Raw genomic sequence first — 55,891 nt, forward strand, 5'->3', positions numbered from 1 at the left:
CGGGCGTCCCCGTCCCGGCCGCCGGGGCCCCGGCGGCCGGGACGGGGACGCCCGGCGGCGCAGCCGCCGCGCCGACGCGGCCGGACGTCGGGGCGTACGCCCAGGGGCCGGCGGGGCCGACGGCGAGCGCACCCGGGCTGCCCGCGCCGCGTGCCGCGGAGGCCGACCCGGCGGTGGAGCTGGAACTGGCCCGGCGCTACGCCGACGAGGCGGACCGGTACGGGCACCAGGCGGAGCTGCTGGCCCGGCGGCCGGTGCTGCTGCCGGCCTGGTCGCCGGTGGCCCGGGCGGGCGCCGTGTACCTGGCCTCGGCAGGGGTGGGCGTGCTGCTCGGATTCGTGCTGGTGGTCGCCGCGGGCGTCGGGGTGCTCGGCGCCGGCACGCTCTACGCCTGGATGTGCGCCGGGCTGCCCGCCGTGGCGTTGATCTCCGGTTGGCTGGCGCTGGGCCGATGGGGGAGGGCGCCGCTGGCCCACGGTGCGTCCGCCCGTTACCCGGCGCTGGGTGTGGGGGTCTGCTTCCTGCTGGTGCCGCTGGCCTACTGCGGCTACCTCTTGCTGCTCCGCGTCCTGCCCTGAGCGCGGGGTGAACCGCGGTGGGCGGCGCGACGCGGCGGCCGCAGGGAAGAGGTGGCCTCGCGTCGTGGCGGAGGCCACCTCTTCCCTGCGGCCGGGTCGACCTGGCGGCGGGTCAGCGACCCGCGGTCGCGAGTCCGCCGGACACCTCGGAACCGGTGGGCCGGGCGGGCCGGCGACGGCCCGTCGCGCGCCGTCCCGAGGGGACGATCAGGGCGGCCACCGCGGCGGCCAGGGCGATGGCGGTGAGCAGCAGGAAGCCGGTGGTGAAGCCGGCTTCCCGGGGCAGGCCGCTCGCCTGCGGGTGGGCGGTGATCACGCTGCTCACCACGGCCGCGCCGATCGCGCCACCGATGGTGCGGATGTTCGCGTTCATTCCGGTGGCCACGCCGGTCTGGCTCGGTGACACGTTGGCCACGATCAGGTTTGCCATGGACGCGAACGCCAGCCCGATGCCGATGCCGACGAGGCCGCCGGCCACGCCGATCTCCAGGCGGGTGTCGTGGGCGACGGCGAGCATGGCCGAGGCGGCCACGTTGAAGACCGCGCCGGTGGCCAGCTGCGCCTTCGCGCTGAACCGGGCCTCCAGCCGGCCGGCGGTGATTCCGGCGACGAACATGCCGACCAGCATCGGCAGCATGAGCAGGCCGGCCTGGGTCACGCTGGCGCCGAAGCCGTAGCCGGCGCTGGCCGGGGTCTGCACGAACTGCGGTACGAAGGCGTAGACGGCGAACATCGATCCGCCGTAGAGCAGCGCGACCAGGTTGGTCGTCCACACGCCGGGCAGGCGCATCATCCGCATGTCGATCAGCGGGTTCGCGGAGCGCGCCTCGGACACCAGCCAGCCGATCAGCAGTACGCCGGCGAGCGCCAGCAGGCCGAGTACGGGAAGGGACGTCCAGCCCCAGGTCGCGCCCTTGCTGACCGGCAGCAGCAGCGCCACCAGCCAGCCGGAGAGCAGCAGGGTGCCCGCCCAGTTGATCCGGCCGGGCGAGCGGATCGGCGACTCCGGCACGAACAGGTGCGCCGCGAGCGCGGTGAGGGCCACGACGACCATCGGGATCCAGAACAGCCAGCGGTAGCCGAGGAGGGAGACGATCGGACCGGCCAGGACGACGCCGAGGCCGCCGCCGGCGGCGATGATCGCCGAGATCGTCGCGACGGACGAGCTCACCCGTGCGGCGGGGAACTCGTCGCGGATGATGCCGAACGAGAGCGGGAAGACCGCGCCGCCGATGCCCTGCACCACGCGGGCGATGATCAGCACGCCGATGCTCGGCGCGATGGCCGCCAGGAGGCAGCCCAACGCGAGCGCGGCGAGGGCGACGACGAGCATCCGCCCCTTGCCGATCATGTCGCCGACCCGGCCGAGGATCGGTGTGAAGATCGACGCGGAGAGCAGGTAGGCGGTCAGCACCCAGGTCACGGTGTTCTGCGAGGTGTGCAGATCGTGCTGGATGGTGGGCAGCACCGGGGTGATCAGCGATTGGAGCATCGCGAAGAAGCCGGCGCCGGCCGCGAGGACTAGGAAGGTCAGCCGACGCGAGCCGCGTCGGATGGTCTGGGTCACGAGGGAAACTCCCATGTGGGTACGAAGGACAGGTGCCGCGGTCGCGCCGCCCAGCTGCTCGGCCGCTCCCGTGTCGGGTGGGCCGTCGCGACCACACGGTGGGTCGGTCGGCGGTGGGCGGGCCGATTCAGTGGTGGTGCGGGTGGGCGCAGCCGGTGTCGAACCGGATGGCGGGGATGACGCGGCTAATCGGTGCGGGTCTGGGTCGCCGGTCTTCGGCGGAGCCGGCGGGGTCGTCCGGAGTAAGCTTTCCGGAGGCGCAACTCCGGTCAGTATCGGAGGGGTGCCTCCACTAATTTAGCGGAGGGATGCCTCCGGTTGCAACCGAGGGAAGGTGACCTGCGCCATGGCCAGCACTGGCGAGCTGGGGGAATACCTCGCGCGGCGCCCCAAGCGGGCCGACGCCCAGCGCAACTACGACGCGTTGGTCGCCGCGGCCCGGGAGGCCTTCGCCGAGGCCGGCGTGAACGCGTCGCTGGAGGAGATCGCCCGGCGGGCCGGAGTCGGCATCGGCACCCTCTACCGGAACTTCCCGAGCCGCCGTGAACTGTTCGAGGCGGTCTACGTCGACGAGGTCCAGGCGCTCAGCCACTCCGCGGCGGACGTGGCGCACCTGCCCCCGTGGGACGCGCTCGTCGCCTGGCTGAACCGGTTCGTCGCGTACGCGGCCACGAAGCGGGCGCTCGCCGAGGAGCTGGCGCACGACTCCGAGGTCTTCCGCCGGTGCCGGGCCGAGATCTACGCCGCGGGGCAGCCCATGATGCGGTGCGCCCAGGAGGCCGGCGTGGTCCGCCCGGAGGCCACCTTCGACGACGTGCTGCGGCTGATCAGCGGCATCGTCGCGTTCCAGTTCCCGGAGCCGGGCCAGCGGGACCGCGTGCTGGCGATCGCCCTGGACGGGCTGCGCTACCCGCCCGCGCTCGCCTGACGCGACCCCGCCGGCCGGTCCGGGTTCTCGTGACCGCCCGGTCAGGTGGCCTTGGCCAGCGCCTCGAACTCGGCGTCGGTGAGCTTCACCTCGGCCGCCGCGACGTTCTCGTCCAGGTGCGCGACGGAGGACGTACCCGGGATCGGAAGCATCACCGGCGACCGGCGCAGCAGCCAGGCGAGCGCGAGCTGCGCGGGCGTCGCGCCGTGCTCGGTGGCGATGGCGTCCAGCGGCCCGCCGGGGCGGGCGAGGTTGCCCGTCGCGATCGGGAACCAGGGGATGAACGCGAGATCATTGCGCTCGCAGTACTCCAGCACGTCCTCGAAGTGGCGGTCGGCCAGGTTGTAGAGGTTCTGCACCGACACGATCGGGGTGATCTCGCGGGCCGCCTCGATCTGCTCGACGGTCACCTCGGACAGACCGATGTGCCGGATCTTCCCCTCCTGCTTGAGCAGCGCCAGCTCGCCGAGCTGATCGGCCAGCGGCACCGTCGGATCGATCCGGTGCAACTGGTAGAGCGGGATGCAGTCCAGGCCGAGGTGGCGCAGGCTCAGCTCGCACTGCTGGCGCAGGTACTCCGGCCGCGCCAGCGGACGCCAGTCGCCGGGCCCGGCCCGGGTGAAGCCGGCCTTGGTCGCGATGACCAGATCGTCGGCGTACGGGTGCAGCGCGTCGCGGATCAGCAACTCCGAGACGAACGGTCCGTAGGAGTCGGCGGTGTCGATGAAGGTCACGCCGAGCTCGACGGCCCGGCGCAGCACCCGGACGGCCTCGTCGGGGTCCTTCGGATCGCCCCAGACTCCCGGTCCGGTGAGCTGCATCGCCCCGTAGCCGAGGCGATCGACCTGGAGGTCCCCACCGATCCGGTAGGTGCCGGCGGCCTTCGCAGGCCGCTTATGGGCGTTGTCTGCCATGTGTTCTGTTCCCCTTGTCGCGTCACGCTTCGTACGCCAATCTAGCCGCCGCCGTGGGCGTCCTCGCGGCGAACGTCCGTCCGCGCCCCGGCGCGACGCGGCCGCACACAGGCGCGATCCCGATCGCCGGCATTCGAGACGGCTCGCGGAAACGGGGCGGCCCGGCCGGATCGGCCGAGCGTCGGCCACGCCGGCACCACCCGTGCGACGCTGAGCCCGTGCCGGTCGTGTCGACCCGGGTCGGGTCGACCGGCGACGCCACGGGGGGATGCAATGGCAGGTGTGCCGCAGGTCGACTTCGCGCTCGACACGTACGAGTGCATCGTGCTCTACCCGGGCCGGGCCGGGCGGGCGTTGTCGACCCAGACGATCCAGCGGCTGCAGGCCGAGCACGCCGAGCACATGCAGGCGCTGCAGCGGCGCGGCATCGTCCTGGTCTCCGGTTCGGTCGACGGCCGGGCAGACAACCCGGACCCGCCGATCGGGTTCGGGCTGGCCCGTACCGGCTCGGTGGAGGACGTACGCGGCGTCATGGAGGCCGACCCCGCGGTGCAGGCGGGGCTCTACCGGGTCGACGTGATGACCTTCCTCTGCCCGGCCGGCTCGCTGGAGTTCCCGCTGGCCAAGACGGAGAGCTGACACCGGCCGCGCCGGGCCCCTGCCGCCGGGGCGAACGCGGCAGGGCGCGGGAGGACCTGCTGGCCGGTCCGGACGGGGGGCGTACGATTCCGGCGCGCGGTCGCCGTTGCCCGCCAGCCATAACGTCCCTGATGCGGTTCCGCCCGCCGTCCATGCGCGCCGCGCGACGGTGGCGGATCGACCCGCAGCCCGCGAGGGGGTCGGCCACCAGCCCGACCCGGAGGAGAGACTAGCCTGATGGGCGTGACACGCCGCGCGAAGATCGTCTGCACTCTCGGCCCCGCCACCTCTTCCCCGGAGCGAATCCGGGGTCTCGTAGAGGCCGGGATGAACGTGGCGAGACTCAACTTCAGCCACGGCAGCCACGCCGATCACGAGGCGGTCTACCGGCTGGTCCGGGAGGCGGCCGATTCGGCCGGTCACCCGGTGGCCATCCTGGCCGACCTCCAGGGACCCAAGATCCGCCTGGGACGGTTCGCGGACGGCCCGTACGAGTGGCGCACCGGTGACTCCGTGGTGATCACCAGCGACGACATCCTCGGCACCAAGGACCGGGTCTCCTGCACCTACAAGAAGCTGCCGCAGGAGGTCAAGCCCGGCGACCGGATGCTGATCGACGACGGCCGCGTCGCCGTCGAGGTCACCGACGTGCAGGGCAACGACATCCGCTGCCTGGTCACCGAGGGCGGCCCGGTCTCCAACAACAAGGGCGTGTCGCTGCCCAACGTCGCGGTCAGCGTTCCGGCGCTGTCGGACAAGGACGAGGAGGACCTGCGGTTCGCTCTCGGCCTCGGGGTCGACATGATCGCCCTGTCGTTCGTCCGCTCGCCCGACGACATCAAGCGTGTGCACACCATCATGAACGAGGTCGGGGTGCGGCGGCCGGTGCTCGCCAAGGTCGAGAAGCCCGAGGCGGTGGACCACCTGGAGGCCATCGTGCTGGCCTTCGACGGGGTCATGGTCGCCCGCGGCGACCTCGGCGTCGAGATGCCGCTGGACCAGGTCCCGCTGGTGCAGAAGCGCGCGGTGCAGCTCTGCCGGGAGAACGCCAAGCCGGTCATCGTGGCGACCCAGATGCTCGACTCGATGATCGAGAATTCACGCCCGACCCGGGCCGAGGCCTCGGACGTGGCCAACGCGGTGCTCGACGGCGCGGACGCGGTGATGCTCTCCGGTGAGACCAGCGTCGGGAAGTATCCGGTGCTCACCGTCAGCACCATGGCCAAGATCGTGACGACGACGGAATGCGGCTCGTTCGCCGTGCCGCGGCTCCAGCACGACCCGCGTACCCACGGTGGCGCGCTCACCATCGCCGCCTCCTCCATCGCCCGGGCCATCGGCGCCAAGGCGCTGGTCGCCTTCTCCCAGACCGGCGACACGGTGCGGCGGCTCAGCCGGTTGCACTGCGACCTGCCGCTGCTGGCCTTCACCCCGGTGCCGGAGGTACGCAACCAACTCGCCCTCGCCTGGGGGGTCGAGACGTTCCTCATGCCGTTCGTCCAGCACACCGACGACATGTTCCGCCAGGTCGACGAGGCGCTGCTCGGCCTCAACCGGGCCAACCCCGGCGACTACGTGGTGATCGTGGCAGGTAGCCCGCCCGGCACCCCCGGCTCGACCAACACGCTGCGCGTACACCAGCTCGGTTCCCTGGTCGACGCGGCCTCGGCGCGGGCCTTGCAGTGACCGACCCGAAGGTCGTGGTCGGCCAGGCCGCGGTCGACCAACTGCTCGAGGTCCTCGACCTCGAGCAGACCGCCGCCATGACCTTCAGGGGAATGAGCCCGCCCGTCGGGCCGCAGCGGGTGTACGGCGGGCAGGTCGCCGGCCAGGCGCTGGTGGCCGCCGGCCGCACCGTGGATCCGGAGCGGCCGGTGCACTCGCTGCACGGCTACTTCGTCCGTCCCGGAGACCCGGCCGAGCCGATCGAGTACCAGGTCGAGAACGTCCGCGACGGACGCTCCTTCTCGGTCCGCCGCTCGGTGGCCGTCCAGCACGCGAAGCCGATCTTCTTCATGTCGGCCTCGTTCCAGCGGACGGAGGAGGGGTTGGACCACCAGGCGCCTGCACCGCTCGACGTGCCGGCGCCGGATGAGGTGCCGACCATGACCGACCGGCTCGCCCGCTACCCCGAGCGGCTCGGCATCTGGTCCCAGATCCCGCGCCCGATCGACGTCCGCTACGTCGGTGAGCCCGGCTGGGTACGCCCCGGCGACCGGCCGGCCAACCCGCACCAGCGGGTCTGGATGCGCATCGACGGCAAGCTGCCGGACGACCCGCTGCTGCACGCCTGCGCGCTCACGTACGCCTCCGACCTGACCCTGCTCGACTCGGTGCTCTCGGTGCACGGCGAGGTGTGGGGCCCGGGTGGTGTGGTCGGCGCCAGCCTCGATCACGCCCTCTGGTTCCATCGGCCGTTCCGGGCCGACGAATGGTTCCTCTACGACTGCTGGAGCCCGTCGGCGTCCGGTGCCCGGGGGTTGGCCACCGGGCGGATGTTCACCACGGACGGCCGCCAGATCGCCAGCGCCGTGCAGGAGGGTCTGCTGCGCCGCGTCGGCGCCTGACTGGACTGCCGCCCGGGCCGCGCGAGTGTGGCCGCTGTGACATGCCAGATCGGCCGAGGGGCGGCGGGCCGGGCGGCTGACCAGCCCGATAACCTTTGCGGCATGCGTCTCTCCGCTCGGGTCGACTACGCCCTCCGCGCGACCGCCGAGCTCGCGGCGACGGCCAACGGGCCGGGGCGGGGGCGGCCCGTCACCGCCGACCAGATCGCCCGCGCCCAGGAGATCCCGCCGAAGTTCCTGGAGAGCATCCTGCTGCAACTGCGTCGGGGCGGCGTCGTCCACGCCCAGCGCGGTCCCGAGGGCGGCTACTGGCTGGCCCGGCCGGCGGGCGAGATCTCGCTGGCCGAGGTGATCCGGGTGATCGACGGACCACTCGCGCATGTGCGCGGGCAACGCCCGGAAGAGCTCGGCTACCACGGCGCGGCCCGCGCCCTGCAGGAGGTCTGGATCGCGTTGCGGGCCAGTGAGCGGGAGATCCTGGAGTTGGTGACCGTCGCCGACGTGGCCGCCGGCACGCTGCCGTCGCGGGTCACCGACTTGGCCGCCGATCCCCGCGCCTGGACCTGATCCTGATCCCGCGCCGGACGTCGGCGCCTCCTGCTGTCACGCGTCCGTCAGCTGCCACATCCGGGTGCCGCGCTAAAGGAGTGCACTGCCGTCCCGCTGGAGGTTCACGCTGCCGGCGTCGCCGCCGGCGTCACGCTACGTGCCGGTGGCGGAGCGTGCCCGCGCGGCCCGCCCGGCCGACCTCGACCCCAGCGCCTTTGCTCTGCACCCACCGACGCACCACCCAGCTGATCTGCGGCTGAGCGGGGCGAGCGTTGAAGACGCCGACCGACGTTGGTGACGAGCAGCGAATGGCGCGTATCCGGGTGCAGAGCAAAGGCCGCGGTGGAGCCACCGATAGCCAAGCAGGAACGTCACGCCTGGTCACGTCACGGGTGGGGGTGTGTGGCTGATCCGGAGGGTGCCCCCGGGCCGGCGCGGAGCAGAGCCGCGGAAGGCACCGGGCCGCAGCCGCGGAATCCGCACAGCTACGGCCCGGTGCGCCACACCGCGGCATTCCCGACCCGTCCCGACCGGGAATGCCGTACCACCACCGGAGACAAAACTAGGCGTCGTCCGGGTCGCGGGGGTGACGCGAGCGTGAAGATCGTGTTTCAGGCATTCCTCCGCAGGCCGCCGGCGACCTGCTCGGCGACCAGCTCGAACGAGCGGACCCGGTCCTCGATGTCGTACACCATCGTGGTGAGCATCAGCTCGTCCGCGCCGGTGCGCTCCAACAGGTGGTTCAGCTGCCGGCGTACGGTCTCTGGCGAACCGACCGCCTGACCCTCCAGGCGCTGCGCCATGAACTCCTGCTCGACCTCGGTGTACGGGTACGCCGCCGCCTCCTCCGGAGTGGCCAACGGCTGCGGTCGGCCCGAGCGCAGCCGCAGGAAGGACAGCCCCGCCGGCCCCGCCAGCCAGTGCGCCCGCTCGTCGGTCTCCGCGCAGAACACGTTGACCGCCACCATGGCGTACGGCTTGTCGAGGAAACGCGACGGCCGGAAGTGCTGCCGGTACAGCGCCAGAGCGGGCAGAGTGTTCTGCGCGCTGAAGTGGTGCGCGAAGGAGAACGGCAGCCCGAGCAGACCGGCCAGCTGGGCGCTGAAACCGCTCGAACCGAGCAACCAGACCGCCGGCTGCTGCCCCAGGCCCGGCGAAGCGGTGATCGGGCCCGCCTGCTCCCCGCTGAAGTAGTTCATCAGATCGGTCAGCTCACGGGGGAACCCCTCGGCCGACAGCCCCTCCATGGTCCGGCGCAACGCCAGCGCGGTGACCTGGTCGGTGCCCGGGGCGCGGCCGATACCCAGATCGATCCGACCCGGGTGCAGCGCTTCGAGCGTGCCGAACTGCTCGGCCACCACCAACGCCGGATGGTTGGGCAGCATCACACCGCCCGAACCGACCCGGATGGACGAGGTCGAGGCGGCCAGATGGGCGATCAGCACCGCGGGAGCGGAACTCGCGATCGCCGGCATGTTGTGGTGCTCGGCCACCCAGAACCGGTGGTAACCCAGCTCCTCGGTACGCCGAGCCAGCTCGGTGGTGTGTCGCAGGGCCTCACCGGCGTTGGCGCCGGCGGCGACGGGGGCAACTTCGAGGACGGAGAGCGGTACGTCGATCACACGCCTCGGCAACCCGGAACGCGTCGGATTTGTTCCCCGAAGCGACTCAACCCACGCCCCGCGCCTGCTCGAAGATCAAGCTCGTCTGGGTGTGCTGCACCGCGGGGTCCACCGCGAGGTGGTCGAGCACGAAGTCCCGCAGCGCGTCCGCCGAGGCAGCCCGCACGTGCAGCACGTAGTCGTCCGCGCCCGCCACATGGAACACCGACACCACCCCCGGCAGCAGTACCGACCGGCCCCGGAACGCGTCCACCGCCGGCCGCTCGTGCGCCGTGAGCCGCACCGAGACCAGGGCCTGCAACGGCAGCCCCAGCGCCGCCGGGTCGATCTCGGCGTGGAACCCGCGGATCGCCCCGCTCTCCCGCAACGCCCGGGTCCGCGCGAGACACGTCGACGGCGCAACCCCGACCCGCTCGGCGAGCGCGTTGTTCGGCAGCCGGCCGTCGGCGGCCAACTCGCCGAGAATCGCGCGGTCCACGTCGTCCAGGGCCGAAAACGGCCGCACATCATTCGGAGCAGGCGTCATGCCGACATCTTTCACCGAACTTGAACCGCATCCAAGCGGCTTTCACAGAATCATGTTCGGAACTATTGCACGATGTCAGCCCGATGTTCGACGCTCTCGCCATGACGACCGTGGACACCCGAGCCGTGCACGCCGGCCGCGACGACCTGAACGCGCTCGGCGTCCACGTGCCACCCATCGATCTCTCCACCACCAACCCCCTGCCGTCCGTCTCGGCAGGCGGTGACGCCTACGAGAAGCTCGCCACCGGCGGCACCCTCGAAGCCGGCGACAGCCCCGTCTACCAGCGGCTCTGGAACCCCACCGTGGCCCGCTTCGAGACCGCGCTCGCCGACCTCGAAGGCACCGCCGCGGCCGTCGCCTTCGCCAGCGGCATGGCCGCACTCAGCGCCACCCTGCTCGCCGCCACCCGCGACGGTCACCGGCACATCGTCGCCGTCCGCCCCCTGTACGGCGGCACCGACCACGTACTCGCCACCGGGCTCCTCGGCACCACCGTCACCTGGGCAAGCCCCGACGAGGTCGCCGCCGCCGTACGCCCCGACACCGCGCTCGTCGTCGTCGAAACTCCCGCCAACCCCACCTGCGACCTCGTCGACATCGCCCGACTCGCCGACGCCGCCGGCGACGTCCCCCTCCTTGTGGACAACACCGTCGCCACCCCAGTGCTCCAGCGGCCCGCCCAGCACGGCGCCACCCTCGTCCTGCACAGCGCCACCAAGAGCATCGGTGGACACGGCGACGTCCTCGCCGGAGTCGTCGCCTGCGACGCCGACTGGGCCGCCCGGCTCCGGCAGGTCCGCGCGGTCACCGGCGCGATCCTCCACCCGCTCGGCGGGTACCTGCTGCACCGCGGCCTCCAGACCCTGCCCATCCGGGTCCGCGCCCAACAGGCGGCCGCCGAGAAACTGGCCGGCTGGCTCGCCGGCCACCCCGCCGTCGAACGGGTGCGCCACCCGTCCCTGCACGACCCGGCCGGACTCGTCGGCCGGCAGCTGAACGGCACCGGCAGCCTGCTCGCCATCGAGGTACGCGGCGGCGGGCCCGCCGCCGCCACCGTCGCCGGGGCATGCCGGCTGATCACCCACGCGGTCTCGCTCGGCGGGGTGGACACCCTCATCCAGCACCCCGCCTCACTCACCCACCGCCCGGTGACCGGCGACGCCAAGCCCGCCGACGGGCTGCTGCGGATCTCCGTCGGCCTCGAGGACCCGGAGGACCTGCGGGCCGACCTGGAGCAGGCCCTGGCCCTGATCGGCTGACCACCGGGCTCCTGACGCGCGAGGCTCGCCCCAGGCCAGGTCGCGGCCCGCCACCGCCAGCACCCGCCGCCGACGTGTCGCCGGCGACCCTACGACTTGGGGCCGACGTGCCGGTCGAGCGTGGCGACGGCGTCCCGCCGGGCCACCGAGAGTGAGTTGCGTCGGTTCATCCGCCAGGCGACGCCCAGCAGGTCCAGCGCCCACTGGCAGAGCCCCATGATGTCGGCCGACTCGTTGGTGAACAGGTAGCGCGGATAGACGTAGTGCTTGCCCCGCACCGTCACCCGGTTGCTGATCCGACAGCCGTCGGAGTGGAACAACCCCCGCGCGAACTCGCCCGGGTGCGCGATCAGGATCGGCTGCTGCCAGTCGGCGAGGACGATCGGTCGCTCGTGCTTTTTTCCCGGCCCATGCTGGGGGAGCAGGCAGGGCCAGTGCTTGCCGTAGCTCTGCACGCTGACACAGCCCTGGTGCGGGACCCGTTGGACCCGCGAGGCGAGTACGGCCCGCATGGCCACGTCACACGCCTCGATCAGACCGGGCCAATTGTTGCTGCAGCTGACCCGCAGGACCGGTACGCGTGCGGTGGTGACGAGGTGACCGTCGCCCAGGTAGAGGCCGAGCAGGTACGCGTACGCCCGTTGATCTGTCGGATTGTGGTCAGGCCGGCAGCGGAAGCAGCGACGAGCCGTTCCCTGAACCGCTCGCTCCGGCCGCGCATGGCACCAGTCCCAAACCGTGCGGTAGGAGAGGCCGACGCTGCGTGCGACGTCTGCCACGTTGGCGCCGGAGAGGTAGAGCTCCCGTGCGCGAGCGCGGATTTCAGGGGGATGCACCCGGCCATCGTCGAACGGCCGTACGACGATTTGGTGTCCCCGGTGGGATTCGAACCCACACTGTCGGAGGTTTGAGCTCCGTTTCTCTACCGGTTGGAATACGGGGACATCCGCACGGAACGCTCTGGCGGCGCCTCATAGGGTACCCACTACGCTAAGGACGGCGACACCCGGCTGGGCGGGTGTCGGGTTCTGACTGGTGGGGGTAGGGCTCGTGGCCGAGACGCAGACGGATGCCGAGCGCAGGCGTGTACTGATCGCCGAGGACGAGGCGCTCATCCGGCTGGACCTCGCCGAGATGCTGGTCGAAGAGGGCTACGAGGTGGTGGGCGAGGCGGGGGACGGCGAGACCGCCGTCCGGCTCGCCGAGGAGCTCAAGCCGGACCTGGTGATCCTCGACATCAAGATGCCGATCATGGACGGGCTGGCGGCGGCCGAACGGATCGCCGGCGCCCGGATCGCTCCGGTGATCATCCTGACCGCGTTCAGCCAGCGGGATCTGGTGGAGCGGGCGCGGGCGGCCGGTGCGATGGCGTACCTCGTGAAGCCTTTCCAGAAGAGCGACCTGGTGCCGGCGGTGGAGATCGCGCTCTCCCGCTACTCGGAGGTCGCCGCCCTGGAGGCGGAGGTGGCCGGGCTGACCGACCGCCTCGAGGTGCGCAAGGCGGTGGAGCGCGCCAAGGGCGCCCTGATGACGACCTACGGGATGACCGAGCCACAGGCGTTCAAGTGGATCCAGCGGACCGCGATGGACCACCGGATGACCATGAAAGAGGTCGCCGAGCGGATCCTCGTCGAGACCGCCGGCGGTGAGGCGCCGCGCCCGGCGTCCTGATCGAGGTACGCCGGGCCGCCGTGTCGGCCGGGCCGCGTTGACGCCCTCCGATCGATAACATCGGATCCGTGTCCGTCCGGCACGTCATCGTGGTGCTCGGTCTGCTCGCCGTGCTCCTCACCGGCTGCGAGCGGGTGGGGCGGCCCGACGACGATCGACCGCGCCCGGTCGATCCGGGTTGGCGGTCGTTGACGCTCCCGACGCCGCCGGGCACTCCGGGCCGGCCACTGCTGCGTGCCGCGACGACGTGCGCCGGCCGGTGGTACGTGGTGGGCGGGGTGGCGGACGCGGCCGGCGCCACCCGGCCGGCCGTCTGGTCGAGCGTCGACGGGGTGACCTGGTCGCTGCCGCGGCTGGTGCCGTTGAGCTTCTACGGCCGGCAGCAGGTGCTCTACACCGCCGCGTGCCGCGCCGCCCGGTTGGCGGCGCTCGGGACGGTGAGCGGTGGCGCGCACGGCAATCCGCGTATCGGCAGCTGGATCGAGGGCGCTGACGGGGTGGTCCGGGAGGTGCCTGCCCCGTTCGAGCGGTTCGGCGGGCCGCGGGCGGTGAGCGCGTCCTGGTTGGTGGCCGGACCGCACGCTTGGCTGATCGTCGGATCGCGGGTCGACGGGGCGGCGGTCTGGGCCTCCATCGACGGTGCGGAGTTCACCCTGCGTGAGGGGTTGCCCGAGCTGGCCGGTGACCGGCGTGGCCGGACGGCGGCGTACGACGGGTTGGCCGTGGGAACGGGTTGGCTGGTGGTGGGTGCGGTGCTGCCGGCCGGCGGGACGGCGTTGTCGCCGCTCGCCTGGACCTCGTCGGACGGGCTGGCGTGGCGGCGGGCGGAACTTCCGACGCCGGATGGCCGGGGGCAGGCGCAGCGAGTGGTGTCGGTGGGCGGCGCGGTGGTGGCGGTGGGTTCGGCGGGGGACGGCTTCGTGGCCTGGCGTAGGGCCGCCGATCCGGTGTCGGACGGGGCGGCGGCGCGGTGGCGGCGGGCCGGGGTGTTCGCGGCGGCCGGGCCGGGGGTGGCCGCGGTGGCCGGGTTGACCGTGGTGGGTTCGGGGCTGTTGGCGGTGACGCGGACCGGTGCGGGTCACCGGCTGTGGTACTCGGATGACCGGGGTGGCTCGTGGCGGCCGGTGAAGATGCCGGTGCCGGTGGCCGATTCCGGTGAGACGGCTGTCGCGGCGGTTGCCCAGGGGGAGCGACTGTTGTTGATGGCCGATGACGGGCGGGGGTCGCACGTCTGGTGGGCATCGGGTTCGGCGCTGCGCGTCGGCGACGGGAGTGGATCCTTTCCCAGCACGTGGAATTGAAGCTCTGGGACGTCTGATGAGGATGTTCTTACAGCGATCGTTTCCGATCCGCCACGCCGTGTAACGGTTCGGTCAACCCGGTCGCTCAAGACTTACGCCACTGCTTCACGGTGGGATAACGTCCGGCCCCAGACCGGAGACGACGGTCGGGTTCGTACGCTCCGCAAGGGCCAATGGCCAGCGGGTGGTTCGAACCATGGGACGGAGGAGGGTTCGGGCCTTGAGGCAGAAGCTCGTACGGGTGCTCGGCGGTGTCGCCGCATTGGCGCTCGCCGTGGGTGGTGCCGCGGCGTGCAAGAGCGACAGCGGCAGCGAGGCGTCCGGTGACGCGTGTGGTTTCAAGATTGTGTTCTTCGGGGCGTTGACCGGCTCCGACGCGGCGCTGGGCATCAACGAGAACAACGGCGTGAAACTCGCCCTTGACAAGTACAACAAGGAGAACAAGGACTGCGAGGTCACGCTGCTTCCGCTGGACTCGCAGGGCAGCCCGGACCAGGCGCCGCAGCTCGCCCAGCGGGCCATCGAGGACGAGAAGGTGCTCGGGGTTGTCGGGCCGGCCTTCTCCGGCGAGTCGGAGGCGGCCAACCCGCTCTTCTCGGAGGCGGGTCTGGTGCACATCAGCGCGTCCGCGACCCGGCCGAGCCTGAGCGAGCAGGGCTGGAAGACGTTCTTCCGCTCGGTCGGAAACGACAACGCACAGGGCCCGGCGGCGGCCAAGTACATCAAGGACGAGATGAAGGCCGACAAGGTCTTCGTGATCGACGACCAGTCGGCCTACGGTGCGGGTCTGGCCGACGAGGTGAAGAAGGCGCTCGGCAGCGCGGTCATCGGCACGGACAAGGTGCAGGGTGGCGGCAAGCAGACCGAGTTCTCCGGCACCGTCACCAAGGTGAAGTCCTCCGGCGCCACGGCGATCTTCTTCGGTGGCTACTACACCGAGGGTGGCCTGATCCGTAAGGCGCTGACCAACGCCGGTGTCACGGCCACCCTGATCGGGGCCGACGGCATGAAGGACCCGGCGTTCATCGACGGCGCGAGCGATGCGGCCGCCGAGGGCACCATCTTCACCTGCCCGTGCCTGCCGCCGGCCGAGGTGAAGGGCACCTTCGCCGCGGACTACAAGGCGATGTACGGCACGGACCCGGGTACCTACAGCGACAACGCCTTCGACGCGGCGAACATCCTGCTGGCCGGCATCAAGGACGGCAAGAACACCCGCGCCGACATGCTGGCGTTCGTGAAGGGCTACACCGGTGAGGGTGTCGTCGGGTCGTACAAGTTCACCGACACCGGCGAGCTGGACCCGTCGGCGGTCCAGATCTGGGCCTACAAGGTCGAGAAGGGCCAGATCGTGCCGGTCAAGCGGGTACCGCTGACGTAGTGCCAGAGCGGTTTTGACCGCCAGGTAATCGCTGCGGGTGCGGTCGGGAGCACCATCCCGGCCGCACCCCGGCTTCTCTTCAAGTTCCCTGGAGCACCCTTCTTGAACGTCGACGGTCTGATCTCCAACTTTGGAGAGCTCACGACGACCGGGCTGACCGTGGGAGCGATCTACGCCTTGGTCGCACTCGGTTACACACTGGTCTACGGTGTCTTGAGGCTCATCAACTTCGCCCACTCCGAGGTCTTCATCTCTGGCGCGTACGCCGCGCTGTTCACCTGGGCCGCGTTCGGCCTGACCGGAAACTCCCGGGTCTCCGGCGTCGGTTCGATTGTGTTCTACCTGTTGGTCGCGATGCTGGTGGCGGCGCTAGCCTCGGCGACGGTGGCTACCGTGATCGAACGGGTGGCCTACCGACCGCTCCGTAAGCGCAACGCCCCGCCCCTGGCCTTCCTGATCACGGCGATCGGCGCGTCGATCGTCATCTCGGAGGCGTTCGGTGTCTACACGCGGCGGTTGTCGCGGGGCGCGCCGGCGGTGGTGCCGTCCGAGCCCCTGTTCCGGATCGGCAAGGTGGAGATCAGCTGGGTGGAGCTGCTGATCATCGGCGCGGCGCTGGTGATGATGGTCGCGCTGGACCAGTTCATCAACCGCAGCCGGGTCGGTCGCGGGATCCGGGCGGTGTCCCAGGACCCGAACACCGCGGCGCTGATGGGTGTGAACAAGGACCGGATCATCATGATGGTCTTCATCGCCGGTGGCTTGATGGCCGGCGTGGCGGGCGTGCTGTACAACGTGCGGATCGGCGCCCTGGCCTACAGCGTCGGGTTCCTCCTGGGGCTCAAGGCGTTCACCGCCGCGGTGCTCGGCGGCATCGGCAACCTGCGCGGCGCGCTGGTCGGCGGCCTGCTGCTCGGCCTCACCGAGAACTACGCCTCGGGCCTGTTCGGTGCGCAGTGGAAGGACCTGACCGCGTTCGTGGTGCTGGTCGTGCTGCTGATGTTCCGGCCGACCGGTCTGCTGGGCGAATCGCTGGGGAGGGCACGGGCATGACGACCGTCCTGGAGAGGGTCCGCGCCGGTCGCGAGGCGGCAGGTGAGCGGTGGCGGGGCGCGCCACGCTGGGTGCGCTGGGTGGTGCTGGCCGCGGTGATCGCGTTCTTCTACGCGTTGCCGAACAAGGAGTTCTACCAGTGGCTCGGGCCGATCCCGACCACCGGGTCCAACTTCGGCCAGGTGCTGTTCATGATGTCGATCTACGTGTTGCTGGCGGTGGGCCTCAACATCGTGGTCGGCTTCGCCGGCCTGCTCGACCTGGGCTATTTCGGCTTCTTCGCCGTCGGCGCCTACACGGTGGCGGTGCTGACCTCGCCCAGCAGCGACCTCAAGACGGTGTGGCCGTGGCTGACCGTGCTGCCGATCGGGGTCGCCCTGGCGATGGCGTCGGGGGTGCTGCTGGGTCTGCCGACGCTGCGGTTGCGCGGCGACTACCTGGCGATCGTGACGCTGGGCTTCGCCGAGATGATCCGGCTGACGGCGACCAGCGCGGGGTTCCTGCGGGGCCAGCGCGGCTTCAACCAGATCCCGCACCCGCCGGGCAAGCACAGCGACGGCACGCCGATCTTCGGCGTGCTGGATGCCCGGCCGTACTACTGGCTGGTCCTCACCTTGATCATCCTGGTGGTGCTCGGCGTGCGGAACCTGACCCGCAGCCGGGTCGGCCGGGCCTGGATCTCCATCCGCGAGGATGAGGACGCGGCGCAGCTGATGGGTGTGCCGACGTTCAAGTTCAAGCTGTGGGCGTTCGCCTCCGGTGCCGCCATCGGTGGCCTGGCCGGGGTGTTGTTCGCCGGTAAGCAGAACTTCGTCAACAACCAGAGCTTCGAGCTGCTGAACTCGATCATCATCCTGGCGGCGGTGATCCTCGGCGGTTCCGGCAACATCTTCGGGGCCATCCTCGGCGGCGGCCTGGCCTACTACCTGATCGAACGGTTCCGGGGCGTGGAGCTGTTCGGCGTCGAGCTGTACGAGTACCGATTCATGTTCTTCGGCCTGTGCCTGATCGTCATGATGATCTACCGGCCGCAGGGCCTGATCGCCAACCGGCGTAGAGCGGCAGAGTTCAAGGACCGCCGCAAGGAGGTGACCGTCGGTGGCTGAGACGGTGCAGAGCGTTCCCGCGCAGCGGACCGCGTCGGTCGATGCGGACCGTGAGCCGCTGCTCGAGGTCGACCACGTCACGCTCCGCTTCGGTGGCGTCGTCGCGCTCAACGACGTGAACTTCACCCTTTACAAGGGTGAGATCTTCGGGCTGATCGGTCCCAACGGCGCCGGCAAGACGACCTGCTTCAACGCGATGACCGGCATCTACCGCCCGACCGAGGGGGAGATCCGGTTCCGCGGTGAGCGGATCAACGGCAAGAAGCGGCACCAGATTACCCGGATGGGCATGGCCCGCACCTTCCAGAACATCCGCCTGTTCCCCGAGATGAGCGCGCTGGAGAACGTGCAGGTGGGCGCGGACGCGCACCACAAGACGAGCGTGATCTCCGCGTTGTTCCGGCTGCCCCGGCACTGGCGGGAGGAGCGGGCCGGTCTGGAGAAGGCCCGCGAGCTGCTCGACTTCGTCGGGATCGCCGGGCGGATGCACGAGACGGCACGCAATCTCTCGTACGGCGAGCAGCGCCGGCTGGAGATCGCCCGGGCGCTGGCCACCGATCCGGTGCTGCTGTGCCTGGACGAGCCGGCGGCCGGCTTCAACCCGGCGGAGAAGGAGGAGCTGCTGCAGCTCATCCGGAAGATCCGCGACCGGGGCACCACCGTGCTGCTGATCGAGCACGACATGAAGCTGGTCATGGGTGTCACCGACCGGATCGCGGTCCTGGAATTCGGAAAGAAGATCGCGGAAGGGCTGCCGGCGGAGGTTCGGGAGAACCCGAAGGTGATCGCCGCCTACCTGGGGGTGCCGGACGATGCTGCTTGAGATCGATGATGTGAGCCTGTTGTACGGGCGGATCCAGGCGCTGCACGGCATCAGCCTGCAGGTGGACGAGGGCGAGATCGTCGCCCTGATCGGCGCCAACGGCGCCGGCAAGTCGACCACCATGCGCGCGATCTCCGGGATCCGGCCGGTCGCCAGTGGCCGGATCCGGTTCGACGGTGAGGACATCACCAAGCTCCGGGCGGACCTGCGGGTGCGCCGCGGGCTGTGCCAGGCCCCGGAGGGCCGGGGCATCTTCCCGGGCATGACGGTGCTGGAGAACCTGGACATGGGGGCCTACACCCGACGGGACCGGGCGGGTATCGCCCAGGACCTCGACCGGGTGTTGCACCTGTTCCCACGCCTGGCGGAACGGCGTAAGCAGCAGGGCGGTACGCTCTCCGGCGGTGAGCAGCAGATGTTGGCCGTCGGGAGGGCGCTGATGAGCCGGCCGAAGCTGCTGCTGCTCGATGAGCCATCGATGGGGCTGGCTCCGATGCTCATCCAGCAGATCTTCACCATCATTACCGAGATCAACGAGCAGGGCACCACCGTCCTGCTGGTCGAGCAGAACGCCCAGCAGGCGCTGGCCCGGGCGCACCGGGCGTATGTGCTGGAGACCGGCCGGATCGTCAAGAGCGGCACCGGCGAGGAACTGCTGCACGACCCGTCGGTCAAGGACGCCTACCTCGGCGTCGCCTGACCGGCCGCCACCCCTCATCCAAGGAGTGCACGTCATGTTCAACATCACCGGTCGGCGCCGGGCGGCCGTCGGGGTCACCGGCGCCGCGCTGTTGGCCCTGTCGATCGCCGGATGCGGCGAGAAGGAAGCTACCGAGCAGCCCGGCGGGGGCGCGTCCGTGACCGCCACGGCCGATTCGGCGCTGTCCGCGAAGGTGCCCGACGCGATCAAGGCGGACGGCAAGATCGTGGTGGGAAGTGACACGACCTACGCCCCGGCCGAGTTCCTCGACACCGACGGCAAGACGGCCATCGGCTTCGACGTCGAGCTGTTCACGGCGGTCGCTGCGAAGCTGGGGCTGAAGGCGGAGTTCGTGTCGGCGCCCTTCGGGGACATCATCACCGGCGTGAGTTCGGGCAAGTACGAGGTCGGTGTCTCGTCGTTCACGATCAACGACGAGCGGAAGACGCAGGCCAACATGGTCAGCTACTACCAGGTCGGTACCCAGTGGGTGACCAAGAAGGGCAACCCGGCCGGCGTCGCGATCGACAACGCCTGCGGCAAGAAGATCGCCGTGCAGAAGGACACCGTCCAGGTCGAGGACATCCAGAAGCGCTCGAAGGCGTGCACCGACGCCGGTAAGCCGGCCATCACCGTCGAGCAGTTCCCGGGCCAGGACGCCGCGACGGCCGCCGTGGTCTCGGGCAAGGACGACGCGATGCTCGCCGACTACCCGGTCGGGGTGTTCGCGGTGACGAAGTCCGAGGGCCAGTTGGACCTGCTCGACAAGATGTACGAGGCGGCCCCGTACGGCTACGTGGTGGCCAAGGACCAGGCTGCGTTCGCCGAGGCCGTGCGGGACGCGACCAAGGCGCTGATCGCGGACGGGTCGTACAAGGCCATCCTCGACAAGTGGAAGGTCGGGGACGGCGCGATCACGGACCCCGCGATCAACCCGTAACGCGACATGGAATCCGAGGAAGTGACAACCGTACGGGCGCGGCCGGAACCGATCAAGGCCGTGCCCGTGCGGCACCCCGGCCGCTGGGTCGCGATCGCCGTGCTGGCGGTCCTGGCGGCGATGTTCGTCCATGTACTGGTCACGAACGAACAGTTCAAGTGGTCGTTCATGGTCGACAACATGTTCCGGCCGCCGATCATCGAGGGCTTGCTGCGCGGAACGGTCCTGATGACCGTTTGCGCGATGGTGCTCGGGGTGTCCCTGGGCGTCGTGGTGGCGGTCATGCGCCTCTCGACCAATCCGATCCTGCGGGTGGTCTCCTGGCTCTACACCTGGGTCTTCCGGGCGGTGCCGCGGCTGGTGCTGCTGGCCGTCTGCGGAAACCTGGGCATCCTCTGGAGCCGGATCGAGTTCGGTGTGCCCTTCGATACGCAGATCGGTCAACTCTTCGGGGTCGACAACCTGCAACTGCGGGCCTTCGGGTTCACCTCCCGGGACGTGCTGACCGGCTTCGTGGCCGGCTTGCTCGGTCTGGCGCTGTCCGAGGCGGCCTACATGGCGGAGATCGTGCGGGCCGGTATCCAGTCGGTGGATGACGGGCAGAGCGAGGCGGCCTCGGCGCTGGGTATGAGCCGGGGGCAGATCCTGCGCCGAATCGTGCTGCCGCAGGCGATGCGGGTCATCATCCCGCCGACCGGCAACGAGACCATCGCCATGTTGAAGGACACGTCGCTGCTGCTGGCCGTGCCGTACAGCGTCGAGCTGTTCTTCCAGCTCGACGCGGTGGGCAAGCGGACGTTCCAGATCTTCCCGATGTACGTCGCAGCTGTTCTCTGGTACCTCTTCCTGACCAGCATCCTGCTCGTCGGGCAGCACTTCCTGGAGCGGCACTTCAGCAAGGGCTACGGGCGAAGCGAGCGGGCCCGGCTGCGGCTGCGCACCATCACGGCCGAGCAGGGTGGCGGCGGCCAGGGGACGGCGGGAGCCGTATGAGTGAGTTGATCGTTCCCGCCCAGGCGACCGCGCCGGCCGCCGAGTCGGGCCTGATGGTCCAGGCCGAGCAGGTGCACAAGTCGTTCGGCCACCTCGAGGTGCTCAAGGGCATCGACCTCGAGGTGCGCAGCGGCGAGGTCTGCTGCCTGCTCGGGCCCTCCGGCTCCGGCAAGTCGACCTTCCTGCGCTGCATCAACCACCTGGAGAAGATCAACGCCGGCCGGATCCGGGTGGACGGCGAGCTGATCGGTTACCGGGAGCACAGTGGCAAGCTGCACGAGCTGCGCCAGAAGGAGGTCGCCGCGCAGCGCCGCTCGATCGGCATGGTGTTCCAGCGGTTCAACCTCTTCCCGCACATGACCGCCCTGGAGAACGTGATCGAGGCGCCGGTTCGGGTCAAGCGGGAGTCGAAGGCCGCGGCCCGGGAGCGCGCCGAAGCGCTGCTGGCCCGGGTCGGTCTCGGCGACAAGATGGGCAACTACCCGGGGCAGCTCTCCGGCGGCCAGCAGCAGCGGGTGGCGATCGCCCGGGCCCTGGCGATGCAGCCGAAGTTGATGCTCTTCGACGAGCCGACCAGCGCGCTCGACCCGGAGCTGGTCGGCGAGGTGCTGGACGTCATGAAGGACCTGGCCCGCGACGGCATGACGATGATCGTGGTCACCCACGAGATCGGCTTCGCCCGCGAGGTCGGCGACTCGCTGGTCTTCATGGACGGCGGCGTCGTGGTCGAGCAGGGCAACCCGCGCGAGGTCATCGCGAACCCGCAGCACGACCGCACGAAGGCGTTCCTGGCCAAGGTGCTGTGACGGGCGGGGACGCCCGCTCGGGGCGTCCCCACCCACCGGTTAGGCGTGCCACGGCCGCGCCGGTCTCGACCCGGCCCGCGCGACACTCCTGCGGGGCTCGGGAGCCGGGAGCCGGGAGCCGGGACCACGGTGCGTCGTCGGGCCGCGACATGTCGTCGCCCGCCACGTCGCTGCCGTTTGGTCGTAGGTCCCGGCTAGAGTCGCTGCCGTGACAGCTACCGCGCCGCGCCTGCTCCTCGTCGACGGACACTCCCTGGCATACCGGGCTTTCTTCGCCTTGCCGGTGGAAAACTTCTCCACAACGACCGGGCAGCCGACCAACGCGGTCTACGGCTTCACCTCCATGCTGATCAACGTGCTGCGCGACGAGCAGCCGTCCCACATCGTCGTCGCCTTCGACGTGTCCCGCCGCTCCTTCCGCACCGAGAAGTACGCGGAGTACAAGGCCGGCCGCAGCGAGACCCCGACCGACTTCAAGGGCCAGGTGAGCCTGGTCAAGGAGGTCCTCGCGGCGCTGCGTATCCCGGTGGTGGAGATGGAGGGCTACGAGGCCGACGACGTCATCGCCACCCTCGCCTGCCAGGCCCGTGACCAGGGCATGTCCGTGCTGATCACCAGCGGTGACCGGGACGCCTTCCAGCTGGTCGGCGAGAACGTCACGGTGCTCTACCCCCGCAAGGGCGTCTCCGACCTGGCCCGGATGGACCCGGCCGCGATCGAGGCGAAGTACGGCGTCCCCCCGGAGCGCTACCGCGACCTGGCCGCCCTGGTCGGCGAGACCAGCGACAACCTGCCGGGCGTTCCCGGTGTCGGCCCGAAGACCGCCGCCAAGTGGATCACCGCCTACGGCGGGGTCGAGGGCGTCGTCGCCCGCGCCGACGAGATCAAGGGCAAGGCCGGCGACAGCCTGCGCGATCGGCTCGCCGACGTGATCCGCAACTACGAGATCAACTGCCTGGTCTCCGACCTGGAGCTGCCGCTTCGTCCCGAGGAGGCCCGCTGGCCCGGCTGGGACCGGGAGGCCGTGCACCAGGTCTTCGACACCCTGGAGTTCCGCATCCTGCGCGACCGCCTCTACCAGTACCTCGAGGCGGTGGAACCGGAGGCGGAGGCCGGCTTCGAGCTGGCCGGCGAGGTGCTCACCGAGCCCGGCGCGCTCAGCGGGTGGCTCGGCACGCACGCCACGGCGGGCACCCCGGTGGGCATGGCGGCCAAGCTCGACACCGGCCCGAACCGCCGGCACACCGCGTCCGTCTCGGGTATGGCGCTGGCCACCGCGGCCGGCGCGGGCGTCTGGTTCGACCCGGCCCGCCTCGACCCCGCGGACGAGACCGCGCTGGCCGGCTGGCTCGCCGATGCGCAACGGCCGAAGGTGCTGCACGACAGCAAGCCCGTCGTGCTCGCCCTCGCCGCGCACGGCTGGCCGCTGGAGGGCATCGCCCGCGACACCCAGATCGCCGCCTACCTGGCCCGTCCCGACCAGCGCTCGTACGACCTGACCGACCTGGCGCTGCGCTACCTGCACCGGGAACTGCGGGTCGACGCCCCGGAGACCGGCCAGCTGACCCTGGAGGGGCTGGGCAACGACGGCGAGGCCGAGCAGAACCTCATGCTCCAGGCGCGCGCCACCCTCGATCTGGCCGACGCGATCGACGCGGAGCTGTCCCGCGACGGCGAGCAGTCCGCCCGGCTGATGGCCGGCGTGGAGCTGCCGCTCATGCGGGTGCTCGCCACCATGGAACGCACCGGCATCGCCGCTGACACGGACTACCTCTCCGAGTTGGAGGCGCACTTCGCCGCCGAGGTGAAGGCCGCCGCGCAGGGCGCGTACGAGGCCGTCGGGCGGGAGTTCAACCTCGGCTCTCCCAAGCAGTTGCAGGAGATCCTCTTCGGTGAGCTGGGCCTGCCGAAGACCAAGAAGATCAAGACCGGCTACACGACCGACGCCGACGCGTTGCAGTGGCTCTACGCGCAGAACCCGCACCCGGTGCTGGCCCACCTGCTGCGCCACCGGGACGTGGCCAAGCTGAAGTCGACAGTGGACGGCCTGCTCAAGTCGGTCTCCGACGACGGCCGCATCCACACGACCTTCAACCAGACGGTGGCGGCCACCGGGCGGCTCTCCTCGACCGAGCCGAACCTGCAGAACATCCCGATCCGTACCGAGGAGGGCCGGCGGATCCGCCGGGCGTTCGTGGTCGGGGAGGGCTACGAGTGCCTGCTCACCGCCGACTACAGCCAGATCGAGATGCGGATCATGGCGCACCTGTCCTCGGACGACGCGTTGATCGACGCGTTCAACTCCGGCGCCGACTTCCACGCCGCGACGGCGTCGTCGGTCTTCGAGGTGCCGCTCGCCGAGGTCACGCCCGACCAGCGCCGCAAGATCAAGGCGATGAACTACGGCCTGGCGTACGGGCTGAGCGCCTTCGGGCTCTCCCAGCAACTCGGGATCAGCACCGAGGAGGCGCGCGGCCTCATGGAGAACTACTTCGCCGGCTTCGGCGGGGTCCGCGACTACCTCCAGGAGGTGGTCGCCCGCGCTCGGCTCGACGGCTACACCTCGACGATCCTGGGCCGCCGCCGCTACCTGCCCGACCTGGTCAGCGACAACCGGCAGCGCCGGGAGATCGCCGAGCGGATGGCGCTCAACGCCCCGATCCAGGGCTCCGCGGCCGACATCATCAAGGTCGCGATGCTGCGGGTCGACACCACGTTGCACGAGGCCGGCCTGAGCTCCCGGATGCTGCTCCAGGTGCACGACGAGCTGGTCTTCGAGGTGGCCCCGGGCGAGCGTCCGGCGCTGGAGGAACTGGTCCGCCGGGAGATGGGTGCGGCGTACCCGCTGGCGGTGCCGCTGGAGGTCTCCGTCGGCGAGGGCCGCGACTGGAACAGCGCCGACCACTGATCCGGCCCCGCAGCGCCAGTTGCGTCGTGGTGGGCGGGCCAGGCCGGTCGGCCCTCGGCGGCGCGGAGCACGGTGGGCGGGGGTCGCGCCCTCGCCGGCCTGCCGCAGACCGTCGGCTCGTCCGGCAGGCCGTCAGCTCATCCTGTACGCCGTCGGCTCGTCCGGCAGGCCTCAGCTCCGCCTGTGGGCCGTCAGCCCCGTCAGCTCGTCCGGCGGGTCGGTCGGCGCTGCGCGGGTTGCCGTCCCGCCCCCTGGCGGTTCTTCGGTGGGGCGCCGCGGCGTTCGAGCGCGCGCCGGGACGGCCCGCCGGGCGGCGGCAGCGGCGCCTTGAGCGGGTCGTGCCCCCAGTTCATCAGCGAAAAGCGCCACTTGGTGTTGCGGACGTCGCCCGAGGGACGTTGCGCCATGTGCCGGCGCACGTAGCCGACGACCTTGCGCATGTGCCGGACGTCGGCCTCGGAGAGTTCGGCGCGCTTGCGGCGCAGCAGGTCGAGGATCCGGCGGCCGGACTCGTGCCCCACCGACTCTCCGGCCTTCGGGCCCTTCTTCCGCCAGCCGACATGCTTGGACTCGTCGGTCTCCAGCCACTTCGACAGCTCGCCGGGCTTCATGTTCACCGCCTCGGTGAACTCCCGGTAGGTGTCGCGGCCCTCGTCACCGCGGCTCATGGCGCAGCACCTCCGGCCGGTGGGCGACGTCCCGGCCCGAGTCGTCGTTGCGGATCCGGTACTGCGGCTCCTCCTCGGAGGCGTTCACGGTGTGCCCGCGTACGTGTGTCCGGTCGACCAGCTTCTCCTTGACCACGCCGTACGCCCGGCCGCTGTGACTGGCCCAGGAGACGTGGTCGCCCTCGCGGAAATCCCTCTTCTCGGCCATGCCGTCCGGTTACCCGGGGCCGGCCGCCGGAAACGACGCCGGTCAGGGGGTGATCTCGGCGACCGACAGCTTGATCTCGAACGGCTCGGAAATCTCGATCAGCTCGGTGCTGTCGGCGACCAGCTCGTACTGCCGCTCCCCGCCCGGGCCGATCCGGTCACCTCGGCGGTATGCGTACAGGTGTACCGGATCCTGCTCGATGCGCCAGTAGAAGGGGATGCCGGCGGCGGCGTACTCGCCGGGCTTGGCGAACCGGTCGATCCGCCGAGTGCCGGGGGAGACCACCTCGACGGCCAGCACCACGTCCGCGGGAGTGAGGAGGGAACGGTCAGGACTCACCTCAGCGCGGCTGAGTAGTACATCCGGCTGCCGGCTGGTGTTCGCGTTGAGAGCGACGCCGACCGCCTGTGCGGCGTGTAGGCGCGCCGGTGCGTGGGATCGGAGCCAGAGCCAGAGCAGGCTGGAGATGTCCTGGTGGCCGAGGGTGGGGGAGGGTGTCGCCTGGATTACTCCGTCGAGGAGTTCGACGCGGGGGGCGTCGTCCGGCAGGTGGAGCAGGTCCTCCAGCGTGTAGTCGGCACGCTGCTGCCGGATCTGGTCCGGACACCAGGGGCCAGGTGGTGTCGCGATCGGCTCGGCGCTCACCGGCACAGCGTAACCCCGTCGATGTTCCGTGGGCCGGACTCCGGGTACGGCGACCTGGTCACGCGGGCTTCTCCGCCACGAAGATCGCGGTGCCGGGGAAGAGCCGGCCACGCAGCGGGCTCCACTGCCCCCAGATCCCCTCGTGCCCCTGGGGCCACTCCGGCTCCACGAGGTCGACCAGGCGGAATCCCGCTCCGACCAGCTCCCGGATCCGGTCGCCGAGGGTGCGGTGCTGCTCGACGTAGGTGGCTGTGCCCGAGTCGTCCTGCTCCACGTACGGCCGGCGGTCGAAGTAGGAGTGCACAGCCCGCAGACCGCCCTCGCCCGGGTCGTCGAGGAAGATCCACCGCATCGGGTGGGTGACCGAGAAGACCCACCGGGCGCCGGGGCGCAGCACCCGGTACACCTCCCGCACCAGGGCCGCCGAGTCGGCCACGAACGGGACCGCCCCGAACGCCGTGCAGGCGGTGTCGAACGCCGCGTCGGGGAAGGGCAGGGCGAGCGCGTCGGCCTGCACCAGCGGTACGCGTACGCCGGTGCGGTCGGCGGCCTGGGCGGCGTGGCGCAGCATGCCCGCGGAGAGGTCCATGGCGACCGGGCGGGCGCCCTGGGTGGCGAGCCACCGGGAGGCCGCCGCCGCGCCGCAACCGACCTCCAGGATCCGGCGCCCGGCCAGGTCGCCGAGGAGGTGTACGTCCGCCTCGCGTACTCCCTCCGGGCACCAGACGAAGTCCACGTCGCCGAGGAACGCGCCGTGCTCGGCCTGGTAGTCGTCGGCGTCCTCGTCCCACCAGCGGCGGCTCGCCACCCGGGCCTCGGCGTCGCCGACCCGGCGCCGGGTCACCCGGCTGTCGTCGTCCATCCGTTCACGCTATGGCCTCGCCCCGCCGGGCGGCCGGGTGGGTGCCCGACCCCGGCGCGCCGGGCCGACCCACGCAGGGTGGTGGCGGCCACGGGTGCCGCGCGGGCCGCGGTACCGCCGTGACGCTTGTGACGCACGAGACAAACGCGACGGATTCGGGCCGATTTCTCGGCTTTCGCAGCTCACGAGGCGATGAGCCGGGCGGGAGGGCTTGCACGCTGTGGTAATGCGCAAGGTAGGCTTGACGATGCGCTCGCGGATCGGTGCACCTCGGCAGGGAGCAGGTGCGCGGTCGACGAGGCCACTGACCGGCGCCACATCATCGCATCTGGCAATCGATCGGTGTGCCAAGCGACGGGTCCGCTGGCGCGACCGGGTCACCGCGACACCAGCCTGCTGTGACATCCCATCCGACCGGAGCAACCGCCCACATGACGAGCAGCATCGAGGCTCCCTCGAGCGCCACCAAGGTCACCATCGACGACCTCGGCTCTGAGGAGGCTTTCCTCGCCGCGATCGACGAGACCATCAAGTACTTCAACGACGGCGACATTGTCGAAGGCACCGTCGTCAAGGTCGATCGGGACGAGGTCCTGCTCGACATCGGCTACAAGACCGAGGGTGTCATCCCCTCTCGGGAGCTGTCGATCAAGCACGACGTGGACCCGGCCGAGGTCGTGTCGGTCGGTGACCACATCGAGGCCCTCGTCCTTCAGAAGGAGGACAAGGAGGGGCGCCTGATCCTCTCGAAGAAGCGGGCGCAGTACGAGCGGGCCTGGGGCACGATCGAGAAGATCAAGGACGAGGACGGCGTCGTTCGCGGTTCGGTCATCGAGGTGGTCAAGGGTGGCCTCATCCTCGACATCGGCCTGCGTGGCTTCCTCCCCGCCTCCCTGGTCGAGATGCGGCGTGTGCGTGACCTGCAGCCGTACGTCGGCCGCGAGCTCGAGGCCAAGATCATCGAGCTGGACAAGAACCGCAACAACGTGGTCCTGTCCCGCCGGGCCTGGCTCGAGCAGACCCAGTCCGAGGTGCGCACCGAGTTCCTCAACAAGCTTCAGAAGGGCCAGGTCCGCAAGGGCGTCGTGTCCTCGATCGTCAACTTCGGCGCGTTCGTCGACCTCGGCGGCGTGGACGGTCTGGTGCACGTCTCCGAGCTCTCCTGGAAGCACATCGACCACCCGTCCGAGGTCGTCGAGGTGGGCCAGGAGGTCGAGGTCGAGGTCCTGGACGTCGACCTGGACCGCGAGCGGGTCTCGCTGTCGCTGAAGGCGACCCAGGAGGACCCGTGGCGTCAGTTCGCCCGTACCCACGCGATCCAGCAGATCGTGCCGGGTAAGGTCACCAAGCTGGTGCCGTTCGGTGCGTTCGTCCGCGTCGACGACGGCATCGAGGGCCTGGTCCACATCTCCGAGCTGGCCGAGCGCCACGTGGAGATCCCGGAGCAGGTCGTCCAGGTCGGCTCCGAGGTCATGGTCAAGGTCATCGACATCGACCTGGAGCGCCGCCGGATCTCGCTGTCGCTCAAGCAGGCCAACGAGGGCTTCGTCGAGGGCGAGGAGCACTTCGACCCGACCCTCTACGGCATGGCCGCGACGTACGACGCCGAGGGCAACTACATCTACCCGGAGGGCTTCGACCCGGAGACGGGCGAGTGGCTCGAGGGGTACGACAAGCAGCGCGAGACCTGGGAGAACCAGTACGCCGAGGCTCGCCAGCGCTGGGAGGCGCACCAGAAGCAGGTGCAGAACTCCCGCGCCGCCGAGGCCGAGGCCGCTGCCAACCCGGCTCCGGCGGTCACCGGCGCCACCTCCACCAGCGCGGCCCCGAGCCGCCAGGAGGAGCCGGCCGGCACCCTGGCCACCGACGAGGCTCTCGCCGCCCTGCGGGAGAAGCTCGCCGGCGGCAAGTGACCCGCACGGCAGGTTCGACTCGGCGGCTCTGACGCCGACGACCACGGGCCCCGCCCACGACGATCTCCGGATCGTCGAGGGCGGGGCCTTCGCCATGTCCGCGCCTGTGCCTGTGCCCCGTGCCTGTGCCTGTGCCCCGCGCCTGCGCCCCTGCCTGCGCCCCGCGCCTGTGCCTGCGCCCCGCGCCCGTGCCCGCGCCGCCCCCGGTCGCTGCGCCCGCCCGCGCCCACTCGCCCTGCGCACCGGGCCGCGGGTGACGTGGACCCGGTCTCGCTGGCTTGATCGACTCGACATTCCTGAAGTCGGGCTGTCCGCCACAGCCGGATCCCCCGACTTCCATGACCGCGAGTGGATCATCCCGGCCACCCGCCCCAGCGGTCGGAACACGTCCCGGTGCCCCCGGTGCGGGGGCCCGTTTGGTGCGGCGAGCGTGATCAGGTTGACTGGGGACCGTGCTGATGGCAGGGCTGACCGGGGGAATCGGTTCGGGTAAGAGCGTCGTGTCGAAGCGTCTCGCCGAGCGGGGCGCGGTGCTGATCGACGCCGACCGTATTGCGCGGGAGGTGGTCGCCCCAGGCACTCCGGGGCTCGCCGAGATCGTCGAGGCATTCTCACCGCGGGTACTGGCCGCCGACGGCAGCCTCGACCGGGCCGTGCTGGGTGCCGTCGTCTTCGCCGACGAAGCCGCCCGGCGCCGGCTGGAGGCGATCACGCACCCCCGGATACGCGCCCGGACCGCCGAGCTCGCCGCCGCGGCGGCACCCGACGCGGTCGTGGTCAACGACGTGCCGCTCCTGGTCGAGGTGGGGCTCGTGCCCACGTACCACCTGGTGATCGTGGTGGAGGCGGCCGTGTCCATCCGGTTGGAGCGGCTGGCCCGCGACCGGGGGATGGATCGCGCGGAGGCCGAGCGGCGGGTTGCCGCGCAGGCCGACGACGCCCGCCGGCGCGCGGCGGCCGACGCGCTGCTCAGCAACGACGGCAGCCTGGCCGAGCTGTACGAGGCGGTCGACGCGCTCTGGCACGACCGGCTGCTGCCCTATGAACGCAACGTGCGTGAGCGGCGGGTGGCCCCGCCGGGGCGGGTGCAACTGGCCGAGTACGACCCGACGTGGCCGCAGCAGTACGCGCGCCTGGCCGCCCGGATCCGCCACGCGCTCGGCCCGGCCGATCCGCGGATCGATCACATCGGCCCCACGGCGGTTCCCGGTCTCGCGGCGAGGGACGTCATCGACGTCCAGCTCACCGTGCCGTCCCTGGCCGAGGCGGACGGCAGCATCGCGCAGCGGCTGGCCGACGCCGGCTTCCCCCGGATGCCGGGCGACTGGTGGGACACCCCCCGCCCGGCCGGCAGCGGCCGGTGGGAGAAACGGCTGCACGGCAGTGCGGACCCGGGTCGTGCGGTGAACCTGCACGTCCGCGTGGCCGATTCACCCGGCTGGCGGTACGCGCTGCTGATGCGTGACCACCTGCGCGCCGACCCGGCGCAGCGGGCCGAGTATCTGCTGTTCAAGCGGGAGCTGGCGGCCTCGGCCCCGGACGGCGCCGACTTCCCGACCATCAGGGACCCGTGGTTCGACGAGGAGTACCTGCGCGCCGAGGAGTGGGCCGCCCAGACCGGCTGGCGGCCCTGACCGTACCGGCCGTCGAGCCTCAGCCCGACGAGTGGGCGGCCGGCCGCCCGGTCACCCCGGTCGGCCGCTTGGGGGCGGGCAGCGTCGGCACCCGGCCGGGCTGAAGGTCGAGCTGCGCCCAGGTGGCCGTACCGGTGCTCACCTCCACCCGGCGGAGCAGACCGTCGCGGTCGATCCAGTAGCGCAGCAGGTTCCGGCCGCCGCGCAGCTCCACGACGTCGACCCGGCGGTCGGCCAGGGCGTCCTCCCGCAGCCGGACGGCCGTGCCACGCGGTGCTGTGCGACCGGCGGTCAGCGCCGCGTCGACCAGCACGCCGACGTCGTCGGCGCCGGCCCGTTCGGACTTCCAGGCGACGTCTGCCGGCGGCGGCAGTGGTGGCTTCTCGGGTCTCTCCGGGTCGCCCTTTGCCGGGACCTGGGCGCGGGACAGGCCGGCCGTGTCCCGCCAGCGCAGCGTCCGGCGTTCCGGCACGCCGAGGTCGGTCACCGCCAGGTAGCCGGTACGGCGGGTCCAGCTGAGCCAGCCCGCACCACGCAGGTTCGTCTCACGCCCCACCGCAGCGGTGAGGGTCACCGTGGCCCCCTGGTGGGCGCGCAGCCGCTCGGGGAGGCGCTCCAACCGGGTCTGCTCGGCGGCGGTCAACGCCCGGGGCAGGCCCGGCCGGCCGCCCAGGACGTCGACGGGGCGCAGGGTCGGCCGGTCCGTCCGCCTGAGGTCCACGTTCACCGCTCCCGATCCGGGAAGCCGGACGGTCAGCCGGTGCAGCCGGGCGTCGTCGTCGACCCAGTACCGCGGCCGGTCGTCCGAGTCGGGCTCGATCGTCGCCGACCCTGGCGGGGCAGCCTCCAGGACGTCGACCGGACCGGCGGCGAGCGTCTCACGGGCCACCCAGCGGGCGCCGGCCGGCGGTGCCGGGTCCGGGCGATCGGCGGCGAGGTCGAAGAGCAGCTTGAGCACGGGCGCCAGAGCATGCCCGGCGGGCAGTTCGTGCAGTCGCCAACGGTCCGCGGGAGGCACCAGCGGGGGCGGCGCGGCGGTCGGCACGGCCGACGGGTCGGGCCGGATCACCAGTACCGCGGGCGTGGCCTGGAGCAGACCGCGTTCGGCGCCGGCGCCGGGGCCGCCGACGTCCAGGTAGAGCAACGGGCGGGACCAGTCCACCCAGCCCACCAGTTCGGTGCGGGACTGCTCGGCGCCGATCGTGACGTGCACCCCGGCGCGCAGGTCACGGTAGTTGGTGACCCGCACCGCCGCCAGCCGTTCGGCCTCGACGGGGGTCAGCGCCCGGGGCGGCGCCGACGGTTCGGGCGCCCAGCTGAGCAACCCGAGCACCAGCCCCACGGCGGACAGGACCGCGACCAGGCCGAGCAGCGCCAGCAGGTGACGCCGACGCCGGGTGGTGACTTTCGGGAACAGCCCGGTGTCGTCGGGGCCGGTACCCGCGGGGCCGGGCGGCGGCACCGCGACGGCGGGCAGGGCGCGGCTCGGGCCGCTGCGGGCGGTCAGGGGCACGTCCGTGGGATCCGGACGGGAGGCCCGGGCTCGGGATGCTTCCACGCGTTGTTGAACGGCCGGAGGTGCACGGAGTGACGAGCAAGCAGGGCGCTCGCGGCGGCCGGTGCGCCTCTGGCGCGACCACGTCGGGTGCGCACGCCGGGCAACCGGGTGCTGCGGACCACCGTGCCGGGGGCGACCGCCGGCCGTGATGTCGGCCGGGCCGCCGGCCCGGTCGGCCGCCGCGAGCGGCCTACACGCAGAGGGTAGTCGGGTGGCATGTGGCACACAATGGGAATATCGAAGCTGGTCACCCGCCTCCTGGTTGGCCGAACCTGTCGGACCGGCGGCGTACCGTTGAGGTCATGGCGCTCGACATTCCCCGGCTCGACGGCCGTTTTGAGGTCGTCAGTGAATTTCAGCCCGCCGGTGACCAGCCGGCGGCCATCGACGACCTGGAGCGGCGGGTCCGACGTGGCGACCGCAACACGGTGCTGCTCGGCGCGACCGGCACCGGCAAGAGTGCCACCACCGCGTGGCTCATCGAGCGGTTGCAACGGCCGACGCTGGTGCTCGCGCCCAACAAGACCCTCTGCGCGCAGCTGGCCAAGGAGTTCAGCGAGCTGCTGCCGAACAACGCCGTCGAATACTTCGTCTCCTACTACGACTACTACCAGCCCGAGGCCTACATCCCGCAGACCGACACCTACATCGAAAAGGACTCCTCGATCAACGAGGAGGTCGAGCGGCTGCGGCACTCGGCGACCATGTCGCTGCTCACCCGCCGCGACGTGGTGGTGGTGGCCACCGTGTCGGCGATCTACGGCCTGGGCACCCCGGAGGAGTACCTCGACCGCGCGGTCCGGATGGCGGTCGGTCAGGAGCTCGACCGCGACCAGCTGCTGCGTCGCCTGGTCGACATCCAGTACACCCGCAACGACATGGCCTTCAACCGGGGCACCTTCCGGGTCCGGGGCGACACGTTGGAGATCATTCCGGCGTACGAGGAACTGGCCGTCCGGATCGAGCTCTTCGGTGACGAGGTGGAGAAGCTCTACTACCTCAACCCGCTCACCGGCGACGTCGTCCGCGAGGTCGACCACCTGATGATCTTCCCGGCCACCCACTACGCGGCGGGTCCGGAGCGGATGGAGCGGGCGATCCGTGACATCGAGACCGAGTTGGCCGAGCGGCTGGCGGAGCTGGAGCGGCAGGGCAAGCTGCTGGAGGCCCAGCGGCTGCGGATGCGCACCACGTACGACATCGAGATGATGCGCCAGGTGGGCTTCTGCTCCGGCATCGAGAACTACTCGATGCACATCGACGGCCGGCTGCCGGGCAGCCCGCCGCACTGCCTCCTCGACTACTTCCCCGACGACTTCCTGACGGTGATCGACGAGTCGCACGTGACGATCCCGCAGATCGGCGGCATGTACGAGGGCGACGCCTCCCGCAAGCGGATGCTGATCGACCACGGCTTCCGGCTGCCCAGCGCCGCCGACAACCGGCCGCTGCGATTCGACGAGTTCCTGGAGCGGGTCGGCCAGATGGTCTTCCTCTCCGCCACCCCCGGCCCGTGGGAGCTGGAGCAGGCGCAGGGCGAGTTCGTCGAGCAGGTGATCCGCCCGACCGGCCTGATCGATCCGGAGGTCATCGTGAAGCCCACGAAGGGGCAGATCGACGACCTCATGCACGAGATCAAGCTGCGCACCGAGCGGGACGAGCGGGTGCTGGTCACCACGCTCACCAAGAAGATGGCCGAGGACCTGTCCGACTACCTGCTGGAGAACGGCATCCGGGTGCGCTACCTGCACTCCGAGGTCGACACGCTGCGCCGGGTGGAGCTGCTGCGCGAGCTGCGTAAGGGCGACTACGACGTGCTGGTCGGCATCAACCTGCTGCGGGAGGGGCTCGACCTGCCGGAGGTGTCGCTGGTGGCGATCCTCGACGCCGACAAGGAGGGCTTCCTGCGCAGCGGCCGATCGCTGATCCAGACCATCGGCCGGGCGGCCCGTAACGTGTCCGGCCAGGTCCACATGTACGCCGACAAGATCACTCCGTCGATGGCGGACGCGATCGATGAGACCAACCGGCGGCGGGCCAAGCAGATCGCGCACAACGAGGCGCACGGCATCAGCCCCGAGCCGCTGCGTAAGAAGATCCACGACATCCTCGACGACATCTACCGCGAGGCCGAGGACACCGCGCAGAACACCGTGGGCGGTGCGGTGCGGCAGTTGTCCCGAGGCAAGGCGCCGGTCAAGGAGACCCGCAGCCGTGGCCGCGCGGCCACCTCCACCCCGTCCCGGGAGGGGATGGCCCGGGCCGACCTGGCGCAGCTCATCCAGGAGCTCAACGACCAGATGCTCGGCGCCGCCCGGGAGCTGCAGTTCGAGCTGGCCGCCCGGATCCGCGACGAGGTCGCCGACCTGAAGAAGGAGCTGCGCGGCATGGACGCCGCCGGTGTGAAGTGATCGCGGGTCCCCGCCGATGACGACGGGCGGGCCGGCCGACGGGTTCGTCCTCGGACTGCCCTCGGTCGCGCTGCGCCCGTACGTCGAGCGGTACGTCGGCTATCGGGAGCGCGCCGACCTGCCGTTGGTGCGCCGCGAGGCGGCCGGCGCGTTCGTGGTGCTCATCCTCGGCTGGGGTGCCCCGCTCGACGTGATCGATCCGCGTAGCAGGCAGCGCAGCGCGTACAGGGTGAACTCCTTCGTGGCCGGCACGTTCGACCGGTGGTGCCGTACCGAGACGATCGGTGTCGGGGAGGGGGTCCAGCTGCTGCTGGCACCGCTGGCCGCCCGCCGGCTCCTCGGCCTGCCCCTGGTCGAGTTGGCGAACCGGGCCGCGGACGTGGCCGTGCTGCCCGGCGGCTGGCTCGACCGGCTCCGGCAGCGGCTCGCGGAGACGCCGACCTGGGCGCAGCGGTTCGCCCTGCTGGACGAGGTGTTCACCGTCCGGCTGGCCGCCTCGGCGCCGGTGGATCCACGAGTCGCCTGGGCCTGGCGGCGGCTCGACGCGAGCGGCGGCCGGGTCGGAATCGGACTGCTCGCCGACGAGCTGGGATGGAGCCGGCGGCACCTGGCTGCCCGGTTCCGGCACGAGGTCGGGCTGCCGCCGAAGACCACGGCGCGGCTGCTGCGCTTCCAGGAGGCGTACGCGGCGCTGACCGGCCCGCTGCTGCCGGTGTCGCCGGCGCCCGACCTCGGGCCGGTGGACAGTGGGGCCGACGTGGCCGTCCGGTTCGGCTACTACGACCAGTCACACCTGATCCGCGACTTCCGCGAGTTCGCCGGTGACACGCCCGCGGCGCTGTCGGCGGGCAGCCGTCCGCGGTGACGGGCTGAGGTCACATTCGTCCAATCGTGGTGCCCGATCCGGCGGCAGACTCGCAGGCATGCGTACCGTCTATCCCGTCTTTCGCTACCCGGACCCCCGCGCCGCCATCGACTGGCTCTGCGCCGCCTTCGGCTTCGCGGTGCACGCCGTGCACGAGGCCCCGGACGGCGGCGTGGCCCATGCCGAACTCATCCTCGACACCGGCATGATCATGCTTGGTGGCCGCGCCGAGCCCCGGCCACGGCCGGCCGAGGACGACGTGGCGGTGTACGTCGCGATCGACGACGTCGACGCCCACTGCGCGCGGGCCCGGGCGGCCGGCGCCGAGATCATCCGCGAGCCGTTCGACACCGACTACGGCTCACGGGACTACGCGGCGCGTGATCTCGCCGGCAACGTGTGGAGCTTCGGCACCTACCGATCCTGATCGCTGAGCGCGCTGGGCCCTGTCCTGCCGATCATCGCCGGTCCGCGTCGGGTCCGGCCGACGGCCGACGGCGGGTGGTGAAGCCGGTTCGGTTGCGTTGTGCGAGCAAGGTATTGCGCTGTGTGACTGCGCTGCGTACTCTCCCTCGGTGGGGAGGCCGGGAATGCCGCTGCCAACGAGTCCTGTCATTCGCCGTGTGCGGCTCGGTGCCGAGCTGCGCCAACTACGCCGGCGCGAGGCGTTGACCCTGGAGCAGGTCTGTGACCGGCTGGGGTGGGCCTCGACGTCGAAACTGTCCCGCATCGAGCTGGGTCAGAGCCGTCCCGACCTGGCCGACGTGCTCGACCTGCTGGACGTCTACCAGGTGCCGGTGCCGCTGCGGGACCAGCTCATCGTCATCGCCCGCGACGCGGCCACCAGCCGGGGCTGGTGGAAGACGTTCGGCGAGATGGGGGAGCGGCAGCGCACGTACGCCGAACTGGAGGCGGGGGCGGCGCGCATCGTCGAGTACCAGCCGGCGGTCGTGCCGGGGTTGCTGCAGACCCCGGCGTACGCCCGGCTGAGGCTCGCCCCAGCCGTCGCACTCGATCCGGAGCACGATGTGGACGCCGAGGTGCGTGCCCGGGCGATGCGGCAGGAGGTGTTGCGCCGGGCGGACCCGCCCCGGTATACGGCGCTGCTGGCCGAGGCCGCCTGCGACCCGGAGGAGATACCGGTCGAGGTCTGGCGGGAGCAGGCGTGTCACCTGGTGGCGTTGACCGCTCTGCCGAATGTCACCCTGCGGCTGCTGCCCCGGGGCGCGGCCGCGCTGGGCGGCCTGCACCCGCTCACGCCGTACTCCTGCTACGCCTTTCCGGACCCGGCGGATCCGCGCTCCGTGATGCTGGAGACGTTGACCACCGACGTGCGGCTCACCACGGCGGCCGACGTCGACCGGTACGAGCGGATCACCGAGGCGCTGCTGAGCGTGGCGCTCCCGGCGGAGGAGACGGTGGCCGTGCTGGCCCGCGGCATCGGCGACTGATCGGCCGGTCCGCACGGACGGGGTGCTGGCGCGCGGGCACCGGGCCCGGCGCCCCCGAGCCCGTCGGGACCGGTGGCCCGCGCGTACGTCCGCACCTTAGGACAGGGGTACGACAGCCGCCGCGTGGGCCGGTGGGGCTGGCTGCCGTCAGGCCGGTACGTCGGTGAAGTGCTCGACCACCGGCGGGTTGGCGAAGTGCGGCCCGATGAGCGTCCGCCACTGCGTGAACCGCTCCGTGGCGCGGAAGTTCTCGTCGTGCGCCTCGACCGAGTCCCACTCGACGATCAGCACGAAGCGGGACGGGGACTCGACGCCCCGGGTCATCCGGACAGACCGGCAGCCGGGCGTACCGGCCAGCACCGGGTGCCCCTGGGCGTACGCGGCGGCGAACGCGTCCTCGTGTCCGGGCAGTACGTCGATCAGCGCGACCTCGAGCACCATGCCGACAGCCTGCCACGCCCGCCTGTGGCGGCCGGATCGGGGCCGGTCCACTCGGCGGCACCGGCCCTGGAGTGGCCGACGGGAGGAACAAGGATGGTCGTCTGGCCGGACGCATGACCCAGCCTCCTAGGAAGCCGTAGCGGTGGTGATCGCGGTCCTCACCGCGGCTACCGCGGCCCGCCTGGTCGGACGGAGTGCCGGAGCGGGCCGAAATATCAGGCCAGGACGGGCAGCGGTGGCGTCAGCACCACCGCCCGATTCGCGATCTCGCGAGTGGGTGCGCCACAATGGTGATCGAGGAGGGGAGTATTCCCCCGTGGCGGAGTCGTCAGCACGGTCGACCACCCCAGGGTGGCACGACCCGGCCCCGTCGGTCACCGCGCTCCTGCGGTGACGGAAGAGACCTCCGACAGTCACCACAGCGAGCATCAGCGGCACACCGTGCCTCCACCGGGCGTACGGTGTGCCCGATGTCGCGTGTCTGCCGGAGGAATGAACGTTGGATGTGTCCGGGCTGGTCTGGGCGGTCACGCTTGTCGCACTGGTTGCCGTCCTAGCGGTCGATCTGCTGGTCATCGGACGCCGCCCGCACGAGCCGAGCGTGCGCGAGTCGAGCCTCTGGGTCGGCTTTTACGTGGGTCTGGCGCTGCTCTTCGGCGCGGGCCTGTGGTTGTTCTCCGGGCCAAGCGCCGCCGGCCAGTTCTACACCGGCTGGCTGACCGAGTACAGCCTCTCGGTGGACAACCTCTTCGTCTTCGTGATCATCATGGGCCGGTTCGGGGTGCCGCGGCCGTACCAGCAGAAGGTGCTGCTCGTCGGAATAGCGCTGGCGCTGGTCATGCGAGGTGGTTTCATCGCCGCCGGTGCGGCCTTGATCTCCCAGTTCTCCTGGGTCTTCTACATTTTCGGCGCGTTCCTCATCTACACCGCGATCAACCTGGCTCGGCAGGGTGAGCCGGACGAGGACGAGTTCTCCGAGAACGTGCTGATCCGGTGGAGCCGCCGGGCCCTGCCGCTGTCCCGGACGTACGACGGCGCCCGGCTCGTCACGCACGAGAACGGCAAGCGGCTCTTCACTCCGCTGCTGATCGTGATGATCGCCATCGGCACCACCGACCTGATCTTCGCGCTGGACTCGATCCCGGCGATCTTCGGGATCACGCAGGAGGCGTACCTGGTCTTCACCGCCAACGTCTTCGCCCTCATGGGGTTGCGTCAGCTCTACTTCCTGCTGGGCGGCCTGCTGGACCGGCTGATCTACCTCAGCTACGGCCTGGCGGTGGTGCTCGGTTTCATCGGCGTCAAGCTGGTGCTGGAGGCGCTCGCCGACAACAACCTGCCGTTCGTCAACGGTGGCGAGCACGTCGCCTGGGCGCCGCACATCCCGATCTGGCTCTCGCTGCTGGTGATCATCGGCACGTTGCTGCTGGCCACGGCGGCCAGCCTGGCCAAGTCGGCGCGGGACCGGCGCCGGGCGCTGGCCGAGGCGCGCAGCTGAGCGTCCGGCCCGGGCGGACGGCGGGACGTCGACCCCGCCGTCGAGGTCGGCGAGGATGACGAGAACGCGAGGGGCGGCTCCCGATCCCGGGAGCCGCCCCTCGCGCGTACGCGGACGTCAGACCCGGTGGACGCCGACCAGAGTGGCGACCCGCTCGGCGGGCAACGCCTCCTCCAGCACCCGACGCTGCCGGTAACAGGCGTGCAGCATGCGCCGGTCGCCGTCGGAGCCCGGCTCCGCGGTGACGATGCCGATGTGGTGGATCTTGCGGCCGGGGCGGGCGAAGAAGTAGAGGTCGCCGGGGCGCTCGTCGCCGAGGGCCAGGGGGACCGTGGCGGCCGCCTGGTCGTCGGCGTCGCGGGGCAACTGGACCCCGAACCGCCGCCAGGCCAGGTGCACCAGGCCCGAGCAGTCGATCCCGAACGCGGACACCCCGCCCCAGACGTAGACCACGTCCAGCAGCCGCTGCGCGACCGCGAGCACCTCGGCGGCCGTCGGCGGGGCCGCCGGTAGTTGCGCGAGGTGCGCGTCGGGAAGCCAGAGCGGGTCGGTGTGGCCGGGGGCGTGTACCGGCCGCCAGCCGTCCCGTGCCGGCCCGGCCGCGGCGAGCCGGGTGCCGAGGATCACCCCGGGCAGCACCACCGGGCCGTCGGGCGTGGCCCGCAGGGCGCTGACGCTGGCGTCCAGCACCAGCGGTGAGGCGCCGATGGCGGAGGTGGTCGCGTCGGCGGGCACGAGCTGATCGGCGGGGAGCCAGCCGGGGTAGCCGCGCGGGTCCAGCTTGGCGGCGGGTTGCTCGACGGCGATGACGTGCGCCCAGCCGTCCGGTCGCAGCTCGGTGACGAGGACCCGCTCGCCGAGCAGCAACTGGCTGAGGACACAGTCGCCGACCTGCTGGTCGCTGTCCATCCCGGAGATCCAGGCGCGGACGTCGGCGCGTGCCGCGAGGGCGGGACGGTCGACGGGGCGTACCGCCTCGGGAGAGGTCCAGAGCGTCGCGACCGCGACCCGGACGACGGCCTCGCGGCCCGGTTGCAGCTCCACGTCCACCCCCAGTTGGTGCTTGCTGTCCTCGCGACCTTAGTGAAAGAAACCGCCGTCCCTCAAGCCGGCGTCTGCACCTTTGCTTCAGCCACCGAGGTGATGCCGAGGCCCGGCGCGTCCGGCATCACGACCGACGCGCCCTCGTAACGGATTCCGCCGCGCACCGGAGACCAGGCCAGCCACCAGGCGGCGTCGAGGTCGGACACGGCGGTGGTGCCGTACGCGGCGACCAGGCTGGCCGCCGCACCGATGCCGACCTCGCTCTCCATCATGGAGCCGACGACGGTGCCGAGGCCGTGCGCGGCGGCCAGTTCGAGCATGGTGCGCGCGGGATGCAGGCCGCCGCACTTGGCCAGCTTGACGTTGACCAGGTCGGCCGCCCGACGCCGGATCACCTCGACCAGGTCACGGACGCCGAACACCGCCTCGTCGGCGAGAATCGGCACGTCCACCCGGTCGCTCACCCAGGCCAGCCCGTCCAGGTCCCAGCGGGCCACCGGCTGCTCGACCAGCTCCACGTCGAGCCCGGCGTCCTCGATGCCGCGGATCACCCGGACCGCCTCGCGAGGGGTCCAGCCCTGGTTGGCGTCGAGCCGGATCCGCACGTCCGGGCCGACCACGGCGCGTACCGCCCGGACGCGGTCCAGGTCGCCGGCGGCGTCCGTGCCGACCTTGAGCTTGAGCACGTCGAAGCCCTCGGCACGCCGCTTGCCGGCGGTCTCGGCCAGGTCGGCGGCCTCGCCGGCGGCGAGCGTGACGTCGGTCGGCACGGCCAGCGCGGTGCCGCCGAGCAGCCGCACCAGGGGTACGCCGAGCCGCCGCGCGGCCAGATCGTGCAGCGCCACGTCGACGGCCATCTTGGCGGCCTCGTTGCCGACCACCGCGCGTTGCACCTCGGTGCAGCGGGCCACCAGCTCGTCCGGGTCACGGCCGGTGAGCAGTGGTCCGAGCAGTTGCCGGACGCACGCCTCGGAGCCGTCGATCGACGCGCCGGTCACCTGCCACACCTGCGGCGCCTCGCCGAACCCGGAGCGGCCGTCGGCGTCGACCACCTCGACGACCAGGGTGTCCACGGTGGTGGTCCGGCGCAGCGCGGTGACGAACGGGGTGTGCAAGGGGGCGGTGAGCCGGTGGGTGCGTACCGCGGCGATCGTCATGTGCGGCACCCTATACGCAGACCACGGTCGCGTCAGTGGCCGGACGAGCGTAGCCCTGTCGGCGGCCCGCCGGGCGCGGCGCGATCCGGCGTCGGTGCGGGCCGGGGGAGGGCGTGGGCAGCGGGTCGGGTGTACGCGGCGGGCGGGCCATCGGGTGTGCGGAGGCGTCGGGATGAGCGGGTGGGACTGGGAACTGGTGGGCGCGCCGAACGCGCGTGACCTGGGCGGTCTGATCGGGGCGGGGGGTCGGCGGGTGCGGGCCGGCCGACTGGTCCGTACTCCGGCACTGGGTCGGTTGACCGATGACGACCTGCCGATGCTCGGCAAGCTCGCCCCGGCCTGTGTGGTCGATCTGCGGGACCATTCGGAGGTGACGGTCGCGCCGGCGGACCGGCTGGTCGGTGCGCCGCGGTTGGTGCACCTTCCGGTGTACGACCCGGAGCATCCGGTGTTCACGTACATCTCGGCGGTGCTGCTGGGCCACGACCTGTCCGCGTACGCGGAGCTTGCGCGGCAGGGGACGCCGGCGGCGATGGCGGCCATCTACCGGTGGTTCGTCACCGGGGTGTCGGCCCGGGCGGGCTTCGCCGAGGCGGTGCGGTTGGCGGCCCGGGCGGAGAACCTGCCGCTGGTGTACCACTGCTCGGCGGGGAAGGACCGGACCGGTTGGCTCACGGTGATCCTGTTGACCGCGCTCGGGGTGGACGAGGACGCGATCCGGGCCGAGTACCTGCGGAACAACCCGCTGACCGAGAGCCTGCGTGCGGTGATCGTGGAGGCGATGCGGCGGCGGCAACCGGCGCTGGACGTGGCGGCGGTGCTGCCGGTGCTGGAGGTCCGCCCGGAGTACCTGGACGCGGGTTACGACGAGGTACGCCGGGTGCACGGTTCGTTCGACGTGTACCTGCGCGACGGTCTCGGGCTGACCGACGATGTCATCCGGTCGTTGCGGGAGCAGCTGCTGGAGTGAGTGTCCCGCCTCCTGCCCGTCGATCATGCTTGGCGGTTGGTTCGGGGTTTCCCGACGGTCTCTTACAGGTCGTGGCGAGCGGACCAGACCCGGGCCGAGATGTCGGCGACGAGGGCGCAGGCGTCGGCGTCGTGCTCGTCGTCGGTGCCGGCTTCGGCGTCTCTGGTGGTGCAGACGACCACGGCGTACGGGGCCGCGTCGTCGGGGAAGACGACGCCGGCGCCGTGCCGGACCCCGCGGACCCAGCCGTTCTTGTGCGCGATCCGGATGCCCGGCGGTAGGCCGGCGGCGAGATCCTCGCGGTGCTCCTGCGCCACGAGCACGTCCAGCATCTCCGCGCAGGCGGCCGTCGAGGCGATCGGGCCGGATCGGGTGGCGCCGGTGGCGAGCGCGCCGAGCAGCGCGGCCAGGTCGGCGGCCGTCACCAGGTTCGTGATGCCGTTGTCGCGGGCGGCGAAGTCCTCGATTCCGCGACCGGTGACGCTGTGCCGGGCGCCGGCGAGTGACCAGACCTCGGCGATCGCGGGCAGGCCGACGTGGCCGATCACCAGGTTGGTGGCGAGGTTGCTGGAGCGGACGATCATGCGATGCGCGAGCCAGCGCAGCGACGCGGTACCGCCCACCCGCGCCCACACCGCGCCGTCGTTGTCGTAGTGCTCGGCGCAGGCGAACCGGGGTGCGCCGGGCTGTGCCGAGTCGAACGCGTTGGCCACCGGCACCGGTGCGTCCAGGTCGAGGGTGCCCGCCTCGGCGGCCCGGTGCAGGGCGGCGAGCACCGCGACCTTCATGGTGCTGGCCGCGTAGTGGGCGGCGTGTGCCCGGCGCGTCCAGGTCGGCTCGGCGTCGAGCCGTCCCACGTATGCGGACACGGTGCCGGGCACCTTGTCGAGGTGCGCGTCGAGATCCTCCCAGGCCATGCCGGTGACCGTAGCGGATCATGGCTGTCCGCGGGGGCGGCGGCCCGGCGGCCCGGGCTCTAGCGTGTGGGAATGACGAGCGCCGCGTACGACGCCATCGCCGACTGGTACGAACGGTTCGCGTCCGACACCTCGGCCGACTACATGGATCGGGTGCGCGGTCAGCTCACCGATCTGCTCGGAGCCGGCGTCCGTCGCCGGTGCCTCGACCTGTGTTGCGGCACCGGGGTGCACGGCGCGCATCTGCGCGCGCTGGGCTGGCACCCGGTGGGCGTGGACCTGTCCGGCGGGCAGCTAGGGCATGCGGGTACCCGGCTGCCCGTGGCACGGGCCGACGTGGCCCAGCTGCCGGTCGCCGACGCCAGCGTGCCGGCGGTGACCTGCGTACTCGGGCACACCGACCTGCCCGACTACCCGGCGGTGGTCGCGGAGGCTGCCCGGGTGCTGACCCCGGGCGGCCGGTTCGTGCACGTCGGCGTGCACCCGTGCTTCGTCGGCGCGTTCGCCGACCGGTCCGACCCGGCGCGGGCGGTCGTCGACAGCCGGTACGCCGACCGTGAGCGCACCTTCGGCGGTTGGAACCCCAACGGGGTGCGGGCCCGGGTGGGCGCCTGGCACGTGCCCCTCGCCGACCTGCTGAACGCGGTGACCGGGGCGGGACTGACCCTGACCGGGTTCCGGGAGTCCGGCTCCACCCCGATCCCCGACCTCCTGGCCTTCACGGCAACCAAACCCCACCCCTGACCACCGCCGCCCGACCGCCCACGTAGTTGTCGCGCGCCAAGTCGGGCCTGCCGTAGCAAAACCTCATGATCAGCGGCTGTCGGGCGCGGCGCGGGGCGGGTGGGAGGGGAGGGGTGAGAAGGCCGGAGCCCGGCCTGCCGAGGTGGCGGGCCGGGCTCCGGGGGAGGCTGACGGGTCAGCCGGCGTGCTTGCGGCGGGCCGCCGCCCGGCCACGCTGCTGCTGGTCGAGCACCACCTTGCGGATACGCACCGCGGCGGGGGTCACCTCGACGCACTCGTCCTCGCGGCAGAACTCGAGCGCCTGCTCCAGCGAGAGCTTCCGCGGCGGGATCAGCTTCTCGGTCTCGTCCGCGGTGGACGAGCGCATGTTGGTGAGCTTCTTCTCCTTGGTGATGTTGACGTCCATGTCGTCGGAGCGGGAGTTCTCCCCGACGATCATGCCCTCGTACACCTCGGTGGTGGGCTCGACGAAGAGCTGCCCGCGCTCCTGGAGGTTGGTCATCGCGAAGGCGGTGACCGTGCCCGCGCGGTCGGCGACCAGCGAGCCGTTGTTGCGGGTCCGCAGCTCGCCGAACCACGGCTCGTACGACTCGAAGACGTGGTGCAGGATGCCGGTGCCCCGAGTCTCGGTGAGGAACTCGGTGCGGAAGCCGATCAGGCCGCGCGCCGGGACCAGCCACTCCATCCGAATCCAGCCGGTGCCGTGGTTGACCAGCTGCTCCATCCGGCCCTTGCGAGTCGCGAGGAGCTGGGTGATCGCCCCCAGGTACTCCTCGGGGGCGTCGATGGTCAGCCGCTCCACCGGCTCGCAGGTCTTCCCGTCGACCTCCCGGGTGACGACCTGCGGCTTGCCGACGGTCAGCTCGTACGACTCGCGGCGCATCTGCTCGACCAGGATCGCGAGGGCCAACTCGCCGCGGCCCTGCACCTCCCAGGCGTCGGGGCGCTCGGTGGGCAGCACCCGCAGGGACACGTTGCCGATCAGCTCCTTGTCGAGCCGGTCCTTCACCATCCGGGCGGTGACCTTGGCGCCCTTGACCCGGCCGACCAGCGGCGAGGTGTTGGTGCCGATGGTCATCGAGATGGCCGGCTCGTCGACCGTGATCAGCGGCAGCGGGATCGGGTTCTCCGCGTCCGCGAGAGTCTCACCGATCATGATCTCCGGGATGCCGGCGACGGCGATGATGTCGCCCGGGCCGGCCGACTCGGCCGGCTTGCGCTCCAGGCCCTCGGTCATCAGCATCTCGGAGATGCGGACCCGCTGGGTGCTGCCGTCGGTGCGGCACCAGGCCACGGTCTGGCCCTTGCTGATGGTGCCCTGCCGGACCCGGCACAGCGCCAGCCGGCCGAGGAACGGCGACGCGTCCAGGTTGGTGACGTGCGCCTGGAGCGGGGCGTCCTGCTCGTAGGCGGGTGCCGGGATGGTGTCCAGCAGGGTGCGGAAGAGCGGCTCGAGGTTGTGGCTGTCGTCCGGCACGGCCCCGTCTGCGGGCTGGGTCAGCGAGGCGATGCCGTCGCGGGCGCAGGCGTAGACGATCGGGAAGTCGATCTGCTCCTCGTCGGCGTCCAGATCGAGGAAGAGCTCGTAGGTGTCGTCCACGACCTCCTTGATCCGGGCGTCCGGACGGTCCACCTTGTTGATCACCAGGATGATCGGCAGGCGGGCGCGCAGCGCCTTGCGGAGCACGAAGCGGGTCTGCGGCAGCGGGCCCTCGCTGGCGTCCACCAGCAGGACGACGCCGTCGACCATGGTCAGGCCGCGCTCGACCTCGCCGCCGAAGTCGGCGTGGCCGGGGGTGTCGATGATGTTGATGGTCACCGGGTCCGAGCCGTCGGCCGGCATGTAGCGCACGCCGGTGTTCTTGGCCAGGATGGTGATGCCCTTTTCCCGCTCCAGGTCCATCGAGTCCATGACCCGATCGGCCACCTCGGCCCGGGCACTGAACGCGCCGGCCTGCCGCAACATGGCGTCGACCAGAGTCGTCTTGCCGTGGTCGACGTGGGCGATGATGGCGACGTTGCGGAGGTCGGTGCGTAGCTGCATACCCTCCATACTCTCCTGTCCGAGGTTGCCGGTTCCGCCTCGGGGTCATCCCCCGATTGGCCCGGATCTGTGGTGGAACTCCTGTCCCAGCCGTGGGCACGGCTGGCATGCTGACCCTCGTGTTCATGGGGGCCGAGTGCACGACCTGCTGACCTTCGTGCAGGGTCTGCCGCCCCTGCTGATCTACCTGGTCGCCGCGCTGATCGTCGCGGGTGAGACCGCCGTGATCTTCGGGCTGCTGGTGCCGGGAGAGGCGACCCTGCTGCTGGTCGGTTTCCTAGCGTACGCGGGGACGTTACGGCTCGCCCCGGCGCTGCTCGTGATGGTCGGCGCAGCGGTGATCGGCGACACACTCGCGTTCCGGGCAGGTCGCCGGTACGGGCGGAAACTGCGCGCCAGCGGGCTCGGCAGGCGGGTTGGTCCGGAGCGCTGGCAGCGGGCGGAGGCCCTGCTCAGCCGGCTCGGCGGCCGGGGCGTCTTCACGGCCCGCTGGATCGCCTTCGCCCGCACCCTGGTTCCCCGCCTCGCGGGCGCCGGGGGCATGCCGTACCGGCGTTTCGCCGTGTGGAACCTGGCCGGGATCGTCGGCTGGGTGGGGGGCTCGGTCCTGGTCGGGTACGTGGCCGGGGAGTCGTACGAGACGGTGTCGCGGCTGCTGGGCCGGGCGACCGGCGCGGTGCTGCTGCTGCTCGCCGCGCTGGTCGCGGTGGTGTTGACCGGCCGCTGGCTCGGGCGCAACCCCGACCCCGCCCAGGCGCTGCTGCTCCGAGCCGCCGCCCTGCCGCCGGTGCGCTGGCTCGCCGGCCGGTACGGGGTGCTCTTCTTCCTGCTCAGCATGCGCATCGGGCCGGGCTGGACCCTGCTGCTCAACCTGACGGCCGGGCTGCTGCTGCTCTTCGCCGCCGGCCTCGCCTTCGCCGGGTTGCTGGAGTTCGTGGTGCGCAACAGCGGCCTCGCCCTGGTGGACGACGCTATCGCCCGCTGGTTCGCCGACCGGCGTACCTCCGGGGCGGTCGAGGTCGGGCTCGCGACCGTGTCGGCGCTGCGCGGGCCAGTGTTGATCGCGGTGGTGGCGGTGGTGGCCGTGGTGCTGGCGTGGCGGCAGCGGTCGTGGCGGGCCGACCTGCTCAGCCTGGTGGGCACGGTGGGGGCGTTCGTCCCGTTGCTGGTGCTGGCCCTCGCCGCGCACCTGGCGGGATCGGCCGGGTCCGACCCGGACGACGGGCTCTTCCCGACCCAGAACGCGGTGATGACGGCGAGCCTCTGCACGCTCGCCTGGCTGCTGTCCCGGAACACACGCTGGCCGGTGGCCGTGGCCACCTGGACGGGCGCCGCCGCCGGTGTGGTCTACCTCGCCGGGGCTCGCCTCTACCTGGGGCTCAGCACGGCCAGCGGGACGGTGGCCGCCGTCCTGCTCGGGGTGCTCTGGACTGCCGTGTTCATGGTCGCCTGGGCCACCCGGAACCGCGCGCTCGGCCGATCGGCGCCCACGCCGGCACCGGCGGCACCAACAGCACCGGCGGCACCAACAGCACCGGCGGCACCAACAGCACCGGAAGCACCGCCGACATCAGCGACACCGCAGGCACCGGCGGCTTCGGCGGCATCGCAGGCTTCGGTGGCGCCGGCCGCACCACCGCCCGAGATCCGGGCTCCCGAGCCGCCGGAGGGGCAGCCGCCCGCCCCGGAGCGGCCCGGGGGACGGCACCCGGTCGAGCCCGGTTAGGGCCGGTTCCCCGGACCGCCAGGCTTGTGAGACGGACCCTCGACCGGGATCGCCGAGGCCGGCGTCGGCGGTCCGCCGTCGGGCTCGGCCGGCGGTCAGGCGGCGAGATCAGACGGTGCTGCCCGGCGGTCGGGGGGCGGTGCGGTCGGTCGGCAGGCTCCGACGGTGGTGCCCGACGTTCGGACGGTGGTCGGGTCGGACGCTGGGGTCCGGCGGTGGGGTGGGGCGGCGGGTCACCCGGCGCAGCACATCGGGCACGCCTTCGCCAACCTGCACGGGCTCAACGCCACCGACCTGCAGGCGCTGATCACGGTCATGGACGCCGGGCTGGCCGACGATCCGCTCACCCCCGGCCGGCTCGGCGAGCAGTTGAATCTCTCCTCGGGCTCGGTCACCGCGCTGGTCGACCGGTTGGAACGCGCCGGGCACATCCGCCGGGACCGCGGCGCAACAGACCGGCGCAAGATCCTGCTGCGCTACGCCGACCGGGGTGTCGCGCTCGCCGTGGAGTTCTTCGAGCCGCTGGGCCGACGTACCGACGCGGTGACGGCCGACTTCAGTGACGACGAACTGCAAGTGGTGCACCGGTTCCTGGGTGCCATGGTCGAGTCGACACGGGAGCATCTCGACGAGACGCGCACCGCCCGCGCCGATCCGTCCTGATCGGACTCCGGATTAGCCCCGGACCGCTGTCGGTGGTCGACCGCGGCCGAACCCATGCGTCACGCTGGGTGAACCTGCGTACGTCGCATCGATTGTGTTCACCGGCGTCCGAAATGGTGCGGAGAAAAGTCGAATGTGAACACGAAGCACTCTGACCTGGGCACTTACCCAGGAAGCGAGCTATGGTCGAGGTAACGCCCGGCGCTGTGCACCAATCGGCCGGGCCTGCGCGTTACCTCCAAACGATCACGCCGTGTAACGCCCTGTCTGGCCCTCATCCATCGGAAAGGGGGCGCCATGACCCGGGCTCCGGCGAACCTCATGGCCGTACGCAGCCTGCTGCTCACTCATCTCAACATCGACAAGAACACGGTCCGTGACGCGGACCTCGAACCCGCGGAGGTCGGCATCGTCGGCGACCCGAACCACCGGGGCGGCTACCACTGCGGCTCGGACCGGGTGGTGAAGAACGACTACTCCGTCGTCGAGTCTTCCCGCGATCGCAACGGACTGACCCTCGACGCGGCGGCGCTCGACGTGGGCCAGTTCCGGGTGGCATCCGGTGGTCGCACCCACGACCTGCGCAGCTTCTCCACCTGGTGCGTGCAGCAGTGCACCGCGGGCGCCGCGGACACCCGCGACCTCCGGGAGATCATCTACAGCCCCGACGGCCGGGTCGTCCGGCGGTGGGACCGGCTCGGTCGACGAAGCAGCGGTGACAACTCACACCTGTGGCACACGCACTTCAGCTTCTTCCGCGACTCGATCAAGGCGGGCCGGGACCAGACCCCGCTGTTCCGCCGCTACCTCACCAGCATCGGCCTTCTGGAGGACGACATGAGCGAAAAGGCAGAGCAGCAGATCAACTCCGTCTTCACCGGAATGTTCATCGGCGGCAGCTCGATGGGACGCCGGGTCGACCCGGACGGCGCCGGCAGCGAGACGGCCAGCAACAGCCTGGTGGCCAAACTCGACTACACGATGCTGCGGCTCGACACGCTGGTCAGCCAGCTGACCGCCCTGTCCGGGCGGGACTTCACCGACGAACCGGCGATCGTGCAGGGCGTGCTGGCCGCGCTCACGCCGGAGAAGATCGCCGCCGCCATCCCGCCGACGATGGCCCAGCAGGTCGCCGAGGAACTCGCCCGCCGGCTGGCCGAGTGAGTCGTGGGTGGGCCGCTCCGGCCCGGGAGCGGCCCACCCGCCGGTCAACAACAGGCATTGCGCAACGACATTTGCGCAATGCCTGTTGTTGATGTGATGCTGTCCGTATGCAGAACCACGACGTACGCCAGGTCACCGACTCGCGAGTGCTGGCCGCCCTGTCCCACCCGCTGCGCCGCCGCCTGATGGACGTGCTCAAGGTGTACGGCTCGGCGACGGTCGGCGTGCTCGCCGAGCGCACCGGTCAGGCGCCGGCGAACGTCAGCCACCATCTCAGGGTCCTGGCGGCGGCCGAGCTGGTCGCCGAGGCGCCGGAGCTGGCCCGGGACCGGCGCGAGCGGTGGTGGCGGCTGGTCAGCCGTGGCGTGCGCTGGTCGAACGCGGACTTCGACACGGACCCGGCAGCCCGGGCGGTGGCCGACGCCGCCACCTCGCTCAACCTGGACCGGCACGTGTCGCTGGTCCGAGCCTGGCACGGCGCGGACGAGGCGACGCAGGCGGCCTGGGGCGACGGGCCCTTCTCCACCGACCGCTGGCTGCACCTCAGCCCTGAGGAACTGGCCGAGCTGGGCCGCGAGCTGGCCGACCTGCTGGCCCGCTGGGCCGACCGGGAGGTTCCCGACGACGGGCGGAAGCGGGAGCCGGCCTTCGTCTTCGCCTACGGCGTGCCCGCGCAGCCGTGACCACGCCGGCGCCCCCGGTGAAGCGCCAGCCGGGCGGGTTGGTCCGGCACCGGGACTTCCGACTGCTCTGGGCCGCCCAGACGATCAGCGGGATCGGCAGCAACGTGACCGCGGTGGCCCTGCCACTGGTGGCGGTGGCCGCGCTCGACGCCAGTACGTTCCAGGTGGCCGTGCTCACCGCCGCCGCGTGGCTGCCCTGGCTGCTGGTCGGCCTGCCGGCCGGCGCCTGGGTGGACCGGCTGCCGCGACGACCGGTCATGATCACCTGTGACGTGGTGTCGGCGCTGCTCTTCCTCAGCGTCCCGGCCGCCGCCGTGACCGGCACGCTCAGCGTCGCGCAGTTGCTGGTCGTAGCGCTCGGCGCCGGGCTGGCCCGGGTCTTCTTCGAGACCGCCGACCAGGTCTACCTGCCCTTCCTGCTCCGCCCGGCGGAGGTCCCGGAGGGCAACGCGAAGCTGCAGGCCACCCAGACCGGGAGCTACGTGGTCGGGCCGAGCCTCGCCGGCCTGATCGCGCAGGCCGTCGGCGCGGTCGCCGCGCTGGTGCTCGACGCGCTGACCTTCCTGGTCTCCGCGGTGTGCCTGGCCCGGATCCGCCGTAAGGAGCCCACGCCGACACGGTCGGCTCCCAACCGGTCGCTGCGCCGCGAGATCGTCGACGGCGTACGGTTCGTCACCCGCGACCCGTACCTGCGGGCGATGGCGCTCTTCGGTGCGGCGAGCAACATCGGGCTGGTCGGCTACCAGGCGGTGCTGGTGGTCTTCCTGGTCCGCGATGTGCGGCTGGCGCCGGGAACGGTCGGCCTGCTGGTCGCCGCGATGAGCCTGGGCGGCATCGCGGGCGCGCTGCTGGCCACCGCCGTCGGCCGCCGGTTCGGCACCGCCCGGGCGATGCTGCTCGCGGCGGTGTTCACCGGACCGCCGGCGTTGCTCATCCCCCTCGCCGGACCAGGCCCGGCGCTGCTCTGGCCCGCCCTCGGCGGCGTGCTGGTCAGCCTCGGCGTGGCCGTGGGCAACGTGCTGAAGGGCAGCTTCCGGCAGACCTACCCGCCCCGCGAACTGCTCGGCCGGGTCACGGTGAGCATGCAACTGCTGAACTACGGGACCATCCCGCTGGCCGCGCTGCTGGCCGGCGCGCTCGGCGAAGCGTACGGGGTCCGGGCCGCGGTGCTGACGATGACCGGTTGGCTCGCGGTGACCCCGCTGATCCTGCTGATCGGGCCGCTACGGCACCGGCGGGACCTGCCCGCCACCCCTGCGGAGTCCGGACAGCGAACCGGCGCCGGAACGCCGGCACCCGCCCGAGCGGGCTCCGTCCTGGACGTGCCGTGACGCGTGGCGGCGGCGGCCGGATCGCCGACCGCCGCCGTAGCGCGTGGCTATCTACATCGGGCGGACGTTGTCCGCCTGCGGGCCCTTCTGGCCCTGGGTCACCTCGAACTCGACCTTCTGGCCCTCGCTCAGCTCCCGGTAGCCACTGCTCTGAATGGCCGAGTAGTGGACGAACACGTCCGGGCCTCCGCCGTCCTGCTCGATGAAGCCGAAGCCCTTTTCCGAGTTGAACCACTTAACCGTGCCGGTTGCCATGCGTCTCTCCCTGTTCCAAAACGGCTGAGCACCGGCCGCCGACCGGTGATCGCCCTGTATCACCCATGACAGTAACGGGCCAAACGCATATCTGCCGGGCGAAGTGCCGTAGGCGACCGGGTGAACTCTCCGGCGAGCCGCGAAAAACCCTGCCCCGCAGTAGCCCGGCTGGGGCATGCTTGCGTCGGTGAGGGATGCCGCGATCGCCGCCCTGTCCGAGTTGGAGCGCGAGATCGGCGCGCCAGGGGACGGACTCGACCGGCTGCGGCTGGCCCCCACCCCGTTCGTGCCCGAGGTGCGGCTGCACGTCGCGGAGGACCCCATCCTGTGGTGGGCGCGGATGGAGGCGTACGCCGGTCACCGCCTGCCACCGCCGTACTGGGCCTCGGTCTGGGCCGGTGGTCAGGCCCTCGCCCGTCACCTGCTCGACCATCCCGACCTGGCCGCCGGACGCCGGGTACTGGACCTGGCCGCCGGGTCCGGGCTGGTGGCGATCGCCGCCGCCCTCGCCGGCGCCGAGCAGGTGACGGCCAACGACATCGACCCGTACGCGGTCGCCGCCGTGACCGTCAACGCCAGGGCGAACCGGGTACGCGTCGCGGCCACCGGTGGTGACCTGCTCGACACGGTCGCGACCGGCGCCGACCTGCTGCTCGCCGGCGACGTGCTCTACGACGAGGCGCTGGCCGACCGGGTGCTGCCCTTCCTCGCCCGGGCCGCCGCGAACGGCACAGAGGTGCTGGTGGGCGACCCGGACCGGGGGCACCTGCCACCCGGCCGGTTGGCCGTGGTCGCCAGCTATCCGGTGCCGACCACCGAACCCGCGGTCGACTCGCCGGTGCGCCGCGTACAGGTGCTGCGGCCCGCCTGAGACAGCAGGGCCGCGGACCCGTGCCAGCTCAGGGACCACCCCGAGCCGGACTCAGGGTGGGGTGGGGGATCCGACCGGATGCGGCGGGTGCCGGCGGGCCATAGCGTACGGGTCATGGCGGAGTGGTTGGCGCAGGTCGGAGAGTTACCCACCGTGCTGCTGGTGGGAGTCCTCGGAGTGGTCATGCTCTTCGACGCCGTACCGCTGCTGGGGGTGCTGGTCCCGGGCGACGTGGCCATTCTCGCCGCGGTGGGGGTGGGTCGGCCCGCCACCGGGCTGGCCACCTTCGCCGCCGTGGTCGGCGGCTGCGTGGCCGGGTGGTCGCTGAGTTTCCTGGCCGGCCGCCGCTACGGCGACCGGCTGCGCAACAGCCGGGTCGGCGGCTGGATCGGTGAGTCGCGGTGGTCCGCGGCCGAGGGCGTGCTGCGCCGCGGCGGCGGTCGGATGGTGCTCGTCGCGCCGTTCCTGCCGGTGTTCAACGCGTTGCTGCCGCTGGCCGCCGGTGGGCTGCGGATGTCGTACCCGCGGTTCATCGGCTGCGCGACCCTCGGTGCCGCCTCCTGGGCCGGGCTCTACCTGGTGCTCGGCACCGCCTCCCGGTCCCTGGCCGGCCTGCTGCCCGGCGAGGCCAGCCCGATGCTGGTGACGATGGCGATCGGGCTCGCGCTCGCCGGGGTGGTGCTGCTCGGCACCCGGCGCCGGCTGCGCGCAGTCACCGCCGACGAGCACCCCGTCTGACGTCGGTCACCAGCCGCGGGCACGCCACTGGGGCAGCGCCGGCCGCTCCGCACCGAGCGTGCTGTCCTTGCCGTGCCCCGGATAGAACCAGGTCTCGTCCGGCAGCCGGTCGAAGAGTTTGTGTTCGACGTCGCCGATCAGGGCGGCGAACCGCTCCGGGTCCTTGTCAGTGTTCCCCACCCCACCCGGGAAGAGGCTGTCCCCGGTGAACAGGTGCGGCACACCGGCCGGGTCGCGGTAGAGCAGCGCGACGGAACCCGGCGTGTGCCCGCGCAGGTGGATGACCTCCAGGGCGCAGTCGCCGACACGAACGGTGTCCCCGTCGGTGAGCGTCTCCGCCCCGATCGGCAGGCCGGCCGCGTCGTCGGCGTGCACCAGGGCCCGGGCGCCGGTCTTGGCCACGACCTCCTCGAGCGCCACCCAGTGGTCCATGTGCTGGTGGGTGGTGACCACGGCGGTGAGATCACGGTCACCGATCAGCTCCAGCAACCGGGGCGCCTCGTTCGCCGCGTCGATCAGCACCTGATCGCCGGTGGCGCGGCAGGTCAGCAGGTACGCGTTGTTGTCCATCGGGCCGACCGAGAGCTTGCTGATGGTGAGCCGGTCGAGTTCGCGTACCGCCGGCTCGCCGCCGGGGAGCACCTCTCCGCTGTAGGTCATGTGGTGTCTACATCCATTCCGGTGGGTTCGGCAGGGGGCCTTCGGGGGTGACGGTGAGCAGGTCCGCGCCGCCCCGGCCGATCAGCCAGGCGGCGAGGCCGGGGGCGGGGCCGGCGACGACCGGGGCGCCGTCGCGCGCGCCGATCACCAGTTCGTGCCGGGTCCCGTCGAAGCGCAGCACCATGGCCGGCACGTCCGGCCGGTCGGCCAGGTCGGTGGTGACCTCGTGCAACAGCCGGTGCGCGAAACCCTCGGGCCAGTCGGCGGGTCGGTGCCCGGCGGCCAGGTCCAGATGGTGCACCTCCAGCTCGCGCAGCCGGCACCAGACCAGCTCCGCGGCGACTCTCGGCCCGCCCGGTGTGGCGACGGTGGCGGACCACGCCTCGGTGGGCATGGCGGCCACGGCATCGCCGAACCGGTCGGCCGAACGACGCAGGTCGTCCAGGTGGGCGTCGGCCGTTCGGGCCGCGCCGGCCTCGATGTCCCCGGCCCGGGCGGCGGGCGAGGCGTACATCGTTCGGGGCTCGCCGGTGCGGGCGGCGGTGAGCAGGTTGACGAACCCGTCGGCGTTGCGGGCCAGATGCGCCAGGACGTGCCCACGGCTCCAGCCGGGCAGCAGCGACGCGGAGGCCAGGCCGGCCTCGTCGAGGACGGCGGCGGTACCCAGCAGCCGCGCGGTCGCGGCCTGCACCTCGCCGGTCAGCAGCAGCGGGTCCGTAGTCACGCTCCGACCCTAGCGGTATCGCGGTACCGCGTCGGCGGGGAAATGGCTTTCGGCGCGTCGCCGCGCCCCCTAGCGTCTTCGGCGACGACGCGGCACCGGATCGATCGGGAGGAGGTGAGGGCTCATGCCGGTCCTGGCACGCGTGTCCCGCCATCACCTACGAAACCGATGAGGATGCCATGAAGATCGAATTGACCGCCCTCGGCTGGGACGCCGACTGGGCGGCCCAGGCGCGCCGGCGCAGCGGTCACCAGCCGGGCCGGGTGGCCCGGGTCGACCGGGGCGTGTGCACCGTGCTCTGCGCGGACGGGCCGGTCCGCGCCAGCCTGGGCGGCACACTGCTCACCACCGCCGCCCGTGACCTGACCAACCTGCCCTGCGCGGGCGACTGGGTGCTGGTCGGCACCTGGCCGGACGGGCGCCGCACCGTCGAGGCCGTGCTGCCCCGACGTACCGCCCTGGTGCGCCGCACCGCCGGCAAGGACGCCAGCGGGCAGGTGCTCGCCGCCAACCTCGACGCCGCGGCGGTGGTCGAGCCGGTGCACCCCGAACCGGACACCGGGCGCATCGAGCGGCTGCTCTCCCTCGTCCACGAGTCCGGCGCCCGGCCGTTCGTCGTACTAACCAAGGCCGACCTGGCCGCGGACCCGGACGCGATCGCCCGTCAACTCGCCGCGGTGGCGCCCGGCGTGCCGGTGCTGCCGATCAGCGCCGAGCACGGTACGGGCCTCGACCCGCTGCGGGCGGCTGTCGCCCCCGGCCGCACGCTGGGCCTGCTCGGCCCGTCCGGCGCGGGCAAGTCGAGCCTGGTCAACGCGCTGGCCGGCGCCGTGGTCATGCCCACGCAGGCGATCCGGCGGGTCGACGGGAAGGGCCGGCACACCACCACGTGGCGCGCGCTGGTGGCGGTGCCGGGCGGGGGCGCGGTGATCGACACCCCGGGCGTACGGGCGGTCGGGCTGCTGGACGGCTCGGCGGGCCTGGACCGGGCCTTCGCCGACATCGCGGAGCTCGCCCTCGACTGCCGGTACGCCGACTGCGCGCACGACGGTGAGCCGGCCTGCGCGGTGCGGGATGCGCTGGAGAACGGTGAGCTGACCGCTCGACGCTGGGAGAGCTGGCGCCGGCTGCAGCGGGAGGTGGCCTTCGAGACGCGGCGGCGCGAGGCACGGGTCGCCGCCGAGCGTCGCGGCGGCTGGCGGGGGGCCCGCC

General features: G+C 71.7%; 52 protein-coding genes, 1 tRNA gene and 1 pseudogene. 35 read left to right on the plus strand and 19 right to left on the minus strand.

Going from position 1 to position 55,891, the window contains the following annotated elements; all coding sequences use genetic code 11:
- Positions 1-578: hypothetical protein (locus ABZS42_RS25115; RefSeq protein ID WP_355149193.1), on the plus strand; the 578-nt coding region annotated here is incomplete at its 5' end.
- 112 nt (positions 579-690) lie between these two features.
- On the opposite strand, the gene ABZS42_RS25120 is transcribed toward ABZS42_RS25115, so the two are convergent.
- Positions 691-2,145 (minus strand): MFS transporter, encoded by a 1,455-nt coding sequence (locus ABZS42_RS25120; RefSeq protein WP_355149195.1) that lies wholly within the window; start codon positions 2,143-2,145, stop codon positions 691-693.
- Between the two features lie 346 nt (positions 2,146-2,491).
- Between ABZS42_RS25120 and ABZS42_RS25125 the strand changes: the two genes are divergently transcribed.
- Positions 2,492-3,073, plus strand: a complete 582-nt coding sequence (locus ABZS42_RS25125; RefSeq protein ID WP_355149197.1) for a helix-turn-helix domain-containing protein — start codon at positions 2,492-2,494, stop codon at positions 3,071-3,073.
- Between the two features lie 41 nt (positions 3,074-3,114).
- Here ABZS42_RS25125 and ABZS42_RS25130 read toward each other — a convergent pair whose 3' ends face one another.
- On the minus strand, positions 3,115-3,987 hold the full coding sequence (locus tag ABZS42_RS25130) for an aldo/keto reductase (RefSeq protein WP_355149199.1): 873 nt from the start codon (positions 3,985-3,987) through the stop codon (positions 3,115-3,117).
- A 273-nt stretch (positions 3,988-4,260) separates the two neighbouring features.
- Between ABZS42_RS25130 and ABZS42_RS25135 the strand changes: the two genes are divergently transcribed.
- From ABZS42_RS25135 to ABZS42_RS25150, 4 genes are all read left to right on the plus strand, one after another.
- Positions 4,261-4,626, plus strand: coding sequence for a YciI family protein (locus ABZS42_RS25135; protein ID WP_355149201.1), 366 nt, complete (start codon positions 4,261-4,263; stop codon positions 4,624-4,626).
- 237 nt (positions 4,627-4,863) lie between these two features.
- On the plus strand, positions 4,864-6,312 hold the full coding sequence (gene pyk, locus ABZS42_RS25140; protein ID WP_355149203.1) for a pyruvate kinase: 1,449 nt from the start codon (positions 4,864-4,866) through the stop codon (positions 6,310-6,312).
- Positions 6,309-7,193 carry an acyl-CoA thioesterase II gene (locus ABZS42_RS25145; protein ID WP_355149205.1) on the plus strand — a complete coding sequence of 295 codons (885 nt, stop codon included), beginning with the start codon at positions 6,309-6,311 and terminating at the stop codon, positions 7,191-7,193. The genes pyk and ABZS42_RS25145 overlap by 4 nt, the downstream gene beginning before the upstream one ends.
- A gap of 102 nt (positions 7,194-7,295) precedes the next feature.
- Complete coding sequence (locus ABZS42_RS25150) at positions 7,296-7,760, plus strand: Rrf2 family transcriptional regulator (RefSeq protein ID WP_355149207.1); 465 nt, start codon at positions 7,296-7,298, stop codon at positions 7,758-7,760.
- Between the two features lie 593 nt (positions 7,761-8,353).
- On the opposite strand, the gene ABZS42_RS25155 is transcribed toward ABZS42_RS25150, so the two are convergent.
- Positions 8,354-9,364 (minus strand): LLM class flavin-dependent oxidoreductase, encoded by a 1,011-nt coding sequence (locus ABZS42_RS25155; RefSeq protein ID WP_355149209.1) that lies wholly within the window; start codon positions 9,362-9,364, stop codon positions 8,354-8,356.
- A 46-nt stretch (positions 9,365-9,410) separates the two neighbouring features.
- A complete protein-coding gene (locus tag ABZS42_RS25160) occupies positions 9,411-9,890 on the minus strand; it encodes an Lrp/AsnC family transcriptional regulator (RefSeq protein ID WP_076467757.1) in 480 nt (159 codons plus the stop codon).
- Between the two features lie 83 nt (positions 9,891-9,973).
- Between ABZS42_RS25160 and ABZS42_RS25165 the strand changes: the two genes are divergently transcribed.
- On the plus strand, positions 9,974-11,152 hold the full coding sequence (locus ABZS42_RS25165; RefSeq protein WP_355149211.1) for an aminotransferase class I/II-fold pyridoxal phosphate-dependent enzyme: 1,179 nt from the start codon (positions 9,974-9,976) through the stop codon (positions 11,150-11,152).
- A gap of 89 nt (positions 11,153-11,241) precedes the next feature.
- Here ABZS42_RS25165 and ABZS42_RS25170 read toward each other — a convergent pair whose 3' ends face one another.
- Both ABZS42_RS25170 and ABZS42_RS25175 read right to left on the minus strand, forming a co-directional pair.
- Positions 11,242-11,988, minus strand: a complete 747-nt coding sequence (locus tag ABZS42_RS25170; RefSeq protein WP_355149213.1) for a transcriptional regulator — start codon at positions 11,986-11,988, stop codon at positions 11,242-11,244.
- 31 nt (positions 11,989-12,019) lie between these two features.
- Positions 12,020-12,096, minus strand: a tRNA-Leu gene (locus ABZS42_RS25175).
- Between the two features lie 106 nt (positions 12,097-12,202).
- On the opposite strand from ABZS42_RS25175, the gene ABZS42_RS25180 reads away from it, so the two are divergent.
- From ABZS42_RS25180 to polA, 11 genes are all read left to right on the plus strand, one after another.
- On the plus strand, positions 12,203-12,823 hold the full coding sequence (locus ABZS42_RS25180) for a response regulator (RefSeq protein WP_132353647.1): 621 nt from the start codon (positions 12,203-12,205) through the stop codon (positions 12,821-12,823).
- A gap of 68 nt (positions 12,824-12,891) precedes the next feature.
- The gene (locus ABZS42_RS25185) at positions 12,892-14,124 is read left to right on the plus strand and encodes a hypothetical protein (RefSeq protein ID WP_355149215.1); all 1,233 of its coding nucleotides are present in this window, start codon (positions 12,892-12,894) and stop codon (positions 14,122-14,124) included.
- Positions 14,125-14,344: 220 nt separating this feature from the next.
- On the plus strand, positions 14,345-15,505 hold the full coding sequence (locus tag ABZS42_RS25190; protein ID WP_355149217.1) for a branched-chain amino acid ABC transporter substrate-binding protein: 1,161 nt from the start codon (positions 14,345-14,347) through the stop codon (positions 15,503-15,505).
- Between the two features lie 102 nt (positions 15,506-15,607).
- Positions 15,608-16,558, plus strand: a complete 951-nt coding sequence (locus ABZS42_RS25195) for a branched-chain amino acid ABC transporter permease (protein WP_355149219.1) — start codon at positions 15,608-15,610, stop codon at positions 16,556-16,558.
- Positions 16,555-17,664, plus strand: a complete 1,110-nt coding sequence (locus ABZS42_RS25200) for a branched-chain amino acid ABC transporter permease (RefSeq protein ID WP_355149221.1) — start codon at positions 16,555-16,557, stop codon at positions 17,662-17,664. The genes ABZS42_RS25195 and ABZS42_RS25200 overlap by 4 nt, the downstream gene beginning before the upstream one ends.
- 4 nt (positions 17,665-17,668) lie before the next feature.
- Entirely contained in the window at positions 17,669-18,487 is an 819-nt protein-coding gene (locus tag ABZS42_RS25205) for an ABC transporter ATP-binding protein (protein WP_355149285.1), read from the plus strand.
- Positions 18,477-19,187, plus strand: a complete 711-nt coding sequence (locus ABZS42_RS25210) for an ABC transporter ATP-binding protein (protein WP_355149223.1) — start codon at positions 18,477-18,479, stop codon at positions 19,185-19,187. Before ABZS42_RS25205 ends, ABZS42_RS25210 begins: the two co-directional genes overlap by 11 nt.
- Before the next feature lie 34 nt (positions 19,188-19,221).
- A complete protein-coding gene (locus ABZS42_RS25215) occupies positions 19,222-20,127 on the plus strand; it encodes an ABC transporter substrate-binding protein (protein ID WP_355149225.1) in 906 nt (301 codons plus the stop codon).
- A 6-nt stretch (positions 20,128-20,133) separates the two neighbouring features.
- Positions 20,134-21,120 (plus strand): amino acid ABC transporter permease, encoded by a 987-nt coding sequence (locus ABZS42_RS25220; RefSeq protein ID WP_355149227.1) that lies wholly within the window; start codon positions 20,134-20,136, stop codon positions 21,118-21,120.
- On the plus strand, positions 21,117-21,926 hold the full coding sequence (locus tag ABZS42_RS25225) for an amino acid ABC transporter ATP-binding protein (RefSeq protein WP_355149229.1): 810 nt from the start codon (positions 21,117-21,119) through the stop codon (positions 21,924-21,926). Before ABZS42_RS25220 ends, ABZS42_RS25225 begins: the two co-directional genes overlap by 4 nt.
- Before the next feature lie 208 nt (positions 21,927-22,134).
- A complete protein-coding gene (polA, locus tag ABZS42_RS25230; RefSeq protein ID WP_355149231.1) occupies positions 22,135-24,834 on the plus strand; it encodes a DNA polymerase I in 2,700 nt (899 codons plus the stop codon).
- 200 nt (positions 24,835-25,034) lie between these two features.
- On the opposite strand, the gene ABZS42_RS25235 is transcribed toward polA, so the two are convergent.
- Genes ABZS42_RS25235 through ABZS42_RS25250 form a run of 4 tightly spaced genes read right to left on the minus strand, consistent with a single transcriptional unit; the run spans position 25,035 to position 27,217 of the window.
- Positions 25,035-25,502: a DUF3140 domain-containing protein gene (locus tag ABZS42_RS25235; protein ID WP_355149233.1), complete on the minus strand. Its 468-nt coding sequence runs from the start codon at positions 25,500-25,502 to the stop codon at positions 25,035-25,037.
- The gene (locus ABZS42_RS25240; protein WP_076467720.1) at positions 25,489-25,710 is read right to left on the minus strand and encodes a DUF2945 domain-containing protein; all 222 of its coding nucleotides are present in this window, start codon (positions 25,708-25,710) and stop codon (positions 25,489-25,491) included. The genes ABZS42_RS25235 and ABZS42_RS25240 overlap by 14 nt, the downstream gene beginning before the upstream one ends.
- 42 nt (positions 25,711-25,752) lie before the next feature.
- The gene (locus ABZS42_RS25245) at positions 25,753-26,355 is read right to left on the minus strand and encodes a Uma2 family endonuclease (RefSeq protein ID WP_355149235.1); all 603 of its coding nucleotides are present in this window, start codon (positions 26,353-26,355) and stop codon (positions 25,753-25,755) included.
- 58 nt (positions 26,356-26,413) lie between these two features.
- On the minus strand, positions 26,414-27,217 hold the full coding sequence (locus ABZS42_RS25250) for a class I SAM-dependent methyltransferase (protein WP_355149237.1): 804 nt from the start codon (positions 27,215-27,217) through the stop codon (positions 26,414-26,416).
- 431 nt (positions 27,218-27,648) lie between these two features.
- Between ABZS42_RS25250 and rpsA the strand changes: the two genes are divergently transcribed.
- Positions 27,649-29,130 (plus strand): 30S ribosomal protein S1, encoded by a 1,482-nt coding sequence (gene rpsA / locus ABZS42_RS25255; RefSeq protein ID WP_355149239.1) that lies wholly within the window; start codon positions 27,649-27,651, stop codon positions 29,128-29,130.
- Positions 29,131-29,582: 452 nt separating this feature from the next.
- Entirely contained in the window at positions 29,583-30,764 is a 1,182-nt protein-coding gene (gene coaE, locus ABZS42_RS25260; RefSeq protein ID WP_355149241.1) for a dephospho-CoA kinase, read from the plus strand.
- 19 nt (positions 30,765-30,783) lie between these two features.
- On the opposite strand, the gene ABZS42_RS25265 is transcribed toward coaE, so the two are convergent.
- On the minus strand, positions 30,784-32,277 hold the full coding sequence (locus ABZS42_RS25265) for a hypothetical protein (RefSeq protein ID WP_355149243.1): 1,494 nt from the start codon (positions 32,275-32,277) through the stop codon (positions 30,784-30,786).
- A gap of 347 nt (positions 32,278-32,624) precedes the next feature.
- Here ABZS42_RS25265 and uvrB point away from each other — a divergent pair, with 347 nt between their 5' ends.
- The 4 genes from uvrB to ABZS42_RS25285 all read left to right on the plus strand — a co-directional run bounded on the left by uvrB (position 32,625) and on the right by ABZS42_RS25285 (position 37,049).
- Positions 32,625-34,733 carry an excinuclease ABC subunit UvrB gene (uvrB, locus tag ABZS42_RS25270; RefSeq protein WP_355149245.1) on the plus strand — a complete coding sequence of 703 codons (2,109 nt, stop codon included), beginning with the start codon at positions 32,625-32,627 and terminating at the stop codon, positions 34,731-34,733.
- Positions 34,734-34,749: 16 nt separating this feature from the next.
- Positions 34,750-35,598, plus strand: a complete 849-nt coding sequence (locus ABZS42_RS25275) for an AraC family transcriptional regulator (RefSeq protein WP_355149247.1) — start codon at positions 34,750-34,752, stop codon at positions 35,596-35,598.
- Positions 35,599-35,656: 58 nt separating this feature from the next.
- Positions 35,657-36,025, plus strand: coding sequence for a VOC family protein (locus ABZS42_RS25280; RefSeq protein ID WP_355149249.1), 369 nt, complete (start codon positions 35,657-35,659; stop codon positions 36,023-36,025).
- 163 nt (positions 36,026-36,188) lie between these two features.
- Positions 36,189-37,049 (plus strand): helix-turn-helix transcriptional regulator, encoded by an 861-nt coding sequence (locus ABZS42_RS25285; protein ID WP_355149251.1) that lies wholly within the window; start codon positions 36,189-36,191, stop codon positions 37,047-37,049.
- Positions 37,050-37,196: 147 nt separating this feature from the next.
- On the opposite strand, the gene ABZS42_RS25290 is transcribed toward ABZS42_RS25285, so the two are convergent.
- Positions 37,197-37,490, minus strand: a complete 294-nt coding sequence (locus ABZS42_RS25290; protein ID WP_355149253.1) for an antibiotic biosynthesis monooxygenase family protein — start codon at positions 37,488-37,490, stop codon at positions 37,197-37,199.
- Positions 37,491-37,989: 499 nt separating this feature from the next.
- On the opposite strand from ABZS42_RS25290, the gene ABZS42_RS25295 reads away from it, so the two are divergent.
- A complete protein-coding gene (locus ABZS42_RS25295) occupies positions 37,990-38,988 on the plus strand; it encodes a TerC family protein (protein ID WP_355149255.1) in 999 nt (332 codons plus the stop codon).
- A gap of 117 nt (positions 38,989-39,105) precedes the next feature.
- On the opposite strand, the gene ABZS42_RS25300 is transcribed toward ABZS42_RS25295, so the two are convergent.
- Together ABZS42_RS25300 and ABZS42_RS25305 are read right to left on the minus strand one after the other, a co-directional pair.
- Positions 39,106-40,032: a C40 family peptidase gene (locus ABZS42_RS25300; protein WP_355149257.1), complete on the minus strand. Its 927-nt coding sequence runs from the start codon at positions 40,030-40,032 to the stop codon at positions 39,106-39,108.
- Between the two features lie 59 nt (positions 40,033-40,091).
- The gene (locus tag ABZS42_RS25305) at positions 40,092-41,189 is read right to left on the minus strand and encodes a dipeptide epimerase (protein ID WP_355149259.1); all 1,098 of its coding nucleotides are present in this window, start codon (positions 41,187-41,189) and stop codon (positions 40,092-40,094) included.
- A 172-nt stretch (positions 41,190-41,361) separates the two neighbouring features.
- Between ABZS42_RS25305 and ABZS42_RS25310 the strand changes: the two genes are divergently transcribed.
- Positions 41,362-42,159, plus strand: coding sequence for a tyrosine-protein phosphatase (locus ABZS42_RS25310; RefSeq protein WP_355149261.1), 798 nt, complete (start codon positions 41,362-41,364; stop codon positions 42,157-42,159).
- A 62-nt stretch (positions 42,160-42,221) separates the two neighbouring features.
- Here ABZS42_RS25310 and ABZS42_RS25315 read toward each other — a convergent pair whose 3' ends face one another.
- A complete protein-coding gene (locus ABZS42_RS25315) occupies positions 42,222-43,076 on the minus strand; it encodes a serine hydrolase (protein ID WP_355149263.1) in 855 nt (284 codons plus the stop codon).
- A gap of 72 nt (positions 43,077-43,148) precedes the next feature.
- Here ABZS42_RS25315 and ABZS42_RS25320 point away from each other — a divergent pair, with 72 nt between their 5' ends.
- Complete coding sequence (locus tag ABZS42_RS25320; RefSeq protein WP_355149265.1) at positions 43,149-43,820, plus strand: methyltransferase domain-containing protein; 672 nt, start codon at positions 43,149-43,151, stop codon at positions 43,818-43,820.
- Positions 43,821-43,995: 175 nt separating this feature from the next.
- Here the strand turns inward: ABZS42_RS25320 and typA are convergent, their stop codons facing one another.
- On the minus strand, positions 43,996-45,864 hold the full coding sequence (typA, locus tag ABZS42_RS25325; protein WP_355149267.1) for a translational GTPase TypA: 1,869 nt from the start codon (positions 45,862-45,864) through the stop codon (positions 43,996-43,998).
- A gap of 136 nt (positions 45,865-46,000) precedes the next feature.
- Here typA and ABZS42_RS25330 point away from each other — a divergent pair.
- The 5 genes and pseudogenes from ABZS42_RS25330 to ABZS42_RS25350 form a co-directional block, all read left to right on the plus strand.
- A pseudogene (locus ABZS42_RS25330) lies at positions 46,001-47,350 on the plus strand (DedA family protein); the annotation flags it as partial.
- A gap of 426 nt (positions 47,351-47,776) precedes the next feature.
- Positions 47,777-48,253, plus strand: a complete 477-nt coding sequence (locus ABZS42_RS25335) for a MarR family transcriptional regulator (RefSeq protein ID WP_355149287.1) — start codon at positions 47,777-47,779, stop codon at positions 48,251-48,253.
- Positions 48,254-48,550: 297 nt separating this feature from the next.
- Positions 48,551-49,417 (plus strand): hypothetical protein, encoded by an 867-nt coding sequence (locus tag ABZS42_RS25340; RefSeq protein WP_355149269.1) that lies wholly within the window; start codon positions 48,551-48,553, stop codon positions 49,415-49,417.
- Between the two features lie 107 nt (positions 49,418-49,524).
- Positions 49,525-50,100: a helix-turn-helix domain-containing protein gene (locus tag ABZS42_RS25345; RefSeq protein WP_355149271.1), complete on the plus strand. Its 576-nt coding sequence runs from the start codon at positions 49,525-49,527 to the stop codon at positions 50,098-50,100.
- Positions 50,101-50,117: 17 nt separating this feature from the next.
- The gene (locus tag ABZS42_RS25350) at positions 50,118-51,431 is read left to right on the plus strand and encodes an MFS transporter (RefSeq protein WP_355149273.1); all 1,314 of its coding nucleotides are present in this window, start codon (positions 50,118-50,120) and stop codon (positions 51,429-51,431) included.
- A 51-nt stretch (positions 51,432-51,482) separates the two neighbouring features.
- Here ABZS42_RS25350 and ABZS42_RS25355 read toward each other — a convergent pair whose 3' ends face one another.
- On the minus strand, positions 51,483-51,686 hold the full coding sequence (locus tag ABZS42_RS25355; RefSeq protein ID WP_076467683.1) for a cold-shock protein: 204 nt from the start codon (positions 51,684-51,686) through the stop codon (positions 51,483-51,485).
- A 175-nt stretch (positions 51,687-51,861) separates the two neighbouring features.
- On the opposite strand from ABZS42_RS25355, the gene ABZS42_RS25360 reads away from it, so the two are divergent.
- Complete coding sequence (locus ABZS42_RS25360) at positions 51,862-52,557, plus strand: 50S ribosomal protein L11 methyltransferase (protein ID WP_355149275.1); 696 nt, start codon at positions 51,862-51,864, stop codon at positions 52,555-52,557.
- A gap of 114 nt (positions 52,558-52,671) precedes the next feature.
- On the plus strand, positions 52,672-53,295 hold the full coding sequence (locus tag ABZS42_RS25365; RefSeq protein WP_355149277.1) for a VTT domain-containing protein: 624 nt from the start codon (positions 52,672-52,674) through the stop codon (positions 53,293-53,295).
- Between the two features lie 6 nt (positions 53,296-53,301).
- Here the strand turns inward: ABZS42_RS25365 and ABZS42_RS25370 are convergent, their stop codons facing one another.
- Positions 53,302-53,955 carry an MBL fold metallo-hydrolase gene (locus ABZS42_RS25370; protein WP_355149279.1) on the minus strand — a complete coding sequence of 218 codons (654 nt, stop codon included), beginning with the start codon at positions 53,953-53,955 and terminating at the stop codon, positions 53,302-53,304.
- Positions 53,956-53,962: 7 nt separating this feature from the next.
- A complete protein-coding gene (locus ABZS42_RS25375; RefSeq protein WP_355149281.1) occupies positions 53,963-54,679 on the minus strand; it encodes a maleylpyruvate isomerase family mycothiol-dependent enzyme in 717 nt (238 codons plus the stop codon).
- Positions 54,680-54,858: 179 nt separating this feature from the next.
- Between ABZS42_RS25375 and rsgA the strand changes: the two genes are divergently transcribed.
- A partial coding sequence (rsgA, locus tag ABZS42_RS25380) for a ribosome small subunit-dependent GTPase A (protein WP_355149283.1) occupies positions 54,859-55,891 on the plus strand: 1,033 nt, incomplete at its 3' end.

This window comes from Micromonospora sp. NPDC005367, assembly GCF_040606825.1.
In the GTDB taxonomy this organism is placed as follows: domain Bacteria; phylum Actinomycetota; class Actinomycetes; order Mycobacteriales; family Micromonosporaceae; genus Micromonospora.

Coding starts and splice junctions, on each gene's coding strand:
- ABZS42_RS25125 (WP_355149197.1), top strand. CDS start 2,492: ATGGCCAGCACTGGCGAGCTGGGGGAATACCTCGCGCGGCGCCCCAAG.
- ABZS42_RS25130 (WP_355149199.1), bottom strand. CDS start 3,987: ATGGCAGACAACGCCCATAAGCGGCCTGCGAAGGCCGCCGGCACCTAC.
- ABZS42_RS25135 (WP_355149201.1), top strand. CDS start 4,261: ATGGCAGGTGTGCCGCAGGTCGACTTCGCGCTCGACACGTACGAGTGC.
- pyk (WP_355149203.1), top strand. CDS start 4,864: ATGGGCGTGACACGCCGCGCGAAGATCGTCTGCACTCTCGGCCCCGCC.
- ABZS42_RS25150 (WP_355149207.1), top strand. CDS start 7,296: ATGCGTCTCTCCGCTCGGGTCGACTACGCCCTCCGCGCGACCGCCGAG.
- ABZS42_RS25160 (WP_076467757.1), bottom strand. CDS start 9,890: ATGACGCCTGCTCCGAATGATGTGCGGCCGTTTTCGGCCCTGGACGAC.
- ABZS42_RS25165 (WP_355149211.1), top strand. CDS start 9,974: ATGTTCGACGCTCTCGCCATGACGACCGTGGACACCCGAGCCGTGCAC.
- ABZS42_RS25200 (WP_355149221.1), top strand. CDS start 16,555: ATGACGACCGTCCTGGAGAGGGTCCGCGCCGGTCGCGAGGCGGCAGGT.
- ABZS42_RS25210 (WP_355149223.1), top strand. CDS start 18,477: ATGCTGCTTGAGATCGATGATGTGAGCCTGTTGTACGGGCGGATCCAG.
- ABZS42_RS25215 (WP_355149225.1), top strand. CDS start 19,222: ATGTTCAACATCACCGGTCGGCGCCGGGCGGCCGTCGGGGTCACCGGC.
- ABZS42_RS25220 (WP_355149227.1), top strand. CDS start 20,134: ATGGAATCCGAGGAAGTGACAACCGTACGGGCGCGGCCGGAACCGATC.
- ABZS42_RS25225 (WP_355149229.1), top strand. CDS start 21,117: ATGAGTGAGTTGATCGTTCCCGCCCAGGCGACCGCGCCGGCCGCCGAG.
- ABZS42_RS25235 (WP_355149233.1), bottom strand. CDS start 25,502: ATGAGCCGCGGTGACGAGGGCCGCGACACCTACCGGGAGTTCACCGAG.
- ABZS42_RS25240 (WP_076467720.1), bottom strand. CDS start 25,710: ATGGCCGAGAAGAGGGATTTCCGCGAGGGCGACCACGTCTCCTGGGCC.
- ABZS42_RS25250 (WP_355149237.1), bottom strand. CDS start 27,217: ATGGACGACGACAGCCGGGTGACCCGGCGCCGGGTCGGCGACGCCGAG.
- rpsA (WP_355149239.1), top strand. CDS start 27,649: ATGACGAGCAGCATCGAGGCTCCCTCGAGCGCCACCAAGGTCACCATC.
- uvrB (WP_355149245.1), top strand. CDS start 32,625: ATGGCGCTCGACATTCCCCGGCTCGACGGCCGTTTTGAGGTCGTCAGT.
- ABZS42_RS25275 (WP_355149247.1), top strand. CDS start 34,750: ATGACGACGGGCGGGCCGGCCGACGGGTTCGTCCTCGGACTGCCCTCG.
- ABZS42_RS25280 (WP_355149249.1), top strand. CDS start 35,657: ATGCGTACCGTCTATCCCGTCTTTCGCTACCCGGACCCCCGCGCCGCC.
- ABZS42_RS25285 (WP_355149251.1), top strand. CDS start 36,189: ATGCCGCTGCCAACGAGTCCTGTCATTCGCCGTGTGCGGCTCGGTGCC.
- ABZS42_RS25290 (WP_355149253.1), bottom strand. CDS start 37,490: ATGGTGCTCGAGGTCGCGCTGATCGACGTACTGCCCGGACACGAGGAC.
- ABZS42_RS25305 (WP_355149259.1), bottom strand. CDS start 41,189: ATGACGATCGCCGCGGTACGCACCCACCGGCTCACCGCCCCCTTGCAC.
- ABZS42_RS25310 (WP_355149261.1), top strand. CDS start 41,362: ATGAGCGGGTGGGACTGGGAACTGGTGGGCGCGCCGAACGCGCGTGAC.
- ABZS42_RS25315 (WP_355149263.1), bottom strand. CDS start 43,076: ATGGCCTGGGAGGATCTCGACGCGCACCTCGACAAGGTGCCCGGCACC.
- ABZS42_RS25320 (WP_355149265.1), top strand. CDS start 43,149: ATGACGAGCGCCGCGTACGACGCCATCGCCGACTGGTACGAACGGTTC.
- typA (WP_355149267.1), bottom strand. CDS start 45,864: ATGCAGCTACGCACCGACCTCCGCAACGTCGCCATCATCGCCCACGTC.
- ABZS42_RS25340 (WP_355149269.1), top strand. CDS start 48,551: ATGACCCGGGCTCCGGCGAACCTCATGGCCGTACGCAGCCTGCTGCTC.
- ABZS42_RS25345 (WP_355149271.1), top strand. CDS start 49,525: ATGCAGAACCACGACGTACGCCAGGTCACCGACTCGCGAGTGCTGGCC.
- ABZS42_RS25355 (WP_076467683.1), bottom strand. CDS start 51,686: ATGGCAACCGGCACGGTTAAGTGGTTCAACTCGGAAAAGGGCTTCGGC.
- ABZS42_RS25360 (WP_355149275.1), top strand. CDS start 51,862: ATGCTTGCGTCGGTGAGGGATGCCGCGATCGCCGCCCTGTCCGAGTTG.
- ABZS42_RS25365 (WP_355149277.1), top strand. CDS start 52,672: ATGGCGGAGTGGTTGGCGCAGGTCGGAGAGTTACCCACCGTGCTGCTG.
- ABZS42_RS25370 (WP_355149279.1), bottom strand. CDS start 53,955: ATGACCTACAGCGGAGAGGTGCTCCCCGGCGGCGAGCCGGCGGTACGC.